At 52.6% G+C, this 54,782-nt stretch carries 60 protein-coding genes and 1 other RNA gene (2 of these 61 cut by a window edge); 25 read left to right on the top strand and 36 right to left on the bottom strand.

Annotation, left to right across the window (positions count from 1 at the left end; all coding sequences use genetic code 11):
• The 3 genes in view from ACTU3N_RS21985 to ACTU3N_RS21975 are tightly spaced (at most 14 nt apart) and all read left to right on the top strand, a layout consistent with a single transcriptional unit that may run on beyond the window.
• A protein-coding gene (locus ACTU3N_RS21985) for a phage tail tape measure protein (RefSeq protein ID WP_443088253.1) crosses the window boundary here: on the top strand, positions 1–2,782 show its 3' portion. The gene continues 26 nt to the left of window position 1, outside the view; 2,782 of the gene's 2,808 nt are visible here — the last part of the coding sequence; its start codon lies off the left edge, out of view; its stop codon occupies positions 2,780–2,782.
• A gap of 12 nt (positions 2,783–2,794) precedes the next feature.
• Positions 2,795–3,286, top strand: a complete 492-nt coding sequence (locus ACTU3N_RS21980) for a phage tail protein (protein WP_443088252.1) — start codon at positions 2,795–2,797, stop codon at positions 3,284–3,286.
• Positions 3,287–3,300: 14 nt separating this feature from the next.
• A complete protein-coding gene (locus ACTU3N_RS21975; RefSeq protein ID WP_443088251.1) occupies positions 3,301–3,600 on the top strand; it encodes a tail fiber assembly protein in 300 nt (99 codons plus the stop codon).
• 27 nt (positions 3,601–3,627) lie between these two features.
• Here ACTU3N_RS21975 and ACTU3N_RS21970 read toward each other — a convergent pair whose 3' ends face one another.
• From ACTU3N_RS21970 to ACTU3N_RS21895, 16 genes are all read right to left on the bottom strand, one after another.
• Positions 3,628–4,161 (bottom strand): tail fiber assembly protein, encoded by a 534-nt coding sequence (locus tag ACTU3N_RS21970; protein WP_443088250.1) that lies wholly within the window; start codon positions 4,159–4,161, stop codon positions 3,628–3,630.
• 1 nt (position 4,162) lies between these two features.
• Entirely contained in the window at positions 4,163–5,632 is a 1,470-nt protein-coding gene (locus ACTU3N_RS21965) for a phage tail-collar fiber domain-containing protein (RefSeq protein ID WP_443088249.1), read from the bottom strand.
• A gap of 22 nt (positions 5,633–5,654) precedes the next feature.
• Complete coding sequence (locus ACTU3N_RS21960) at positions 5,655–6,236, bottom strand: phage tail protein I (RefSeq protein ID WP_443088248.1); 582 nt, start codon at positions 6,234–6,236, stop codon at positions 5,655–5,657.
• Positions 6,229–7,125, bottom strand: a complete 897-nt coding sequence (locus tag ACTU3N_RS21955) for a baseplate assembly protein (protein WP_443088247.1) — start codon at positions 7,123–7,125, stop codon at positions 6,229–6,231. Before ACTU3N_RS21955 ends, ACTU3N_RS21960 begins: the two co-directional genes overlap by 8 nt.
• A 3-nt stretch (positions 7,126–7,128) precedes the next feature.
• Positions 7,129–7,479, bottom strand: coding sequence for a GPW/gp25 family protein (locus tag ACTU3N_RS21950; protein ID WP_443088246.1), 351 nt, complete (start codon positions 7,477–7,479; stop codon positions 7,129–7,131).
• On the bottom strand, positions 7,476–8,057 hold the full coding sequence (locus ACTU3N_RS21945) for a phage baseplate assembly protein V (RefSeq protein WP_443088245.1): 582 nt from the start codon (positions 8,055–8,057) through the stop codon (positions 7,476–7,478). The genes ACTU3N_RS21950 and ACTU3N_RS21945 overlap by 4 nt, the downstream gene beginning before the upstream one ends.
• Positions 8,054–8,689: a phage virion morphogenesis protein gene (locus tag ACTU3N_RS21940; protein ID WP_443088244.1), complete on the bottom strand. Its 636-nt coding sequence runs from the start codon at positions 8,687–8,689 to the stop codon at positions 8,054–8,056. The genes ACTU3N_RS21945 and ACTU3N_RS21940 overlap by 4 nt, the downstream gene beginning before the upstream one ends.
• Positions 8,682–9,149, bottom strand: a complete 468-nt coding sequence (locus ACTU3N_RS21935) for a phage tail protein (RefSeq protein WP_443088243.1) — start codon at positions 9,147–9,149, stop codon at positions 8,682–8,684. Before ACTU3N_RS21935 ends, ACTU3N_RS21940 begins: the two co-directional genes overlap by 8 nt.
• Complete coding sequence (gene lysC / locus ACTU3N_RS21930) at positions 9,136–9,426, bottom strand: Rz1-like lysis system protein LysC (RefSeq protein WP_443088370.1); 291 nt, start codon at positions 9,424–9,426, stop codon at positions 9,136–9,138. The genes ACTU3N_RS21935 and lysC overlap by 14 nt, the downstream gene beginning before the upstream one ends.
• Positions 9,427–9,691: 265 nt before the next feature.
• On the bottom strand, positions 9,692–10,237 hold the full coding sequence (locus ACTU3N_RS21925; RefSeq protein ID WP_443088242.1) for a glycoside hydrolase family 108 protein: 546 nt from the start codon (positions 10,235–10,237) through the stop codon (positions 9,692–9,694).
• 54 nt (positions 10,238–10,291) lie between these two features.
• The gene (locus ACTU3N_RS21920; protein ID WP_443088241.1) at positions 10,292–10,615 is read right to left on the bottom strand and encodes a phage holin family protein; all 324 of its coding nucleotides are present in this window, start codon (positions 10,613–10,615) and stop codon (positions 10,292–10,294) included.
• A gap of 2 nt (positions 10,616–10,617) precedes the next feature.
• Positions 10,618–10,818, bottom strand: a complete 201-nt coding sequence (locus ACTU3N_RS21915) for a tail protein X (protein ID WP_000864901.1) — start codon at positions 10,816–10,818, stop codon at positions 10,618–10,620.
• Positions 10,818–11,312, bottom strand: coding sequence for a head completion/stabilization protein (locus tag ACTU3N_RS21910; protein WP_443088240.1), 495 nt, complete (start codon positions 11,310–11,312; stop codon positions 10,818–10,820). The genes ACTU3N_RS21915 and ACTU3N_RS21910 overlap by 1 nt, the downstream gene beginning before the upstream one ends.
• Positions 11,313–11,413: 101 nt before the next feature.
• Positions 11,414–12,214, bottom strand: a complete 801-nt coding sequence (gpM, locus tag ACTU3N_RS21905; RefSeq protein WP_443088239.1) for a phage terminase small subunit — start codon at positions 12,212–12,214, stop codon at positions 11,414–11,416.
• Positions 12,215–12,259: 45 nt separating this feature from the next.
• Positions 12,260–13,312: a phage major capsid protein, P2 family gene (locus ACTU3N_RS21900; protein ID WP_443088238.1), complete on the bottom strand. Its 1,053-nt coding sequence runs from the start codon at positions 13,310–13,312 to the stop codon at positions 12,260–12,262.
• 23 nt (positions 13,313–13,335) lie between these two features.
• Complete coding sequence (locus ACTU3N_RS21895; protein ID WP_443088237.1) at positions 13,336–14,172, bottom strand: GPO family capsid scaffolding protein; 837 nt, start codon at positions 14,170–14,172, stop codon at positions 13,336–13,338.
• Between the two features lie 155 nt (positions 14,173–14,327).
• Here ACTU3N_RS21895 and ACTU3N_RS21890 point away from each other — a divergent pair, with 155 nt between their 5' ends.
• Both ACTU3N_RS21890 and ACTU3N_RS21885 read left to right on the top strand, forming a co-directional pair.
• A complete protein-coding gene (locus tag ACTU3N_RS21890; protein ID WP_443088236.1) occupies positions 14,328–16,079 on the top strand; it encodes a terminase large subunit domain-containing protein in 1,752 nt (583 codons plus the stop codon).
• Positions 16,079–17,125: a phage portal protein gene (locus ACTU3N_RS21885; RefSeq protein WP_443088235.1), complete on the top strand. Its 1,047-nt coding sequence runs from the start codon at positions 16,079–16,081 to the stop codon at positions 17,123–17,125. The genes ACTU3N_RS21890 and ACTU3N_RS21885 overlap by 1 nt, the downstream gene beginning before the upstream one ends.
• A gap of 494 nt (positions 17,126–17,619) precedes the next feature.
• Here ACTU3N_RS21885 and ACTU3N_RS21880 read toward each other — a convergent pair whose 3' ends face one another.
• From ACTU3N_RS21880 to ACTU3N_RS21820, 13 genes are all read right to left on the bottom strand, one after another.
• Positions 17,620–18,144 carry an ead/Ea22-like family protein gene (locus tag ACTU3N_RS21880; RefSeq protein WP_443088234.1) on the bottom strand — a complete coding sequence of 175 codons (525 nt, stop codon included), beginning with the start codon at positions 18,142–18,144 and terminating at the stop codon, positions 17,620–17,622.
• Between the two features lie 63 nt (positions 18,145–18,207).
• Positions 18,208–18,519: a plasmid partitioning/stability family protein gene (locus ACTU3N_RS21875; RefSeq protein WP_443088233.1), complete on the bottom strand. Its 312-nt coding sequence runs from the start codon at positions 18,517–18,519 to the stop codon at positions 18,208–18,210.
• A 4-nt stretch (positions 18,520–18,523) separates the two neighbouring features.
• Positions 18,524–19,483 (bottom strand): plasmid segregation protein ParM, encoded by a 960-nt coding sequence (locus tag ACTU3N_RS21870; RefSeq protein ID WP_443088231.1) that lies wholly within the window; start codon positions 19,481–19,483, stop codon positions 18,524–18,526.
• Between the two features lie 76 nt (positions 19,484–19,559).
• Positions 19,560–22,400, bottom strand: a complete 2,841-nt coding sequence (locus ACTU3N_RS21865; RefSeq protein ID WP_443088229.1) for a replication endonuclease — start codon at positions 22,398–22,400, stop codon at positions 19,560–19,562.
• Positions 22,397–22,786 (bottom strand): hypothetical protein, encoded by a 390-nt coding sequence (locus tag ACTU3N_RS21860; protein WP_000564228.1) that lies wholly within the window; start codon positions 22,784–22,786, stop codon positions 22,397–22,399. The genes ACTU3N_RS21865 and ACTU3N_RS21860 overlap by 4 nt, the downstream gene beginning before the upstream one ends.
• Positions 22,787–22,858: 72 nt before the next feature.
• Positions 22,859–23,089: a hypothetical protein gene (locus ACTU3N_RS21855; RefSeq protein WP_443088228.1), complete on the bottom strand. Its 231-nt coding sequence runs from the start codon at positions 23,087–23,089 to the stop codon at positions 22,859–22,861.
• Between the two features lie 367 nt (positions 23,090–23,456).
• Positions 23,457–23,588: a hypothetical protein gene (locus ACTU3N_RS21850; RefSeq protein ID WP_443088374.1), complete on the bottom strand. Its 132-nt coding sequence runs from the start codon at positions 23,586–23,588 to the stop codon at positions 23,457–23,459.
• Positions 23,527–23,655, bottom strand: a complete 129-nt coding sequence (locus ACTU3N_RS21845) for a winged helix-turn-helix transcriptional regulator (protein ID WP_443088227.1) — start codon at positions 23,653–23,655, stop codon at positions 23,527–23,529. Before ACTU3N_RS21845 ends, ACTU3N_RS21850 begins: the two co-directional genes overlap by 62 nt.
• Complete coding sequence (locus tag ACTU3N_RS21840; RefSeq protein WP_443088226.1) at positions 23,652–23,855, bottom strand: hypothetical protein; 204 nt, start codon at positions 23,853–23,855, stop codon at positions 23,652–23,654. The genes ACTU3N_RS21845 and ACTU3N_RS21840 overlap by 4 nt, the downstream gene beginning before the upstream one ends.
• Positions 23,856–24,051: 196 nt before the next feature.
• Complete coding sequence (locus ACTU3N_RS21835) at positions 24,052–24,294, bottom strand: DUF4754 family protein (RefSeq protein ID WP_443088225.1); 243 nt, start codon at positions 24,292–24,294, stop codon at positions 24,052–24,054.
• A gap of 10 nt (positions 24,295–24,304) precedes the next feature.
• Entirely contained in the window at positions 24,305–24,583 is a 279-nt protein-coding gene (locus ACTU3N_RS21830; protein ID WP_443088224.1) for a hypothetical protein, read from the bottom strand.
• A gap of 10 nt (positions 24,584–24,593) precedes the next feature.
• On the bottom strand, positions 24,594–24,947 hold the full coding sequence (locus ACTU3N_RS21825) for a DUF4761 family protein (RefSeq protein WP_443088223.1): 354 nt from the start codon (positions 24,945–24,947) through the stop codon (positions 24,594–24,596).
• Between the two features lie 16 nt (positions 24,948–24,963).
• A complete protein-coding gene (locus tag ACTU3N_RS21820; protein ID WP_443088222.1) occupies positions 24,964–25,242 on the bottom strand; it encodes a hypothetical protein in 279 nt (92 codons plus the stop codon).
• Between the two features lie 96 nt (positions 25,243–25,338).
• Here ACTU3N_RS21820 and ACTU3N_RS21815 point away from each other — a divergent pair, with 96 nt between their 5' ends.
• The 10 genes from ACTU3N_RS21815 (at position 25,339) to selO (ending at position 33,300) form a co-directional block, all read left to right on the top strand.
• On the top strand, positions 25,339–25,647 hold the full coding sequence (locus tag ACTU3N_RS21815; protein ID WP_443088221.1) for a helix-turn-helix domain-containing protein: 309 nt from the start codon (positions 25,339–25,341) through the stop codon (positions 25,645–25,647).
• Positions 25,648–25,696: 49 nt separating this feature from the next.
• A complete protein-coding gene (locus tag ACTU3N_RS21810; RefSeq protein WP_443088220.1) occupies positions 25,697–26,686 on the top strand; it encodes a phage integrase in 990 nt (329 codons plus the stop codon).
• Between the two features lie 46 nt (positions 26,687–26,732).
• Complete coding sequence (locus ACTU3N_RS21805) at positions 26,733–27,401, top strand: hypothetical protein (RefSeq protein WP_443088219.1); 669 nt, start codon at positions 26,733–26,735, stop codon at positions 27,399–27,401.
• A gap of 34 nt (positions 27,402–27,435) precedes the next feature.
• Positions 27,436–27,813, top strand: a complete 378-nt coding sequence (locus ACTU3N_RS21800; protein WP_443088218.1) for a hypothetical protein — start codon at positions 27,436–27,438, stop codon at positions 27,811–27,813.
• A 177-nt stretch (positions 27,814–27,990) separates the two neighbouring features.
• The gene (gene btuC, locus ACTU3N_RS21795) at positions 27,991–28,971 is read left to right on the top strand and encodes a vitamin B12 ABC transporter permease BtuC (protein WP_443088217.1); all 981 of its coding nucleotides are present in this window, start codon (positions 27,991–27,993) and stop codon (positions 28,969–28,971) included.
• Between the two features lie 33 nt (positions 28,972–29,004).
• A complete protein-coding gene (locus ACTU3N_RS21790) occupies positions 29,005–29,556 on the top strand; it encodes a glutathione peroxidase (RefSeq protein ID WP_443088216.1) in 552 nt (183 codons plus the stop codon).
• The gene (gene btuD, locus ACTU3N_RS21785) at positions 29,556–30,299 is read left to right on the top strand and encodes a vitamin B12 ABC transporter ATP-binding protein BtuD (protein ID WP_443088215.1); all 744 of its coding nucleotides are present in this window, start codon (positions 29,556–29,558) and stop codon (positions 30,297–30,299) included. The genes ACTU3N_RS21790 and btuD overlap by 1 nt, the downstream gene beginning before the upstream one ends.
• A 77-nt stretch (positions 30,300–30,376) precedes the next feature.
• Complete coding sequence (locus tag ACTU3N_RS21780) at positions 30,377–30,841, top strand: C40 family peptidase (protein WP_443088214.1); 465 nt, start codon at positions 30,377–30,379, stop codon at positions 30,839–30,841.
• A 196-nt stretch (positions 30,842–31,037) separates the two neighbouring features.
• The gene (locus ACTU3N_RS21775; RefSeq protein WP_443088213.1) at positions 31,038–31,796 is read left to right on the top strand and encodes a hypothetical protein; all 759 of its coding nucleotides are present in this window, start codon (positions 31,038–31,040) and stop codon (positions 31,794–31,796) included.
• Between the two features lie 61 nt (positions 31,797–31,857).
• The gene (gene selO / locus ACTU3N_RS21770) at positions 31,858–33,300 is read left to right on the top strand and encodes a protein adenylyltransferase SelO (protein ID WP_443088212.1); all 1,443 of its coding nucleotides are present in this window, start codon (positions 31,858–31,860) and stop codon (positions 33,298–33,300) included.
• A 1-nt stretch (position 33,301) separates the two neighbouring features.
• On the opposite strand, the gene hemP is transcribed toward selO, so the two are convergent.
• From hemP to ppsR, 3 genes are all read right to left on the bottom strand, one after another.
• Positions 33,302–33,490 carry a hemin uptake protein HemP gene (gene hemP / locus ACTU3N_RS21765; RefSeq protein ID WP_443088211.1) on the bottom strand — a complete coding sequence of 63 codons (189 nt, stop codon included), beginning with the start codon at positions 33,488–33,490 and terminating at the stop codon, positions 33,302–33,304.
• 130 nt (positions 33,491–33,620) lie between these two features.
• Positions 33,621–34,667 (bottom strand): 3-deoxy-7-phosphoheptulonate synthase AroH, encoded by a 1,047-nt coding sequence (gene aroH / locus ACTU3N_RS21760; RefSeq protein ID WP_443088210.1) that lies wholly within the window; start codon positions 34,665–34,667, stop codon positions 33,621–33,623.
• A gap of 155 nt (positions 34,668–34,822) precedes the next feature.
• Positions 34,823–35,656 (bottom strand): posphoenolpyruvate synthetase regulatory kinase/phosphorylase PpsR, encoded by an 834-nt coding sequence (gene ppsR / locus ACTU3N_RS21755; protein WP_443088209.1) that lies wholly within the window; start codon positions 35,654–35,656, stop codon positions 34,823–34,825.
• A gap of 330 nt (positions 35,657–35,986) precedes the next feature.
• On the opposite strand from ppsR, the gene ppsA reads away from it, so the two are divergent.
• The 3 genes from ppsA to ACTU3N_RS21740 all read left to right on the top strand — a co-directional run bounded on the left by ppsA (position 35,987) and on the right by ACTU3N_RS21740 (position 42,369).
• Complete coding sequence (gene ppsA / locus ACTU3N_RS21750) at positions 35,987–38,365, top strand: phosphoenolpyruvate synthase (protein ID WP_443088208.1); 2,379 nt, start codon at positions 35,987–35,989, stop codon at positions 38,363–38,365.
• A 217-nt stretch (positions 38,366–38,582) separates the two neighbouring features.
• Positions 38,583–39,983, top strand: coding sequence for an MFS transporter (locus ACTU3N_RS21745; RefSeq protein ID WP_443088207.1), 1,401 nt, complete (start codon positions 38,583–38,585; stop codon positions 39,981–39,983).
• A 4-nt stretch (positions 39,984–39,987) separates the two neighbouring features.
• The gene (locus ACTU3N_RS21740; RefSeq protein WP_443088206.1) at positions 39,988–42,369 is read left to right on the top strand and encodes a glycoside hydrolase family 3 N-terminal domain-containing protein; all 2,382 of its coding nucleotides are present in this window, start codon (positions 39,988–39,990) and stop codon (positions 42,367–42,369) included.
• Between the two features lie 100 nt (positions 42,370–42,469).
• On the opposite strand, the gene rprA is transcribed toward ACTU3N_RS21740, so the two are convergent.
• Both rprA and ydiK read right to left on the bottom strand, forming a co-directional pair.
• Positions 42,470–42,577: antisense sRNA RprA (rprA, locus tag ACTU3N_RS21735), an RNA gene on the bottom strand.
• Positions 42,578–42,765: 188 nt separating this feature from the next.
• Complete coding sequence (gene ydiK / locus ACTU3N_RS21730) at positions 42,766–43,875, bottom strand: AI-2E family transporter YdiK (RefSeq protein WP_443088205.1); 1,110 nt, start codon at positions 43,873–43,875, stop codon at positions 42,766–42,768.
• A gap of 189 nt (positions 43,876–44,064) precedes the next feature.
• Here ydiK and ydiJ point away from each other — a divergent pair, with 189 nt between their 5' ends.
• The 4 genes from ydiJ to ACTU3N_RS21710 all read left to right on the top strand — a co-directional run bounded on the left by ydiJ (position 44,065) and on the right by ACTU3N_RS21710 (position 49,057).
• Complete coding sequence (ydiJ, locus tag ACTU3N_RS21725; protein ID WP_443088204.1) at positions 44,065–47,121, top strand: D-2-hydroxyglutarate dehydrogenase YdiJ; 3,057 nt, start codon at positions 44,065–44,067, stop codon at positions 47,119–47,121.
• The gene (gene menI / locus ACTU3N_RS21720; RefSeq protein ID WP_443088203.1) at positions 47,118–47,528 is read left to right on the top strand and encodes a 1,4-dihydroxy-2-naphthoyl-CoA hydrolase; all 411 of its coding nucleotides are present in this window, start codon (positions 47,118–47,120) and stop codon (positions 47,526–47,528) included. The genes ydiJ and menI overlap by 4 nt, the downstream gene beginning before the upstream one ends.
• 200 nt (positions 47,529–47,728) lie before the next feature.
• Complete coding sequence (gene lpxP / locus ACTU3N_RS21715) at positions 47,729–48,643, top strand: kdo(2)-lipid IV(A) palmitoleoyltransferase (RefSeq protein WP_443088202.1); 915 nt, start codon at positions 47,729–47,731, stop codon at positions 48,641–48,643.
• Between the two features lie 51 nt (positions 48,644–48,694).
• Positions 48,695–49,057: a hypothetical protein gene (locus ACTU3N_RS21710; protein WP_443088201.1), complete on the top strand. Its 363-nt coding sequence runs from the start codon at positions 48,695–48,697 to the stop codon at positions 49,055–49,057.
• Between the two features lie 2 nt (positions 49,058–49,059).
• On the opposite strand, the gene ACTU3N_RS21705 is transcribed toward ACTU3N_RS21710, so the two are convergent.
• Positions 49,060–49,752 carry an EAL domain-containing protein gene (locus ACTU3N_RS21705; protein WP_443088369.1) on the bottom strand — a complete coding sequence of 231 codons (693 nt, stop codon included), beginning with the start codon at positions 49,750–49,752 and terminating at the stop codon, positions 49,060–49,062.
• A 656-nt stretch (positions 49,753–50,408) separates the two neighbouring features.
• Here ACTU3N_RS21705 and ACTU3N_RS21700 point away from each other — a divergent pair.
• Positions 50,409–52,049 (top strand): PilZ domain-containing protein, encoded by a 1,641-nt coding sequence (locus ACTU3N_RS21700; protein ID WP_443088200.1) that lies wholly within the window; start codon positions 50,409–50,411, stop codon positions 52,047–52,049.
• 71 nt (positions 52,050–52,120) lie between these two features.
• Here the strand turns inward: ACTU3N_RS21700 and ACTU3N_RS21695 are convergent, their stop codons facing one another.
• Positions 52,121–52,912: an alpha/beta fold hydrolase gene (locus ACTU3N_RS21695; protein WP_443088199.1), complete on the bottom strand. Its 792-nt coding sequence runs from the start codon at positions 52,910–52,912 to the stop codon at positions 52,121–52,123.
• Positions 52,913–53,181: 269 nt separating this feature from the next.
• Here ACTU3N_RS21695 and ACTU3N_RS21690 point away from each other — a divergent pair, with 269 nt between their 5' ends.
• Together ACTU3N_RS21690 and ACTU3N_RS21685 are read left to right on the top strand one after the other, a co-directional pair.
• Complete coding sequence (locus ACTU3N_RS21690; protein ID WP_443088198.1) at positions 53,182–53,814, top strand: hypothetical protein; 633 nt, start codon at positions 53,182–53,184, stop codon at positions 53,812–53,814.
• Between the two features lie 356 nt (positions 53,815–54,170).
• Positions 54,171–54,782, top strand: the 5' portion of a protein-coding gene (locus ACTU3N_RS21685) for a porin (protein ID WP_443088197.1). Its footprint extends 480 nt past the window's final position; only the first 612 of its 1,092 coding nucleotides appear in the window; it begins with the start codon at positions 54,171–54,173; the stop codon falls past the right edge of the window.

Here is a 54,782-nt window from a genome sequence, read left to right as displayed (position 1 = left end):
TTTCAGCGCCGTTGACAGGCTGACCCGGCCTGCCGAAAACGCCCGCCGCCTGATGGGGCGGTTTGGTGATTCCATTCAGCGAACGCAGGGGGCTATCAAAAATCTTGAGCGTCAGGCGCGTTCATTTGAGCGCGCCCGTGACGCTGTCAGTAAAGCGGATGCGGGTATCGTGAAAGCACGACGCCAGCTTAACGCCCTTCAACAGTTACAGCGCACGGGTACAGTGCTCAGCGAAAAACAACAAAAGCTGATGCAGCAGTTAAGCACCCGGCTTGAACGCCTGAATGAATCGCGCACACGGGAAATTCAGAAAATGCGGGAGCTTGGCGGAGAACTGAAACGCCACGGCATTTCCCTGACAGGCAGCGATAACACCATTCAGCAGGCCATCAGACGCACCGAACAATACAACAACCAGCTTGAACGCGAACGGCAGGCGCTTGCGCGTGTAACGCAGGCGCGTGAGCGGTATTCGCGCGCGCAGGAAACAGCGGGAAAACTGAAAACGGGTGGTGCGCTGGCAATAGGTGCGGCAGCGGCTGGCGGCTATGCTGCCGGGCGTTTTTTGCAGCCCGCTATCGGGTTCGGGAAAGAGATGTCCCGCGTTCAGGCACTGACGCGAATCGACCAGAACAGCCCGCAGTTTAAGGCGCTGCGTGAGCAGGCGTTAAAACTTGGCTCTGAAACGCAGTTTACCGCAGGCGATGCCGCCAGTGGACAGGCATTTCTTGCAATGGCTGGCTTCACACCACAGGCCATTCAGGCTGCGCTTCCCGGCGTGCTGAGCATGGCAACGGCTGGCGGTATGGACCTCGGCGAGACGGCGGATATTGGCTCAAATATCCTGACGCAGTTCGGCCTTTCTGCTGACCAGATGGACCGGGTCGGTGACACACTCACCGCAGCGTTCACCCGTACCAACACTGACCTTCGCGCACTGGGCGAAACCATGAAATATGCAGGTCCGGTGGCGGGCAAGCTGGGAATATCGCTGGAGCAGGCCGCAGCGATGGCGGGCGTGCTGGCGAATATGGGTATCAGGGGAAGTGATGCCGGGACGGCAATGCGTGCCAGCCTGGCTCGTCTGGCATCACCGCCAAAGGCGGCAGCAGAGGCGCTGAAAGAGCTGGGCGTGTCCGTCTCGGATGCCGGAGGCAAAATGCGTCCGATGGAGGATGTGCTGGCTGACCTTTATAAAGCCACCCGCAAATACGGGGAAGTTGACCGGGTATCGTTCTTTAAGGACATTGCCGGGCAAGAGGCTTTCACATCATTTATGGCCCTCGTTGATGCGGCGGGTGATGGCTCCTTACCCAAACTGAGAAAAGAACTTGAAGGCGCGCGCGGTGAGGCTGACCGCACAGCAAAGGTTATGGCCAACAACCTTGATGGCGATCTGAAATCACTTGGCAGCGCGTGGGAAGGTCTGCGTATTCGCATCAGTGATCTGATTGACGGTCCGCTGCGTTCTGTCACGCAGTGGCTTACGCGAGTGGTTGCCAGGATTACGGCACTGGCGCAGGCACATCCGGCACTGACGCGTCAGCTATTGGTTGCAGGTGGTGCACTACTGGCAATGACTGCAACTGTAGGCTCGTTGTCGCTGGCTATTGGTGTGCTTGCTGGCCCGCTGGCAAAACTGCGTCTTGGTTTTTCTCTCCTGACCGGATCAATGAATGCTGTCAGGGTTCTGCCAGCACTATGGGGAATGGTGACGGGGGCTGTTTCTTTGCTGGGAGGCGCTATCGGGGCGCTATTCAGTCCGGTTGGTCTTATCGTGGCTGCGCTTGCCGGAGCTGCCGTTCTCATCTGGAAATACTGGGATCCAATCAGGGCATTTTTTGCCGGGGTGTTCAGCGGGATTATGGAAAGGCTGACTCCGTTGCGCGAAACCTTTGAACGGTTTGGCCCTGTTTTTGACGCAATCGGGAGCGGGATAAGCCAGGTGTTTAACTGGTTTAAATCGCTGCTGTCACCGATGGAGTCCAGCAAGGAAACGCTGGATAAATGCACCAGTGCTGGCGAGATATTCGGCAACGTTCTTGGCGGTGCGTTACAGCTTGTTCTGACACCTGCAAAAATGTTGCTGGATACGCTGGCGTGGATACTTGAAAAGCTTGGTGTGCTTCCGGATGAAGCGGAAAGGGCGAGAAAGAAAATCGAAGACGCACAGCGTGCGGCCATTCTTCAGGACAAGGTTGCCTTGCTTCAGGGGGACCTGGCGAAAATCAATCCGCCGAAGCCTGTGGAAAATGGCAATGGCACTGGAGGTGATAAACCCAAAGACAACAAACCGCTCACAGACAGCAATACCGGTACGCTACGCAGACTCAGCAAAATTGCTGATAACACAGGTAAGCTGGTTGATGAGACGAAAAAACGCATTGGCCCCGGCGATATTGTCTTTAAGAACCTACCCCGCGCACTTGCTGTTCGTGGGGAGTGGCAGGAGCGGAAGATTGCGCAGGTCAGTAAGCCTGCCCCCGCAATTAATATCACACCCGTGGTCCCGGCTCGGCTGCCTCCGGCGCTGGTCCCTGTTGTTGCGGCCAGCTCCCGCCCGGTGGGGGAGGCCATACGATCGCCAGTAGCATCAGTTCCTGCAACTTCCCGTAACCGGGAGCCTGTTGCCTCCGGGTTTGGCGGTGAAATTCATGTTCATCTGCATAACGTTGTTACGCAGAATCCCCGCGAACTGGCGAAACTGGTCGGTGAAATGGTCAGGGCGGAAATGGAACGGCGCGCTCGTGCCGGACGTGGCAGTTTTTACGATAAAGATTAAGGAGTCATGGCCATGATGATGATTTACGGCATGTTTGTTTTTGAGCTGCGCACGTTGCCGCATCAGCAGTTACAGCAAAATAAAAGCTGGCGACATGTGAAAAATGAACGCGTTAACCGTTCAGCAAGCTGGCAGTATATCGGTGCGGGTGATGATCGCATCGTTCTTTCCGGCGTGCTTTATCCTGAGATTACAGGTGGCGAAGTGTCGCTGTCGCTGCTAACCACGCAGGCTTATACAGGACGTCCCTGGCCTCTGATTGATGGTGTTGGGCAGATTTACGGCATGTATGTCCTGACCGAAACGAGTACGACCCGCTCTGAGTTCGATCGCTACGGGAAGGCGAAAAAGATAGAGTTTTCATTGACTCTTGAACGCTGTGATGAGGATTTACGCGAACGCCTGCAATCCTCATCATTCAGCGATATGCTGTCCGGCTTCAAAGATAAGGTGACATCATCCCTTAACAATGTGGCCGGTTCAGTTAAAGGGGGGCTGATTTAACGCAAAAATCGCTAATGGTCAGATTAGCGGTTTTCTGTTTCCTGAGCCTTCTTATTAAACCAAACGAATACGGGCAATCTGTAGTTGTTGCCCCGTCGGCGCCAACAGCGGAGGATTTAATTCGACAGGCAGAAAACCAGAGAGCAAAACTCCTTACTGAGGCTGAATCTGTCATATTCCCCCTGGAGCGCGCCGTCAGGCTGAATATGGCAACAGATGAGGAACGCACCAGATTGACCGCCTGGGAACGCTACAGCGTTCTGGTCAGTCGCGTGGATACTACAAAACCTGAATGGCCAGATAAGCCTGAGTAAAATTAAGGCCCGATGCCGGGCCTTTTCTCATTCTGGTTGTTCAGGAAATGTTACGGGCAGGACGGAGGTGTCTGTGGATTCGACTTTCTGCGCATAGAGCATCCACTCGGTTAATTTTTGCTTATTCTCATCGGAAATAATTCCCAGCCGTAACTGGGTGTCCCATAGCTGGGTATTATTCCTGACGACCTGTAATAGGCTTTGCTTTTTGTTTTCCGCTTGCTGCCTCTGTTCTTCCTCTGTATAAGTTCGCTTTATCACTTCGCCATCTTTGAACATCCAGTTACCAAGAATGTCTGCTCTTCGGTTATTTGTTGTGTTTGGCACTTCTACAACACTAAACCCTTCCGGGTTTATATATGTAATATCATTTTCAATTCGTCGAATTATTCCGTCCTGGTCATACGCAATTTTCAGCGTATCAGGTGAAAATCGCTTCTGTGCTTCATACCAGTCCTTGCCATCTTCTGCAAAAAAGAAAACTATATTTTCTTTTTTTGATAGTTCATATTGCTCGCGTGTTTTGGGCAGCCCCTTTTTAATATTTTTTAAATGCATCATATTAAACACTCGCTACATTATACCAGGTGCCGTTGACCAGTTTTTGTATCGGCCTGTAATAAACGCCGTTAACGTTATCGGCTGAGCTTTTCCCCGTATCCGATATTGATATACCAGTAAGCACATGCCCGAATGGCGCGCCAAACGTCCACGAGACAACATTGCTGCCGGGAGAGTGATACCCCTGCCCGCCAAGCCGGACATCCTGAACCCCCACCCTGCTCAGATAGCTGGACAGCCACCCGCCCCATAACGAACCATAGATATTCCCGTCAGCCGCCAGGCGCGCAGCGCCATTGCCAGCTCTCACTTCTCCTGTGGCAACGCAATCCCCGTTAATTCCATTACCAAAAGTAACTTTTCCACTACCAAGATTGACAATAAATGGCCGCAGTCCATTAAAACCACCATAATGGTTGCCTGCATCTGTAATCATCAGATACAAATCAGCCCCGTCTTGGCGCCAGAAAGCACCATAGTTGCCATAAATCATTCTAAAGCTATTCGCTGATAGTGACTGCACTTCACCAGCAGTTTTAACAACACCGTCTGCGTACAAATTCCTTAAGTTGAGATCACCGCTCATTTCATCGCCAGTGCGCTGAACAGCTCCGGCAGCTTTGTTTATGGTTTCTACCAAACCAAGGTATGCGAGAAGACCTGCAACATCCTTTCCACTCAAATTGGTAAGCGTATTGTCCAGCGGTTGTTTACCTGCCAGTGCATTAAGCATTGTTGTGGAAAAGTTAGGGTCATTCCCCAGCGCCGTTGCCAGTTCGTTCAGTGTATCCAGTGCAGCAGGCGCGGAAGCCACCATTGCCGCAATTGCTGATTTCACAAAAGCCGTGGTGGCAATCTGCGTGGTATTATTCCCCGCCGCTGGCGTCGGCGCTTTGGGTGTTCCGGTAAATGACGGGCTGGCTTTTGGCGCGTACTGTGAATGCGGGTCCTGCGCGGCAATATGTTTTGCCATCCCGTCATCTACATACAGCTTTAATTCCAGAATTCCATCATCCACGTATTTACGGGTTGCCAGTACCACGGACGGGTCGATTTTCAGCGTGATGGCTTCGGTGCTTGTGACAACCAGAATCATCCGAATCGTCTGTGTGCGACAACTGCCTTCCTGTAATTGCGGTTTGTACGTTTCCGGGCAGTTCGCCACCGCAATGAGTACCCCTTCATCATCATAAAGACCAATCTCACGGATCCAGAATCCTCCCTCGTTCTCAGGGATGATTTGCTCCGCAATAATCTGGCTCGGGTTGTTCGGGTCAACACTTAGCAGATTCAGCGGCGCAATGCGTTTCTGGTTGATCAGTTTTGTCTGTGCAGGGTCTGGTGTCGGTAATACACCATTCGCATCACCAACGGCCATTTGCGTCAGATTCAGCTTACTGCCGACCATCGTCGCGTTAGTCAGTCGTGCTGCGCCCTGATTAGTCAGAATAGCGTAGTATCTCACTGTCATGCGTTTGCTCTCAGGTTATCAATTAAATGAATGGCCGGGGCTGGGAAATATCCTCTTCGACAACAATGGCCTCCGGGGGGGAGGGATAAACCGTCAGGGCGTCACCGTGATAGCATTCCGTACCAACGAAAATGTTGCCATTCACACTCAGATTGATCGCCAGCCCTGTCAGATGTCGACTTACTGGTTTTGCATCTGCAATAAGGCGCTCAAGTTCCTGATACATTTCATCGGTGATACCCTGATCAAGTACCCCGACAACAATGCGAAATGTTCCCGGCTCCGCATTGAGTTGCCACCATTCCTTTACTTCAATCAGGTAGCCGAGAGGCTCTACGGCTCTTCGCAGCGCGCTGATGGTTCCCTTGTGTCGGTGTATCAGCCATGCGTCACGAATCACCTGTCGTTTGGTTTCTTCCGGCCAGTTGCGATCCCAGCGGTCAACAGAAAACGCCCAGGCGAGATAAGGCAGCAGATGCACCGGGCATTTGTCCGGCGACCACAGCGTGTTCAGGTCTACCGGAATGTTTGTAATGCGCGTGCCGACAGCTTCAGCACAACGCATGAAATTGCTGGCTGACGGTGGTAACAGTGAATTACTCATTGCGCCCACCTTCGCTGATGGTGAATGACTCACAGCGCGCCGCCTGTATGTCGCTGATGGCCATATTCTGTGTGGGTTCGATTATCTCCACGCGTTGCACGCCGTGCACATGCAGTGCGGCAGCAATGGCTGACAACGCCACGTCCTGACCGATAAGCCCCTGCTCAGACAGCCACTTCCTGAACGACGATTCAGCCGCAGCCAGAATAGGTTCGGATTCCGGGCCGGGGTAAAAGTACAGTTTTGCATTCAGCTGCCATGTCACGATTTTTGCGCTCTGTACGGTCAGGCGGTCGGCCACCGGGCGGGTATCCTCTGCATTCAGAACGGCGCGAACGGTATTAAGCAACGCCTCCGTTGCTGTGCCGTCGCCTTCAGTGGACAGAATGGAAACCGTCACATTTGCCGGAGACGGACTGATGGCCCGCGCATCACGTACCAGACCACTCGCACTGCGGGCAAAATACTCGTATGCGCCTGACGGGCCAGCAACACTCAGGCCGTCATACGCCCGCTGCGCCCGCAGTCTCAGCGAGGTGTCGCTCTCCATCACCGCGTCGGTGGTATCCGTTGCCGGAGTGATGGTCAGGCGCTTTGTGTTCATATTGCCCGCGAGGTTATCCAGATCTGTTCCGGTGCTGTGGCTTAACATGCAGGCGCGTGCGCCCTCATTGACCCGCTGGCGTAACAGCATTTCACGAAACGCAGTTGTCTGGGCGATAACGTTCAGGGGTTCCGATTCCAGTTCCAGCGCGGCGGAGACGGCTTCACGCTGTTCGGCGGGATAAGTCGCAATCATCATGGCCTTTGTGTCAGCCAGAATTGCCTCAAAATCAGGCTCCGCGATGATGGCGGGTTCCGGTAACTGGGAAAGGTCAACGGCAGGCATGATTTACTCTCTCAGCGTGATGGTTAATTCAACATTCTGCATGGTCTGCATGACAGTGCCCGACAGCGTCACCCCGGCGCGGCCTCCTGCCTTCCAGACAACGTCGATGGCGTCCAGGGCAATGCGTGGTTCCCATCGTGTCAGTGCAATCACGGCAGCGCTCATGCATTGCAGACGCGTGGTGTTATTCATGGGTTCGTCAATCAAATCAGACACAAGGCTGCCATATTCCCGTCGCATAACCCGGCTTGCCAGCGGGGTGGTCAGGATGTCCCTGACTGACTGTTTCAGGTGCTCCATATCGTTCAGGTTTCCCGTTTCGTCCGGGTTCATTCCTGTGTAGCGGGTTGTCACTGCGGGCCTCCTGTCGAATCGCTGCCACCTTTAACGCCACCGTGTTTATGCGTATGCACTGTGATGCCGTTTGAGGTGAAGTCGCCGCCGCTGTGCGTGATATTGCCGCTCATCGTTCCCCCTTTTGTGACGTTAATCGTCGCTGCTCTCAGAAGGTCTGTGCATTCCACGACAGGCGTATCCAGTGTCACGCTGACGGATGCCTGCAGAGTGGCCGTTTTCATGCCGCTGGCGCTCAGCGCGCCTGCGTCCGCGTCGTAGCGGAACACCGCGCCGTCCGGCGCGCTGACCACGATTTCTTTCAGGCTTTTGCCAGGTGCCGGAATGGCATCACTCCACAGGCTGCCGATTATTATGGCGGTTTCCGGATTACCGCCGATGCAGGCAATTGCCACCTGTTCGCCTGGTGATGGCGGAAGCCACACATTGAAGGCACCCGCGCGCGTGGTGTTCCAGCGCAGCCAGCCTGTTTCCAGTTCGCCGCTGCGAACGCGCACGCACCAGGATTCCTCATCAACTTCAGAGATGATCCCGGTGCGGATGATGTTGCTCAGCAGCCGCATGAGTTCTGCGCTCACCGTACAGCCTCCGCAATCCGGCCCAGCACCGTGTTATAAATCAGGCGCTCATCTGCCTGACTGATACCCAGCAGCTCACGTACCGGGTAATCGGTGAAAATGCCCGGCACAACCTGATCGCGCTCACCGAACTGATGAACGCGTGCAATACGTGCGGCCACGCCGCTATAACCCACCGTCACACCGGAAGCATCTGCACGGGCTTTCAGGTAACGGGCAGTGCGCAGTTTTACGAACATGGGGACGCGCTTTGTGCTGTCCTTGTTGATACGCCGGGTGCGTATTTCCAGAAAGCGGTCGATGTCATCCCGGTAAAACGTGCGGATGTTGTTTTTATCCTCATCCCACCCGGTAATGGTTCGCCCGTATTTCCCCGTGTCGTGATGCCAGTTTTTCAGCGTGCGTGCTTCGTTATTCCAGATAAAGCGAATGCGCTCCTGTATCCGGGTTACGCGGCGTCTGCGTGGTGTCCATGCGGTTCCGTCCGGCGCTTTCTGTGACCGGATACGCGACTGCTGGGCGCGGCGTAAATCCTGGGCCAGCTTTCTGGCGATGTTATTGATGGCCTGCTGATTCAGGCTGTCGCGGATAGCCTCAAAGGTTTCATCCACGCGGGTGAATGCCTTATCCATCGCTTTCACCCCACGTCACATCCTGGAATACATGCGACCAGTCGCCTTCGGAAGATGGCAGGCGGGGTTTTGGCTCCGGCAGGTGTTCTGCCTGCGGTGTACCCTGACTGCTGCGCGTGATGCGAACGCGTTCCCGCAGGGGGAGCGTAAACAGGAGATCGGCGCTGTCATCGTCATTGATAACGGCGGAGAATTTGATGTCCTGATTACGTTCCGGATTGAGCAACAACTGTGGCTGATTTTCGGATAACCACGCCAGCAGCGGCAGCGTGAGGTCGTCCAGCTCTCCGGCGTAATCCATGACAAACATCACCATCTGATAGCGGTAAACAAACGAGGGGGTTTCTCCGGTCGTTTCAATGTTGCCGCTCTCCACGAAAATGGTGAATTTTTCCGGGTTGGCCTGACACCATCGGCATGAACGGGTCAGGGCTTCACGCAGGGAATCAGTTTTCAGCATGGTTGTTGTCCTCGTGATTCAGTCGTTGCAGTCTGCGCTGTTCCAGTAATTCAATGGCCCGCTTATCTGCGTTACAGGTTTCCAGTGCATCCAGAAGGCGGTCGCCCCATATCCCGAGGTTTCCCCATGTGGGAGGGGCAGGGAAGGGGGGAGGCGTTACCGGCATGGTCAGCGTCTGCGGTATAAGCCGGACTGGCGGCGCTGGCCGTGGCGCGTTCTGCGTGCCTGCGCAACCTGTCAGTAAAACGAGCGTCAGGCAAAGCGTGGGCGCATTCATCTTTTGCAATATCGTTGCGTAGCTGTTCACGTCGGGCCTCTCCGTCCTGATTGCGTTGCTGATTTTCTGCGCGGAGTTGTGCCAGCACCTGCTGCATATCCTGTACTCCGGCACTGATGATGTTCAGTGTGTCGACGGTACTTTTCAGGGTGCTGGCCTGCGCTTCGTTTCTGGCGTTCTCCCGGCCCAGCGACCACGCCAGACGCATGGAAGCCCCCCCAGGTGGTAATCAGAAGTAAACCGACGCCCAGTGAAGCCCGTAACCTCATGCTGCTACACGTTCCTTTATCCAGCCGTAGACAAACGACTCGTTGGCTTCGCGTTTTTCCGCCAGCTCCAGATAGCGTTCGCCCTGCGTACAGTTCAGCGCTGTTAACATCACCATTTCGCCGTCCCGACCGCGTTTTTCCAGATATGCACGTAATGCGTTAATCGTGCGTGGACCAGTGCGCCCGTCCGCGTCCATATCCGGATACAGTTTCCCGCCCTGATTGAATACGTTCAGCCAGCGCTGAAGCATCCTGGTTGCCACAGACGGCCCCATATTTACTCCGGTGTCGCACAGTTCGGCAGCAATATCCGGGGACAGCTTCGCTATCTGGTCAAAACGCGGCCCGTACCAGTAATCAGCCTCAAGGATTTCCAGTGCCTGTCCGCGCGTTAAATCACGCATATCGCCACGGTATCCGTGCGCCCGTGCCACCTTTTCAGTGATGCCCCATTTTGTCGGACCGCCTCTGTCATCCGGGTGATTGACGTAGCCGCCTTCTTTGCCCAGAACGGCATCAAAAATTTCGTCTTTCGATTTCATTTCGTCACCCCTGTGAACAATTTTTATGGTGATTGTCAGCGTTAAGTCTGTGGCTTATTCATCCTCGTTTTTGGTTCTGCGATTAAAAGCCGCAATAACCTTGTCGCGTGCTTTCTCTGCACCCATAAAACCGATTGATGCGCCGATAAACGTCACGGCATCTTCAGGAAACCCGAAGAGGCGCAACGACCCGGCCACGGCCATGGCAAGAACGCCGCACGCCAGCGATCCTGTTACGGTCTGAACCAGTGTTCGTCCGTCATAAAGACTCATCAGCGCGGAAATGCTGACTGCCGCGCCTACTGCATACACCGTTGGCAGGTGGTCAAAGAGCCACGCAATAACCTGCTCTGTGATCCCTGTTTGAATGGTGCTCACTGCTACTCTCCCCACAACTGAATCATTTCTCGTTTCTTCTTCTCCGGCTCCGGCATCTCCACTTCCTGCCCGGCGTCCAGAAATACTTGCTGGCAGAGTCCAGGATTGGCATCCAGCACCTTTTCGGTGACGCCCTGCGTCGTGCCGTAGTACCGGAAACAGAGCGAATCCACGGTGTCGCCTTCCAGTGCCTTCACTTTCATCAGCACAGCTCCGCAAACATTCGTGGTCGTCCCAGAATGTCAGAGATGGCCCAGCTCACATCGCGCCACAGGTCCGTGGCCTGTGCGTCCAGTGCGTCGGCCCGGCGCTCGCCCTTATCCGTTGTGTCCGCATCGCGGTAACGCTCCAGAATCAGGGCACGGGTGGCGGTATAAACGGCATTGCGCCAGTGCCAGAGATTGACGCTTTCTCCGTTAATTACTGGTGCCGGAACGTCGGCCAGTGTTTTATGGCCAGCCGCCTGCTGTTCCTGCTGCCATGCTTCCAGCTCGCGGGTAACGTGTGCCACGGCCCCGGTGGCGGTATGCAGCAGGCGGGAGGTGGTCACGCGGCCCGGCAGTCGTACCGCCAGACGCAGCTCACGCAGCACAATATCCGGCCAGAATGCACCCGCTGAAATACGGGTATCGCCATCATCGGTATCGGTGATGTCGTCCTCTGCGGGTCTGGGTTCAGTCCTGGCAACCATACTCATGGGGTTTACTCCTGAAAAAATCGGGCGGTGGGTGCGCGGTGTAAACGGTCACGGAGTCAAACCGGAACACCGCGCACGCCGCCCGCTGACGGGGTCAGTCATTAACCGCGCTTCGCCTTCTGCGTTGTGGTGGTTTTTCGTGTTGCAGGCCTCCGCGTTGTCTTTTTACTTTTGCTGCTTTCGTCCTGCGCCTGCTGTGCGCTGGCGTCTTCTGGTGCGGCTGCGGAATCGGCTTTTTTCAGGGCGCGGGAAAGGGTTGCAATCTCGCGTTTCACGCCTGCGTTCGGGTTCAGGTGCATCGCTTCGCGCAGCAACTTCAGTGATAAGGCCATGTTGTCCGCATCGGTCAGACCACGGCGGGCAAAGGCGCACGCCTTGCATAATTTGGCGCGCACTTCGTCCGGCATATCCTGGTCGGTGACAATCTCCCGGAGGGTGTCCAGTGGTTCGATACAGGCGGATAAATCCGCGTCGGCATCCGTCCCGGCCTGCGTCAGCACCGGGTTGCAGATTTCTTCGGTCAGCACTGTGGCAGCAGTACGGCCAAAGTTATCCGGCATGATGAGGTTGTGACGGACCACATACGCACCAATACGCAGCGCCAGCGGAAGATCGCCGCAGTCAATCGCCCACACCATCAGCGTGGCAATCACTTCGTCCTGTTGCCCGCCATCCGCCTCCAGCGTTCCCTCAATCCAGCCGGAAAAGTCCGGCAACAACTCTTTTTTAATGGCGGCTTTTGCGCTTCTGGCCTGTACGCCCTTAAGCCGGGCCTGTGCCAGACGCAGACGATACAGCACCTCTTCATGCGCGGTACGCGCGGCGTGATCCACGCCTTCATTCACCCGGCCTGCGCGCTGTGCCATCACGTTCTGCCAGTGTTGCTGTGCAGGGGTAAGCATCTTTTCTCTCCGTTACGGGCGGGCATGACGCCCGCCATGAGTTGATTAGCTGTCGGCGAACTTCAGGCCAGTGACCATCGCACACTTGCCATAGTCTTCAACGACATAAGCGTCATTGATGGACTGGTAGGTGGCGATGCGGTTGTATTCCGGTTCGTCTTTCATCAGGCGACGCATTGAGCCTCTCTGCCAGTAAATTGACAGGTTGTTGAATGAGGTGATCAGCAGCGTCGCATCCGGGAAGAACGGCGCAAGGAATACATCCAGCCCGCCAATGGTGCGCGATGACAGGATGAGCTGTCCGGCAAGTAATTCCGCATTGGGATTCTGGCCGCTGATGCTGTTCAGAACGGGCAGACGCAGCGAGTTAAACAGGTTGCGCCCCATAATCACCACGAGGTCGTCTGCTTCCTTGTGCCATTCATCCAGCAGGGATGAGCGCGCATCCTGTACCAGTGCATCGGCGTTCGCATACTTACCCGCGTGCGCCACGGTGTTATCCATGTTGCGGGAGGTCAGCGTCACATCATTCATTACGCGTTCGCTGGCGTCGGTTCTGATGTGTTCCAGCCACCCCACGTTAACGTCCTGAAGCAGCTTGTTAGTGCTGAAATTGGATTTTTCCGCGTGTGATGTGCCGTTAAAGCCGATCATGATGCGGTCAAGCGCCACCTGTCGGGCAATCTGCGTGCTGATGCGCGACTGAAAATCGCTGTGTGCTGCCCAGGCGTCAAGCTTCGGATACGAGATAAACGTGTCGTAGTTCACCTGTTCGCACTGGTACTGACGAGCCTTCATATCGACAGCGTTAATCGGGTTACGGCGATCTGTGCCGTCATAACTGGTATTCGTGCGCGCAATCGGCCCGGTGGTGTCCAGGAGAACTTTTTCGCCTTTCTGGTCAGTTACACCGATCATGTTAATTCTTTTCGTAAGTTCGGTACTTTCCTTTGAGGCGTTTTCAAAACGCTGTTGTACCGATGGATTGACGGTAAATCGCGATACCAGCGCAGAAACCGGGATATTGTTAAGCGACGCCTGCTGCGTCATGTAGCAGCCCAGCTTGTTACGGGCATTATCTGACATCACCAGATTCATAAAATATTTGCTCCTTTGTCTTATCAGAAGTCAGCCAGTTGGTCGGAGGCTGCACCCGTTGCGGTGAACCGGTTCTGTGGATCGCCGTCCTCCGTGCGTAACTTTTCCTTCAGTGCTGTCAGCTCCGTGGTCAGTGAAGTGATTTTCTGGCGGTCCTGCTGATGGCGGGTTTCCAGTGCATTAAAACGGTCGATAATGTCGGCCTGTGACGTTGCGACCCCTTCCACTGCTTCCTGAATACGGGAGAAACTGGCGTTATCCGCTTTGCGGCCACGGCCAATAATCCCCATTACGCGGTTAAACCACTGGGTGCCTTCTTCCTGGTGTTGTTCTGCCATTTCGATGATTTCAGACTCGATGGCTTCGGAGATAAGCGGTGCTTCCCCCTGGACACTGTTGAACGTCATCACCGCCTGACGTTGCTGTGCCGTGAATTTCAGGCGCTCAGTGCCCAGGCTTGCCGGGGTGTCGGTCATCGCCAGCCCGACCAGATAGGCGCACCCGTTAACGGAGAACTGCGGGTGCAGTTCGATACTGGAATAGATTTTCTTGCCGTCCGCGACAAGCTGCTTCATGCGCTCGGTCGGTTCAATTTCTGCATACAGCGCAGTACGTCCGGCCAGCGGGCCTTCCGTAATATCTTCCGTACTCAGTGCGGTGACATCACCCATTGCGGAAAATTCGCTTGACGGGCATGGCGAGAGATAGTGCTCAACGTTCACGCGGGCGGCGTAAACATCCGGGTTGAAGTTCTCGGCGGCTTCACGCAGATGCACCGGACTGATTTCGCGGCCATCAACAGTTGATCCGGAGACAGCCACGCGAAACTTTTTGCGGGATGTCTTTTTTTCATTAGCCATAGTTTTTGCCCCTCTGACTGGTTCTTCAGTCATGATGGCAAAGCGTAACAGGCTGATACAAAGGGCTTTTGTTGTAAGAAAACGGCCAGAACGGGGGGTTAAGGAGAACGGTTTCGCGCGCGGGTAATCTTCCTGTAATTACCCAGGGGGGAGCAATGATTCAGGACGCTTTTGTGCGCCAGCGTGCGCGACAACTTTACTGGCAGGGTTATCCGCCCGCAGAAATATCGCGTCTGATGGGAATAAACCAGAATACGATTTATGCGTGGAAAAAACGCGACCAGTGGGATGAAACACCACCTGTGCAGCGTGTCACGCAGTCCATCGATGCGCGTCTCATTCAGCTTACTGAAAAACAGAATAAAACAGGCGGTGACTTTAAGGAAATAGACCTGCTGACCCGGCAGCTTAAAAAGCTGCATGATGGCCAGCCAGATGTGATGGCCACAGGAAAGAAAGGCCGGACGAAAAAACTTAAAAATCATTTCACGCCGGAACAGATTGCCGCACTGCGGGAAAAAATCATCAGCAGGCTGGAGTGGCATCAGCGGGGCTGGTTTGACTCCCTGACCCTTTGCAGGGAAGCCGGGATACGTAACAGGATGATCCTGAAATCCCGACAGATTGGGGCGACCTGGTATTTTGCACAGGAGGCGTTGTTGATGGCGCTGCGTGACGATGTGGCGCAACCTTACCAGCGTAACCAGATTTTTTTGTCTGCGTCGCGTCGTCAGGCGTTCCAGTTTAAAAGCATTATTCAGAAGGCTGCATCCGAAGTTGATGTGGAGCTGAAAGGGGGCGATAAAATCATCCTCTCCAACGGCGCAGAGCTGCATTTTCTCGGCACTTCAGCTGCGACAGCACAGTCCTACACAGGCAATTTTTATTTTGATGAATTTTTTTGGGTCAGCCGCTTTGCCGAACTGCGCAAGGTGGCTGGCGCTATGGCAACCCTCAGCGGGCTGCGACGCACCTACTTCTCCACGCCATCAACCGAAACGCACGAGGCATACGTCTACTGGAACGGCGACCGCTGGAACGAGAAAAAGGCCACGCATAAACGTCAGCGTTTTTCTGTGGACTGGAAAACGCTGCATAACGGGCTTATCTGCCCTGACCGGACGTGGCGGCAAATTGTCACGCTGGAAGATGTGGTCAATCACGGCTGGAAACACACCGATATTGACGAAATTCGTGATGAAAACACCGAAGACGAGTTCCGCAATCTTTATATGTGTGAGTTTGTCCGCGAAGGGGAGTCGGCATTTAACCTGAATATCCTGATTGGCTGCGGCGTTGACGGATACGACGACTGGAAAGACTGGAAACCTTTTGCTCCCCGCCCGATGGGGAATCGCCCGGTATGGATTGGATATGACGCAAACGGCAGCAGTGGCAACGGCGACAGCGGCGCTGTGTCCGTGGTGGTTCCTCCGGTTGTTCCTGGTGGACGTTTTCGAACGGTGGAGACGCGGCGCGTTCAGGGGCTGGAGTTTGAAGAACAGGCCAGAGTCATTGAAGAATTCACGTATCGCTACAACGTGGAACACATCGGCATTGATGTGACTGGCGGGAATGGGGAGGCTGTTTATCAGATAGTGAAACGGTTTTTCCCTGCCGCTATTCCGTACACCTTCACGCTGTCATCAAAACGGTCGCTGGTACTGAAAATGCTGCAAATAATGCGTGCCGGGCGGTGGGAATACGATCGCGCCGAACGCGAGCTGGTCGCGGCCTTTAACGCCGTGCGTAAGGTGAAAACAGCGGGCGGTTTTATCACTTACGAAACGGACCGCGCGAGGGGGATCAGCCACGGCGACCTTGCGTGGGCAACCATGCTTGCTGTCATTAACGAACCGATTGGCGGCGAAGGAGAAAGCGAGCGTTTCACGGTTATGGAGTTCTGATGAGCAGAAAAAATAAAAAAGTGCGCATGAGTTCACGCATTGATCTCGCTGATGCGCTCAGGAAAGAATCGTCGCTCAGTGCATTCACATTTGACGGGCCTTACCGCCTGACCGGGCATGATTTGCTGGACAATATGTACTGTGCTGATAACGGGCGGTGGTATGAAACCCCGGTTGACTGGTACGGTCTGGCAAGAGCTGCCCGGCAAACGTCCTGGCATCAGTCTGCGCTTTACTTTAAGCGCAATGTATTGCTCGGTTGCTATATTCCGCATCCGCTGCTTTCCCGGCAGGATTTCTCGGCGCTGGCGCTGGATTGGTTTGTGTTCGGTAACGCATTCCTTGAGCTTCGGAGCAATATGCTCGGCGAACCGCTTAAATTACGGCACGCACTGGCGAAATACATGCGACGCGGAAGCGATCTTGAATCATGGTGGTATGTGCAGGATGGCAAGGACGCGTTTCAGTTTCGCGCTGGCAAGGTGTGCCACCTGATGAATCCGGACATTAACCAGGAAATCTACGGCATGCCGGAATATCTTGGCGCATTACTCTCGGCCAGTCTGTCTCATTCGGCGGACATGTTCAGAAAACTGTATTACGACAACGGATCCCACGCCGGGTGCATCATCTACATCGGTGCAGCGCAGGTAAACCGCGAAAGCATGGACTCCCTGAAAGAAACGCTACAGGGTGCGCGTGGTGGTGGTGCATTTAAAAACGTGCTCATTCATGCGCCCAACGGAGGCAAAGAGGGGGTGCAAATTTTGCCGTTCCAGCAGATCACCGCAAAGGATGAGTTCATGAATGTTAAGGCGGCATCCCGTGATGATGTGCTGGCTGCGCACCGCGTTCCGCCGCAACTGATGGGGGCGATGCCTGGCGAAAAAAGTGCGTTTGGTGATGTGGAAAAGGCTGCGCGGGTTTACGCAATTAACGAGCTGATGCCCGTTATGGAGGCCATGAAGCACATCAATGACTGGCTTGGCGAAGAGGTGATCCGCTTTAACCCTTACGCACTGTTAGACACCCAGCCCACATTCTGACGCGCTTCGCTTGTCTGCTGCTTCGCCGGGGCATAAAAAATTTATGCCCCGACTCTCCAGCTCCTGTATCAATCAGATAATTTCACGACGCCTTCCAGCTTATCGCCATCATCGACTGCCAGACTCTTACGCAATCCCACCGCGCTGACTGCATGTTCTCGCCGCCTCAGTGCGATTTTGACGGCCTTATCTGTCACCCCATTAAATCAAAAGCCCTCACGTCTTTTTCACGCTCAGCGTGAGAAATACAGCCATTCTGTTGTGTCGCTGCGACATCGTTCAGGGAACGCTATTTACCCCCCCCTGAAACGCGGGCTGTTCCCCCGTCACCTGCGCGCAGAAAAAGCGCGTTTTTTTGTGCACGCACGGATCCTTGACGGATCCAGCCACCACGCGGGCCGGAAGGGCAAAAAGTCGTTCAAAAAAATTGTGCAAATTTGTGCACTATTGTGCAGCAGGGCGATGCGTCATTATCGCCCTGGTTTGAGAGGAAATCAGTTGTTCTTTTTACCTTCTGTCAGTGGGCATAACCATCCACTATTTACATCACTTAGCTGATGCGTTCTTTCCTCGTGCTTCTCCTGCCACAATGCTTTTCCGCCAGCCTTTATGATGGCTCTTTCAACATCCCGCTCGTATCGCAAGGGCTGAAATACGTTATTAATGAAATATTCGCTTATGTCCGGAAGCAATACTGCAAAATTATTGGTTTGTTGCGCCGTCCGGCTATGCAGCAAAGCGGCATACTTTAATGCGTCCTGTGCTTTCTGGAATTTCAGTGCATGGTCAGTGGCGATTTTTTCCAGTTCAGCGATCCTGTTGTCTTTGGTTTCCAGTTCTTCCAGCAGCTCGGCGATAATGTCCATTTCCTGATGACGGATTTGACGCTTAAACGCCGCCACTGCTTCGTTGCAATCCTGCTCAGCATTTGGGTTATCCGTGATGGCCTCATACCACGCCAGCGTCGATTGATAGTTTTGTGCCGCCTCGCGTAATGCCTGATAGTTGATTTCGCTCATTATGTCGTTCTCCTTGTTTATGTTCTGAGGTGGAGATCAGGACGAACTCGCCCTGACGTTGTGTTATTCAGGAAATAACGCCCGGATATTTCCAGCCATCTGACTGGTTATCTGTGCGGTTGGTGCTGGCTGTGACACGGGGCGTTCTGTCCTGGTTTGTGTCAGTGATAACGCCTTATCGTCAGCCCATGCAGCCAGTCGGTAAGCCTCTGCCGGATTCATTTTCATAAGTGCCAGCCCGGCCAGAAAAGCCACGCGTTGGCCGCTTTTGCGGGCTTCTGGTGTAAGGCTGTCCAGCCAGGCGCATGCTTCGCCTTCGTTCTTGACGGCGGCGGGCTTCAGATAGAAACTTATTCGTCTGGTTGGTGTCGCCATTGGTTTACTTCTTGTCCATTGCGTACAGCCCATTAACCAGAGCAAACTGTGGCGCCCCGTCCGCGATGAAAGTCGCATTAACTCCGCAGGCTTCGCGGATAGCGGGTGCCACAATCTCCGCCCCTCCACCGACAACCATCACCCGCCCATACCCCGAAAAATCAGCCAGCGCGCGGATCACACGTTGTTTCAGTGTTTCTTGCTTTTCACGAATAACCGCCATCAGGCTGGCGTAATGCGCGTCATTGTGGATGTGCTGGCGCAGCCAGGCTTCATCATGGCGATGTTCGATAATGGTATTGGCGATGTGGTGACTGGTACGCATACCGTTAGTGGCCATCACCGACAGTACGGCATCGGCCATCAGAGAAACGCCTACGTGTGGATCGCAAAACACCTGGCTGATACCTGCCAGTTGTCCCTGAACCTTTGCCACATCCAGCGTGGTTCCGCCTAAATCCACAATCAGCAGGGATTCAAACGGACTCATGTCAGCCAGTGCTTTAAAGCCAGACGGAATGGATTCAGGCATAACCCGTACGTTACGGATAGTGAATGCTTCGCCGTTCTGGTACTCCACCGGGCGCATAACGTTCGCTTTTTTGCGGTTGATGTTGGTCATGTCCGGCTGTGCGTTTGTATCGAAATACTCGCTCAGTGGCAGAGTGACAACCACATCCACTTCCTGTGGTGTGATGCCTGATTTGACCAGCGCGTGATGAATGGCAATTACATTCACATCGCTGTACTGGTATTGCGTGTCGGTCGTCTGGACAAAGCGATCGCTGACCGGATCAAAACCATAGCGCACGCCATCAAGCATGTAGTTCGCGGGCTGCGTGCCACCGAACGGCGCAGACCATTCCGACTTGAAGCTGTTCGGGCTGATGGCGTTGCGGCGTTCGCCGTTCTCAGTCCATGCCAGCTTGATGTTGGTGGAGCCGTCGTCGATACAAATTTTCATGTCGATTTTCCTTATGTTGATTAATTAATCGTTTACGGGATTTTTAAATCCCGTTTTCGCCTGTTTTGTGCGCGCTTCATATATCGCGGCGCTTTTTTTGCTCATTTACGGGATTTGTGAATCCCGTTTCTGTCTGTTTTTTGTTTCCACTGGTTAGTCCACCCCGCAGCAGGTCTGCTTTGCGGCGGGCGCGTTCAGTGGTTTCACTGATTCTTTGTGCGTGCTCTGCGTCACGGATGGCGCGCAGCATGTCAGAAAGCACGGTAACGGGGGTTTTCATGGTGTTCTGGTCTTGCTGAAGTGTGGATGCCAGGCGTGCGGCGGCTTCGGGGTCTGATGCCCCTAGCTGTTCCAGATAGCTGGCGACCGGGTTATGGCGGATCTCCGTACTGCTTACGCCGTGATTGCGGCTCAGGCGCTGCCAGAGCTGCGTGATTCGGCTGTCCGGTCGGGGATCCGGTTTGCGTACAATTTCAAATCCCTGCGGTGCAATGATGCTGCCGTCAACGTACAGGCTGCCGCCCTGTAACAGGTGCTGCATCTGCTGTTCACCGATATGCAGGCCGAGAGATTCGGCAGACTCCCGCCATTCTTTAGCGAGTAATTCGTGGTTATCAGGCAAAGGTCGCTGCTGTTTGCGGCTCTGTGTCCAGCTCTGCATTTCATCACTGCTGTTTTTTGCCTGTTTGTCACGCAGCGAACGCATCAGCGTCCGGCGTTCGTGCCGTTTCAGTGAGCGCATCCATTCATCCACATCAACGCCGTCAGGGATCTGCGGCCACGGTGTTGGTTGCTCTTCCGACTGTTCTGTCCCGCTGTTGCCTGTTTCCTGTACACGGGGACAGTTATTGCCACGAGTCCAAGGGGCGGCAGGGCCGCCCTGAAGGTCAAAACCATTTTCGCGGGTGCTGTCTTCCGCTTCCGGTTTGCGTCTTACCAGCTTCCAGTTATCCGGATGCGTGCACACACGGGAGGATTCCCCGATGAGTGGTGACCAGATCCCGTAAATCTGTACGCTCTGTTCGCCGTAATCGTTCAGCTCATCTGCGAGGTCGTAGGCGGTGCGAATCAGGTAGTCTTTGCGTGGAACAAGTACGCCGCCCTGTTTCATGATGTAGGAGGCAAAACACCCGGCATCAGCGGCAGCCAGTACCGCATCCATTGCGTCATTCTTCAGCCGTTGCGGGCCTTCCGGGTTGCGTGCCATCTGGCTGGCGAGACGACGCAGTTCACGCCACACCTGACGGGAGGGGATACCAAAGAACTGGAACTGGCGGACACGGTGAAGTCGCGCCCAGCCGATGGCGCGCTCCACGCTCCCGGCCATTGATTTTCCGGTTTCGTGGTCAACGCGTGGCTTGCCCGTTTTCGGGTCTGTGCCATCCACGGCGCGACCGTCCAGGTTTTTTCCGATGTAGGTGGCGATGTAGCTGGTTGGCGTGCCTTTGGAGCCATCGATGTGCTCCGCCTTAAAGCGCGGGGTAATGTCATTCCCCAGCTCGTGACGATCTTCCTGAATGGCAATATCGCGGGCGGTGGCCACGATGCTGTCGATTTCTTCCGGATGTGCAAAGACCATCATATGCCAGTGCACGGTGCCGTCGTGGTGAGGTTCCACCGTGCGGATGCCATACCAGCGCAGGCCGTCGCGGTTCAGCTTTTTACGGACGGCCGCAAAAAACGTGTTAACCAGATAATCGCTGGAATCGCGGATGGTGGATCCGTTCCATCTGGGGTTCGGGTGACCGTTCTCCGTCGTGGCGTGATATTTTGACGGGCAGGTGACGGTAAGAAATACCGCTCTGTCGCCACGGGCTTCGGCCAGAAGTTCCAGCCCCTTCATGGTGGCCATCATTTCTGCCTTACGGTGAACAGGGTTACTTATTCCTGCGTAATAAACTGTCTCGAGATCAATCGTGAACCCGTCTTCATTTTCGAGCATGAAGCTTTTCAGGAAATCGCGTGTTTTCTCGCGCTGTGCGCGGAACTCGCCCAGGGCGTCCTGGCTCAGGTAGGCTGATTTTTTTCTGGATACCAGACAGGCGGCGCGGAGCTGTTCTTCCCGCCACTCGCAACGTAATCGCCAGAGCTTACGCTTCCACCAGTCTGCACAGGTCAGGCGAAGGATGGCGCCGGGGAGTAATTCAGTGTCCGGTTCATTTCTCCGGTCTTTGTCTGTTCTCAGTGCTTCGTAATGCGGTGGCATGGTGTGCAGATGCAGCGCGATGCGGGCCAGCATCTGATACGCTTTCAGCGCCACCCCCATTGTCAGTTCGCCATCGCAGGCACCAAAGCCATCACAGAGTTTCTCAAAGGTGCTGCTGAACATTGCCGCCGTCATGGTGGCCAGCGTCTGTATCTGGTGTTTGTTGAGCTGTGGCAGGTAAAGCAAATCATCCAGGCGTTCGCGCCCGGCAATGGAGCGATAACCCGGTGTCAGCCAGCGGCTGTCAGCACGCCCGAGGCGTTCCAGTATTTTATGCAGCGTTCCCTGTGCGTAACGGTCAGCCTGGTTGGCTATTTTTCCTTTCTTGCGGTCAGCCTCCTGTTTTTTACGCAGGAACGACAGGTGGCGGCTCAGCGGATCACGCAGATAAACTGGTAGTGCTTTCAGTGTTGCAAAAGCGCGGGCTACCGGGTCTTGTTCTGTTGCCCGGCGCTTGCTGATGATGCGTTGTATCCGCTTCTCGCGACGTGCCTCTTCTTCGAGGGAGGCCATAAGTTTTTTGCCTGTGGTGGACTGCGCGAAAGCCGTTTCCTCTTTCGCTTCCCGTTCTTCCTGAGCCTTTTTGTCCGCCTCAAGGTAGTAACGAATGGCGCGCTGCAGTTCGGTTTCAGTTTCCTGCCTGCGCTCCGTAAATCTGGCCGGATCAATGGCTGGCCGTGGTTCATTCCAGCTCCATGCAAACTCACTCATGGCTGGTATCCCGTCACGCGCTGCCACTCCTGCGAGAAGAGGGCGGAAAGGCGGTTAAATTCAGCGGTGTATTCACTCAGCGAGGCACACCCGCCAGCAGTGCGATGCGCCAGCATTGCCGCAAATACGGAGGCCGGGGAGTCGTAATACGCCAGCAGTGATTCGCCGTGCGGTGTCAGGCAGTGCAACGCCAGCCCGTGTGGTGTGAAGTCCACGCGGTAGCAGTCGTCTACTGTGAAATAAAGGGTGTCCGCATTCTCCGGTTTTGTGGTGCGTGCTCTGTTGTCACGACCACGGATGTAGAGATCAAATAATCCCTGAAGAACGGGAGCCAGACGGGTGTCCTGTGTGCGCACCCATCTTGTGAAGTCATGAGCGTCAATCATGCTGCAACTCTCTTTACTACAGATGTGCGAAGGCCTCCCGCCGCAAGGTGCAGGAAAGGCCCGGAACAGGAATTAATGGAGTTTGTTTTGCTGCTGGATGAGCTGTTGAAGCTCGCGCAGATCATCCGCCAGATAGCTGAAAACAGAGGCGGAATAGGTGTTCGACAGCGCGTGACTGCGTTCATGCAGCATGTTGAGATGCATGATAAAAGCCACGCGTGATGCGCGGTAAAGTCTGCGATTGATTTCAGTCTGGATGTGACGGCGCGCAGCGTATGCGCGCTGTTGTTTGCGGTTTGCCATGGTGTGGCCTCTTCGTTAGTAAGTTGCGATAACTCACCATCCAGAGTTGAGAATCTCGGGGTGATGAGACGTACAGGGTTCTCAACACCGGCTAACGAAGAACCCGGCCCGACCGAAGTCGGCCCTGTACGCCCCACCATAATTCTGACGCGAAAAAGACGTGGCGATACAGCACGCACAAAAAAACCGCTGGCGCGGTTGTGCGCTTCGTTAGTCAGCAGGTTGAGAATCCCGGCACCCGTTTTATGAGGTGCAGCGGAAATGTAACCTGACAGATTGCGCTGTGGCAAGCGGTTTTTTTGTGAGAACGGCATACTAAAATATCCTGATACTGCTCCGGCCAGTGGGTTTTGCTGGCCGGGTTTAATTACTTCACCGGAACGAACGGAACAGCGGTATTGCTGGTCATGTATTGCGGCAGTGTGCCGTTCCATTTGTTAATCGCTTCCAGCTCCATATAGGCGGCGTAATTCAGCAGTAATGGCTGTGGGTGGAACATTCAGTGCGGAGGCGATTTCACCTCCGCTACAACCCGGGTTGGCTGCGATGTAGTCCAGAATGGTCATCTGAGTGACTCCTGTACTTGTCGGATAAGATTTACCCGCACCACGTTGGTGGCGCAGAAGTAAGTGCCGTCAGTGAGATAGATGTGATGTGCATCCTTTTCTGAACGGTGTTTGTCGATAGTGGTAATCAGGCGTTCGTCGACCTCGTATTCACGTCCTCTGGAGGTGAAACGAACGACAGGAAAATGCTTAATTGCCATTACGCCTCCTTGGCGTGTGCGAATACCTCCGCGAATGCGGATTGTTTTTACATTTTCTTATTTAACCTGGGGTTTTATTTGCGCTGTTATTCGCCAGTGAAAAAGCGTTCAATCTTTTTTACTGAATGAATAATTCGCATAATCCCAATGGCACAGGCCACTGAAATAATCAGAACGAGCCATGAGATAAATATACTCATGCGATATTCCCCAGCTTATACGGTTCAATATGTTCCCCGCATTCTGCGGCACAGATAAGCTCGGAAAGTTCGTTAAGTGCATCCAGATCATCAGCGTAAAAAGCCACGTCATACAGACTCCGGATTGCCCTGGTCAATGAGTCACGGGCTGCATGTTCAGCATGAGCGCCTGATGCGCTTAAGCGAAAATAAAAACGCTCAAGTGCTTTGTTAATGAGAGTTTTATATTCTTTGTCCATCGCAACGCCTTTAATCTGCTTTCTGAATTTCAGCTTCTGAATCCATGCAGATAATTTCGATATAGGGTTCATCGCCATTAACCTGATGTGCCTTTTCAGCTTCGCTAATGATTTCTCGTACGGTCTGGTACGGAAGTTCCACGGTAAGTCGCGTGCCGTTCAGATAAACGTAAGTAGCTGCGTTTTTTTCAGATGGAACTACTCCGTCAATAGCTGATGCACGTAATAACAGTTCACCGCGAAAATCAATAAAGCGGATAAATACACCTTGTGCATGGTCTTTGGTCATAAAGCACCTGTTATAAATCAGCCTGTTTAATAAAATTTTTCCCGCGAAGCAGACGATCAACCGTGCGTAGTGCTTCGTATAATGTGAAATCCTGCCCGAACTGATTGTCGCCGCTGCTTAGTGCAAAAATGCGGTTTCCGGTAAACGGATTGCGCGGGCATCTGTGAACCACGATTCCAGCTCTCTCAATCAGCCAGGTGTGTTCGCCAATTTGTTTTACGGGGTAGCCATCCAGTGTCGCGTGCGTTTCGCTCAGGCTATAGCGAGAGCTGCTACGTGCTGCACTGGTAGCGAAACGGTTAGCGTGGCGTTCCGTGCCGTGTCGGAATCGTTGCTGCGAAGAATTGCGTCGTTGCTTCAGCATAAAAAAAGACACCTTGCTATCTCGTTATCTGTACGTATTTCTCGGCGTTTCTGATCGTTTTCAGAAAAATTGCGTAGAGGTTTACCGTGCGTCTTGAGTTCTTTTCATCCTGGTTGATGGGAATTGAACCTCTGTCAGCCTGTCTTTTCACTGTGTTAACAGCTTGGTTGGTACGCTTTGCGTAATCTTTCAGGCTTTCTTCAAGTACTGGTAACCCATGCTCATCGCGGTAGGGATAGAACGCTGCTAAACGCTCAAAGTCTGCCTGTTCGTGTGTGTTCAGGACTTTTGCCATGTGTGATAACCTGCGCTATCTGTGGTTGTTTGTGACTTGGTGTACTTATAAGCACACCTTGTGCGCAAGCTTAGTGTACTTATAGGAACACTGTCAATGCTTATCGGTGAAAAAATTAGAGTGATTCGTGAATCTGAGGATTTAACGCGCGAAGAATTTTGTGGCCTGATTGATGTGCCTATCGGCACTTTGCGTCGTTATGAAACGGGGCGGATTGAAAACATAGGGGGCGAAGTGCTTATCAAGATTGTTAATCATCCTCGCTTTTTTAAGTACATGAATTGGCTTATGACAGGAAAAACAAATGAGGCTGCTGGGCAGATCAGTCCGTCTCTCTCCCCTGATGGGCCAGAAAACACATCTCCTTCTCAAAAACCCCGCAAGACTGGCACACAGCCCGGCTAATCATGGAACGCTGGGGGCATGGTGGTCTTGTAACGCTGGGGTTTCACGAATGAGCATAAAATCAATTCCGGGAGGGTATCTTCTTGACATGCGCCCTGAGGGGCGTAAAGGCAAACGCATTCGCAAAAAATTTAAAACGAAATCGGATGCAGTTTTATATGAGCGGTGGGTGCTGGCGCAACAGCATAACAACGAGTGGAAAGGAAACTCTATTGATCGCCGCCCGCTGTCAGTGCTTATTGACTTGTGGTGGAAATACCACGGCCAGCTAATGAAGTCAGGGCATAACACGCGCCTTAAATTGCTGCGCTTGAGTGAGGCAATGGATGACCCGTGCGTGCATAAACTTAATACAACGATGCTCACCGAGCTACGTGTGTCCAGGATAGAGCAGGGGATACAGCCCAGCACCATAAATCGAGAGATTGGGGCGTTAAGCGCGATGTTTAGTGCACTCATCTCATCCGGCCATTTCCTTAACGATAACCCCATTCAAGGTCTGAAAGGAATGAAGGTTAACGAGCGCGAAATGGGATACCTGAGTAAGTCTGAATGTGTTCAGTTGCTGGATGCGCTGGCTGAAAATCCCGATGAGCGGCTGGCTGTCGAAATTCTTCTGTCGACCGGGGCACGATGGGGCGAGGTAGCGGCACTGGAGCAACGCCGCGTTCTGCATTGTCGAATCACTTTTTCAAAAACGAAGAACAGTAAAAACCGCACCGTCCCGATCTCCGAAAATCTGTTTGAAAAGATCAAAAAACGGGGCGGGAAACAAGTGTTTCCAACGCTGGATTATCCACTGGTTCGCGATGTCATCAAAACGGTCGCACCTGATGTTCCTGACGGCCAGGCTGTTCATGCGCTGCGCCACACCTTCGCCAGTCATTTCATGATGAACGGCGGCAATATTCTGACGCTCCAGAAAATTCTGGGGCACGCAAAGATTCAGACAACGATGATTTATGCCCATCTTGCGCCGGATTACTTGCAGGATGCGGTGAGGTTTAATCCACTAGGGGCAGATTATGATATAACCTAAAAATAAAATTGAGTTGTGTTACAACGAGCTTGTTGACAGATTCTCTATGGGGATGGGACTGTCTGAGCTTGAATATTACCGTTATGTAAAAATATCGGATAAATTACTCTTTGCTGAAGAAATATGCGTATTTGCTATGGCTAATGCTTTGTTTGGTAAGGGGGAGGAGGCGCTCCTTTTTCTTGAAAAACATTTATTAACATATAACCCAAAAATATTTAAAACGTATGGAGTGATTTTAATTTATTTAAATAAAAATACAGCATTGATTAATTTTGCTTTGAAAAATGAAGAAAAGTTCAAAGATGATTTATGGTTCTCCTGGATGGTGTCTTATTACTATTATATAATCGGTGATATCGATAACTCATTGAAAAAATTAAAAAGATATCTCCAGATGATGACGAATATCCCAGATAGAGAATTTGCTGAACGATCGTTGACAAAACAAATTAACCAACTTTTTCAGGCATATGATTTAAATCTTACTACGCCTGAACACTACAAAGAATCTATGTATCTTGCACTGGGGGTTCTTGATGATTTTGGTGTCACATTTAGATACATAGATGTTGTTGTTTTTCCTGATAAAACGGCGGCGTGCTTTATTGATATTAAGACTGATGATCCGGATTTAGTTGCTGAGATGAATTATCGCTTAATAAAAAAACAAATAGAATCAGGGTATTCATTAGAGTACGAACTTGAGCCATAATTCACTATTGGAAGAGAAATTAAAGGGTATGTCCATGGCTGTTAATAATTCTGATTTTTTTAACTTCGCTAAAGATTGTTACAAGCGGAATGATGAGATTGGTTTTAGAAACGTAATTTCACGTGCTTACTATGCAGCCTATCATAATAGCTTAACTAATGTTGATATGCCACCTCGTGAATTTAATCACCATAGTGGATTAATAAAACATATTGGTAGCCTGAGTAGAGAAAATCAGAGTTTTCAGGAAATATCTCGATTGCTAAGAGTGATGCGTAATGCCAGAAATGATGCTGATTACAAGTTGGAAGTAACTGCAACAAAAAATATGGCAAGCCAGAATCTCGTTCATTACCAGCTCATTGATAATTTATGGTCGCTTGTTCGGTCTGGCGTAAGATCCACAAAGTGACCACATCTCTGTTATTTGTTGTGGTTGGCTGTGTTTTTGTGTGTCTGTAAGTCTTTGATAATTATCTAACTTATTGATTTTTGTTTGTGTTCATGGCCGCTCTGCGGCCTTTTTTCTTTTCAGCGACAGGTATCGATTTTACAATCAGGCGCCTGACCGATAATTAAAACGGATAATATGCTGTCACATGCACGCTTTCAACAGCAACGAAACCGCCGCTGGCTTTGCGCCTTGCTGCTGCTTTCGCTGCTTGCCCTGTTTTGTAGCCTCTGCGCAGGCGATCAATGGATAGGCCCTGGTGATTGGTTCAGCGCACGCGGGCAACTCTTTGTCTGGCAAATCCGGCTGCCGCGTACGCTGGCGGTACTGCTGGTGGGTGCCGCGCTGGCGCTCTCCGGCACCGTGATGCAGGCGTTATTTGAAAATCCGCTGGCGGAGCCGGGGCTGCTGGGGGTGTCTAACGGCGCGGGTGTTGGGCTGATAGCCGCCGTGTTACTGGGCGGAGGAATGCTGCCCTACTGGGGGCTGGGCGTTTGTGCTATCGCCGGGGCATTGATTGTCACCCTTATTCTGCTGCGCTTTGCGCGCCGCCATCTTTCAACCAGCCGCCTGCTCCTGGCGGGCGTCGCGCTGGGCATTATTTGCAGTGCCTTTATGACCTGGGCCGTCTACTTTTCTACGTCGTTTGATTTACGCCAGCTAATGTACTGGATGATGGGCGGCTTTGGCGGCGTGGACTGGCAGCAAAGCTGGCTCATGCTGGCGCTGCTGCCGGTGATGGTGTGGCTCTGTTTTCAATCACAGCCGCTTAATGTGCTGGCGCTGGGCGAAATTTCTGCCCGCCAGCTTGGGTTGCCGCTGTGGTTGTGGCGCAATTTTTTAGTGGTGGCAACTGGCTGGATGGTGGGCGTCAGCGTGGCGCTGGCAGGGGCGATTGGGTTTATTGGCCTGGTTATCCCGCATATTTTACGCTTATGTGGTTTAGCCGATCATCGGGTATTGCTGCCTGGCTGCGCGCTGGCAGGTGCAACGGCACTGCTGTTTGCCGACGTGATTGCTCGCCTGGCGCTGCGTGCCGCCGAGCTGCCGATAGGCGTGGTGACCGCCACGCTGGGCGCGCCGGTGTTTATCTGGTTATTATTAAAAGCCGGGCGTTAAGCCCGAAAACGCAGTATCAATAGAGGGTACGCTATGCAACAGGATATTCTGAATACTGAAGTGACGACCATTGACGGGCAACGCACAACGCTTGAAGGCTACCGGGGCAAGGTGTTGCTGGTGGTGAACGTTGCCTCAAAGTGCGGCCTCACGCCGCAGTATGAGCAGCTGGAAAACATCCACGAAGCCTGGGCGCAAGCCGGGTTCTGCGTGCTCGGTTTTCCCTGCAACCAGTTTTTGGGCCAGGAGCCAGGCTCGGAAGACGAGATCAAAACATTTTGCAGCACCACTTATGGCGTCACCTTTCCCCTGTTCAGCAAAATTGACGTCAACGGTGAAAACCGCCACCCCCTGTATCAGAAATTGATAGCAGCGGCACCGACGGCGGTTGCGCCTGAAAGCAGCGGGTTTTATGAGCGTATGGCCAGCAAGGGGCGCGCGCCGAAAGAACCGGGCGATATTTTGTGGAATTTTGAAAAGTTCCTTATTGGCCGTGATGGCCAGGTTATTCAGCGTTTCTCGCCGGATATGACGCCTGAAGATCCGATAGTCATGGAGGCTATCAAACTGGCGCTGGCGAAATAATGCTGCTGGAACTGCGTGATGTCAGTATGGCTGGCAGGCTGGAGCCAATCACGGCCTCGGTTAAGCGTGCGGAGATTTTGCATCTGGTCGGGCCAAACGGTGCAGGCAAAAGCACGCTGCTCGCACGTCTGGCCGGTCTTACCAGCGGGCAGGGCGACGTTTTGTTTAACGCGCAACCGCTGGAAAGCTGGTCGGCGCAAAGCCTGGCGCGCCACCGGGCCTATCTTGCTCAGCAGCAGATGCCGCCGTTTGCTATGCCGCTCTGGCACTATCTGTCGTTGCATCAGCGCGACAGAACGCAAACGACGCTGATGACAGAAATCGCCAGCAAACTTGGGCTGGAAGATAAGCTGGGCCGCGCAGTTAACCAGCTCTCCGGCGGCGAATGGCAGCGGGCAAGACTGGCGGCGGTAATTGTGCAAATCCATCCATCCGGCAATCCTGACGGGCAGCTTTTAGTGCTGGATGAGCCAATGAACAGTCTTGATGTCGCACAGCAGGCGGCGCTGGACAGGCTGATCAGCGAGTTGGTGGCTGCAGGCGTTAGCGTGGTGATGAGTAGCCATGATCTGAATCATTCGTTGCGCCACGCGCATCAGGCGTGGTTATTAAGCCGCGGCAAGCTTCTCAAAAGCGGGCCGCGTGAAGAGGTACTCACGCCGCCGCATCTTGCTGGCGCTTACGGCGTACCGTTTCGCAGGCTGGACATAGAAGGGCACCACTTGCTGATTGCCTGTACCTGATAAAAGGCGGCTTGCTATTTATCTGATTCTCACGGTAGATTATTCTGAGAAAAAAGATAAAAGAGGCTTATTTAAGGATGCGTATCGGGTTTATTGTGGCGCTGGCGTTGTTCCTTGCAGGATGTAGCTCTCATCGCGCGCCCTCACCAAATCCAAGACTATCAGACTCCATCACCGTTATCGCTAATCTGAATGATCAGCTTAGCGAATGGCATGGTACGCCGTATCGCTATGGCGGCATGAGCCATGCTGGCGTGGACTGCTCCGGGTTTGTGCTGATGACCTTTCGGGATAAATTTGCCCTTCAGTTGCCGCGCGAAACGCGCCAGCAGGCAGAAATTGGCACAGAAATCGATAAAGACGATCTGTTGCCCGGCGATTTAGTGTTCTTTAAAACCGGCTCCGGCGATAATGGTCTGCATGTCGGTATTTATGATACTGATAATGCATTTATCCATGCCTCCACCAGCCGTGGGGTGATTCGTTCCTCTCTTGATAATGTCTACTGGCGTAAAAATTTCTGGCAGGCGCGCCGTATCTGAATGCGCGAAAACCAGGATATTTCCTCTATTTCCGCTCACTAAATTTTAATAAATTCATCAGGATTAGCGTACAGTGATAATTACTGTATGCTTTCCACCGTTGTTACCTGTAAAATAAGCCGGAGAGTCCCAATATAGAATGGAGAACAATGCGGTCATTTAGAATAAACTTAGTGAGCGTAATCGACGGTTATCTGTGTCTGAAAATGTCGGGAAATATCTTTCATGCGGGGCTGATGCCATGATCGTGTCGTTGGAGGATACTTATCATACCGAATATTTATTTCTCCCTGCGAGAAAGAGTAACGGCATGCTTCAGGGGCTGGAAGTCGTCATTAACTTTATCGGTCGCGACAATAACGTCCGCGCGCCCGCAGAGCTGGTGTTGCCGCGGCTTACTGAGCAAGAAACCCTGATGCTGTTCAGCGAGCAATTGTCGCTGCTGGAGTCCTGCAAACTATTTTTCATTCAGCACAAATTAATTGCCTGGATTAATATTACTCCGCTTGTTGTTGACAAGTTATTACAGGATGAGCAACTTGCTGCCCATGTGGAAAAATATCCATTTTTAGAATTTATAATCAATGAGAACTATCCCGGTTTAAATAAGGGGCAGGAAAACCATTCATTAGTATTATTGAAGAAAAAACATCCGCTGATGCTGAGTAATTTCGGTGCGGGTGGCGCATCTACTAAAGCAATATTTGATGGTTTATTTCATCGCGTTATGTTAGATAAAAATTTTGTTCACCAGCGATTAACCAGCCGATCGTTTGAACCTTTTATGCGGGCTATTGTTTCTCAGGTTGCTCCTTATTGCGAAGCGGTGATGATAGCCGGTATTGATAACGAAAATATTCTTGCGCGCGTTGCGCCGTTTCATTTCAGCGCCATGCAAGGCGCGTTATGGCCAGCCGTTGTTCCTGCGCATATCACGACCCTCGTTCATCCATAGCCCTGCTTTTAGCCCGTGTTTAAAGCCGCCGGATAGCACTACACTAAAGGCTGGAGGTGCTATGTCCCTGACTTTTACGACTCACTGGCGAGATGAATTGCCGGATTTTTACACAGCCTTATCGCCCACGCCGTTAGAAAATGCCCGGCTGCTCTGGCGAAACGAACCGCTGGCCCGCGAGCTGGGTGTACCAGAAACGCTTTTTCATCCTGATAACGGTGCAGGTGTCTGGGGTGGCGAAACGCTGCTACCGGGCATGTCGCCACTGGCGCAGGTTTACAGCGGTCATCAGTTCGGCGTCTGGGCCGGGCAACTCGGTGATGGTCGCGGAATTTTGCTCGGTGAGCAGCAACTGCCGGATGGCAGCACCCGCGACTGGCATCTGAAGGGCGCGGGACTGACGCCCTGGTCACGGATGGGCGATGGCCGGGCGGTGTTGCGCTCCACCATTCGCGAAAGCCTGGCGTCAGAGGCGATGCATTATCTGGGCATTCCCGGCACCCGTGCGCTCAGTATCGTTACCAGCGACACGCCGGTAATACGCGAAACGCCTGAGCGGGGTGCAATGCTGATGCGCATCGCCGAAAGCCATGTGCGCTTTGGTCATTTTGAGCACTTCTATTATCGACGCGAACCACAAAAAGTGCAGCAGCTGGCGGATTACGTTATCCGCCATCACTGGCCGCAGTTGCAGGACGAGAGCGATAAATACGTTGAATGGTTTCGCGATGTAGTGCGGCGTACCGCTGCGCTGATTGCCCGCTGGCAGGCGGTTGGCTTTGCCCATGGCGTGATGAATACGGACAATATGTCAATTCTTGGCTTAACGATTGATTACGGTCCGTTCGGTTTTCTCGATGATTATCAGCCGGGATTTATCTGTAACCACTCCGATTATCAGGGGCGTTACAGCTTTGATAATCAGCCTGCGGTGGCGCTGTGGAATTTACAGCGTCTGGCGCAAACATTATCGCCCTTTATCAATGTCGAGTCGTTAAATGCGACGCTTGATGAGTATCAGCATCACCTGCTTACAGAATATGGCGTTCTGATGCGCCGGAAGCTGGGGCTGTTTACGCAAGAGAAGGGGGATAACGAGCTGCTTAATCACCTCTTTGCGTTGATGGCGCGTGAAGGCAGCGATTACACGCGCACCTTCCGTCTGCTTGGCCTAACCGAGCAACACCGTGCGGATTCCCCGCTGCGCGATGAATTTATTGACCGGGCGGCGTTTGATAGCTGGTTTTCGGCCTACCGGGCGCGCCTGCAACAGGAAACGGTGGAGGACGATATGCGCCGCCAGCATATGCAGGGCGCTAACCCGGCGATGGTGCTGCGTAACTGGCTGGCGCAGCGGGCCATTGATGCGGCAGAGAAAGGAGAAACGGATGAGCTGGAGCGGCTACATGCTGCTTTGCGCGAGCCTTTCAGCGACCGCAGCGATGATTATGTCGCCCGGCCGCCGGACTGGGGAAGGCGGCTGGAAGTGAGCTGCTCCAGTTAGGTTATTTGGTCAGGATCAGTTTGCCGGCCAGGGTCTGGCGCAATAAGTACTGCTGGCCATTGTGTTCAATCACCACCCGGCCATCATCGCCTAGCAGCGTCTGGCTGCTGATGCGGCGATCGTCGGCGGTGATACGGGTACTGGCAGGCTGAGTGGTGCTGGTAGGTACTGCGGGCGTGCTTTCCGTCATCGTTTCGCTATCCTTAACGCAAATCATCCATACAATGATTATCATTATCAGTAAAATGCGCAAGGGTGGCAAGCCTGTTTTCCCTCTTTGGCAGAAAGCGGCGTGTCCCGCCGCGAACGGCGGGACTGAGTCAGAAGCGAGTCGCGACCGCCTCAGCCAGGTTTTTCAGCAACAGTTCGCTGTCTTCCCAGCTCAGGCAAGGATCGGTGATAGACTGGCCGTACACGAGTGGCTGGCCATGAACGATTTTTTGTGTGCCTTCCTGCAGGAAGCTTTCCGCCATCACCCCGGCAACAGCGGTTGAACCGTTACGGATTTGCGTGCAGATCTCGTCGCAAACATCGAGCTGGCGGCGATGCTGTTTCTGGCAGTTACCGTGGCTGAAATCCACCACCAGCTGTTGTGGCAAATCGAACTCACGCAGCGTCGCGCAGGCGTGCGCAATATCTTCTGCAAAGTAGTTCGGTTTTTTGCCGCCGCGCATAATGATGTGGCCGTACGGATTGCCGCTGGTTTGATAGATGGTCATCTGCCCGTTTTTATCCGGCGAAAGGAACATATGGCTGGCGCGTGAGGCACGGATCGCATCGACCGCAATCCGAATATTCCCGTCGGTGCCATTTTTGAACCCGACCGGGCAGGAGAGCGCCGAGGCCATTTCACGGTGAATCTGGCTCTCCGTGGTGCGTGCGCCAATCGCGCCCCAGCTGATCAAATCAGCGATAAACTGACCATTCACCATATCGAGAAATTCTGTGGCGGTGGGAACACCAAGCTCGTTGACCTGCAACAGCAGTTTGCGCGCAAGTTCGATGCCGTGATTCACGCGATAGCTGCCGTTGAGATCCGGGTCGGAAATTAACCCCTTCCAGCCCACCACCGTGCGTGGTTTTTCGAAATACGTGCGCATCACAATTTCCAGATGCGCCTGGTGTTTATCGCGTAAGACCTGTAAGCGGCGCGCATAATCCAGCGCAGCATCAACGTCATGAATAGAGCAGGGGCCAATAACCACCAGCAGACGGCGGTCTTCACCGTTAAGAATTTTTTCAATCCGGCGGCGGGCGCTGGTTACATGTGCAGCGACTTCAGATGTGACAGGATACCGCTGCGCCAGCTCAGCTGGCGTCACCAGCCTGTCGATACGCGCGGTGCGTAGTTCATCGGTTTTGTTCATGGAGAGTCTCAAAAAAAATGTGCTTCATCGGCGTATGATGCCGGAAGTAATGCGCAACACCTTAAACCAATCCCGGCTTATTTCAAGTGTCCCTGTGATACGCATCACGCCACGAGGCGGCATCATAACGCAAATTGCACTCATGCACTAGCTTATTAGTACATGCGGCGAGTCAGCCCCATGATATCGAGCATTTTGGTGGCAATTTCTTCCACGGAGTAATTGGTACTGTTAAGACAAGGAATATTGTTTTTACGATAGAGCGCTTCGACTTCAGCCACTTCCATACGGCACTGGCGTAACGACGCATAACGGCTATTTTCCCGACGCTCTTCGCGAATGGCAGCCAGCCTTTCTGGATTAATGGTCAGACCAAATAATTTATGCTGCAGCGGTTTCAGCGCGGCGGGAAGTATCAGGTTATCCATATCGTCGGCAATAAAGGGATAGTTGGCTGCGCGAATACCAAATTGCATTGCAAGGTAGAGGCTGGTGGGTGTTTTTCCACAGCGCGAAACGCCAAGTAAAATCACCTGGGCCTGATCAAGATTACGCAAAGAAATTCCGTCGTCGTGCGCAAGGGTGTAATCAATGGCGGCGATGCGGGCATCATATTTGGTTAAATTTCCGGGATTAAGACCATGCGTACGATGGGCAATCGGCGTGGGATCGAGCTTTAATTCCTGCTGCAACGGGGCGACCAGCGCCTGGACGATATCCTGACAAAATCCCTCGCTTTGCAAAATAATGGCGCGAATTTCCGGCAGAACAATAGAATAAAAAACTAGCGGGCGATTGCCGGTTTGCTGGTAGATGGCATCGATTTGTTCTTTGACGGCTTTGGCCCGGCTCTCATTTTCCACGAAAGGCAGAGTAATGCTGCTGACGGCGACGGGAAATTGAGACATCACCGCATGCCCTAATACCTCGGCGGTGATAGCGGTACCATCGGAAATATAAAACACGTGGCGATCAACAGAGCTGTCCATTTAAGCATCCTGAGTCTCTTACGCAATTCTCTGAAAGCATAAAGTAAATTCTTAATCATGCGTATACCCTTTGTCTTATTTTTAAAATGAAATGACGTTTTTATTTTTTTAAATGAATATTGGCTGTTTTTTAAAAAGTCATAGTAAAAGAAGGGTTATAGCGGAAAAACTATTATCGACAGGTGATTAATTACCTGGTAACTGTCTGAAAAAGGGTAATTCCGCTTTGCTTACACGATTCACCGTTTTTTCTGCGAAATTAATTATGCCAGGATTAATACGTAGTCAGGCGTAATAAACCCACTCATATATCACAAAAGGATTGTTTCGATGTCCAACAATGACTCGTCTCCGTTGGTGCTTTGGTATGACCAACTCGGCATGAATGATGTAGACAGAGTTGGGGGCAAAAATGCCTCCCTTGGTGAAATGATTACTCATCTGTCCGGCATGGGTGTTTCCGTGCCGAATGGTTTTGCAACCACCTCTGAAGCCTTTAACTTGTTCCTGGAACAAAGCGGGCTGAATCAGCGTATTTATGATCTGCTGGATAAGACGGATATTGATGATGTTGCCGCGCTGGCTAAAGCCGGTACGCAGATCCGCCAGTGGGTGGTTGAAACCCCTTTCACGCCGGAGCTGGAAAAAGCGGTGCATGACGCTTATGCCACGTTGTCGGAAGGCGATAGCGAGGCCTCATTTGCCGTGCGCTCTTCTGCAACGGCGGAAGATATGCCGGACGCCTCCTTTGCCGGGCAGCAGGAAACCTTCCTCAACGTGCAGGGCTATGACGCGGTGCTGGTCGCTATCAAGCACGTCTTTGCCTCTCTGTTTAACGATCGCGCCATCTCTTATCGCGTGCATCAGGGTTACGATCACCGTGGTGTTGCGCTTTCTGCGGGCGTTCAGCGTATGGTGCGCTCCGACATCGGTTCTTCCGGCGTGATGTTCTCTATCGATACCGAGTCTGGTTTTGATCAGGTGGTGTTTATCACCTCGGCATGGGGGCTTGGCGAGATGGTGGTGCAGGGCGCGGTAAACCCTGATGAATTCTACGTGCATAAACCGACGCTGGCGGCCGATCGCCCGGCTATCGTGCGCCGTACCATGGGGTCGAAAAAGATTCGCATGATTTATGCTCCGGATCAGGAGCATGGCAAACAGGTGCAAATCGAAGATGTTCCGCAGGCCGACCGCGATCGCTTCTCGCTCACGGACGACGAAGTCCAGGCCCTGGCGAAACAAGCCGTGCAGATTGAGAAACACTATGGTCGTCCGATGGATATTGAATGGGCGAAAGATGGCCATACCGGCAAGCTCTTTATCGTGCAGGCGCGCCCGGAAACCGTGCGTTCGCGTGGTCAGGTGATGGAGCGTTACACGCTGCACGCGCAGGGCAAAATTGTTGCCGAAGGTCGTGCGATTGGTCATCGCATCGGCGCGGGTGAAGTGAAAGTCATTCAGGACATCAGCGAAATGAACCGTATCGAGCCTGGCGATGTGCTGGTGACTGACATGACCGACCCGGACTGGGAACCGATCATGAAGAAAGCGGCGGCGATTGTCACCAACCGTGGCGGGCGTACCTGCCATGCGGCGATCATCGCGCGCGAACTGGGGATCCCGGCGGTTGTGGGCTGCGGCGATGCGACTGAGCGCATGAAGGATGGCGAAAAAGTGACCGTCTCCTGCGCCGAAGGTGATACCGGCTACGTTTACGCAGACCTGTTAGATTTTAGTGTGAAAAGCTCCAGCATTGACACCATGCCGGATCTGCCGCTGAAAATTATGATGAACGTGGGTAACCCGGATCGCGCCTTTGATTTTGCCTGCCTGCCAAATGAAGGGGTGGGCCTGGCGCGTCTGGAATTTATCATCAACCGGATGATTGGCGTGCATCCGCGTGCGCTGCTGGAGTTTGACGACCAGGAGCCGGCGCTGCAAAACGAAATCCGCGAAATGATGAAAGGTTTCGACTCGCCAAGAGAGTTTTATGTCGGGCGTCTGACGGAAGGGATTTCGACGCTGGGCGCGGCGTTCTTCCCGAAACGCGTCATTGTGCGTCTGTCCGATTTTAAATCGAACGAGTACGCGAACCTGGTCGGCGGCGCGCGGTATGAGCCGGAAGAAGAAAACCCGATGCTGGGCTTTCGTGGCGCAGGCCGCTATGTTGCCGACAGCTTCCGCGACTGTTTCGCGCTGGAGTGCGAGGCGGTAAAACGCGTGCGCAACGACATGGGGCTGACCAACGTTGAAATTATGATCCCCTTTGTTCGCACCGTTGAACAGGCAAAAGCCGTGGTGGACGAACTGGCGCGCCAGGGGTTAAAACGCGGCGAGAACGGGCTGAAAATCATTATGATGTGCGAGATCCCGTCCAATGCGCTGCTGGCAGAGCAGTTCCTTGAGCATTTTGATGGCTTCTCTATCGGTTCCAACGATATGACGCAGCTGGCGCTGGGTCTGGATCGTGACTCCGGCGTGGTGTCTGAACTGTTTGACGAGCGCAATGACGCTGTGAAAGCGCTGCTTTCGATGGCTATCCGCGCGGCGAAAAAGCAGGGCAAATATGTCGGTATCTGCGGGCAGGGGCCGTCCGATCATGAAGATTTTGCCGCATGGTTGATGGACGAGGGAATCGACAGTCTTTCCCTTAACCCGGACACCGTGGTGCAAACCTGGCTCAGCCTTGCCGAGCTGAAAAAATAAGAACTTAACGAAAATCCCCGACGCAATGTCGGGGATTTTTTTTGTTTCATAGCAGAATTTGTCTTCGATCACATTAACCAAAAATCATAAAAAGCCTGGCAATTATTACAATTGTCCGCCGTCAGGCTTGTTCTAATACTTTAGCCAGAAGTGAGCGGCGTGGAGCAATTTCCACGTCAGGTTGGACGAACTGTTTCACCTCACAAGGCTGAAAGAAATGACCATTCCCTCTCTCCTGCAAACGAAAGATAAAATCGGCTATGGCCTCGGTGATATGGCAAGCGCGCTGGTCTGGCAAACGGCGACGCTGTTTCTGGCATATTTCTACACGGATGTCTTTGGATTACCCGCCGCCATCATGGGCACGATGTTTTTAGTGGTACGCGTGGTGGATGCATTTGTTGACCCCTGTATTGGCGCGCTGGTGGATCGCACGCAAACCCGGCACGGCCGCTTCCGGCCCTGGCTTTTGTGGTTTGCTATTCCGTTTGGCGTGAGCTGCATCATAACCTTCTATGTTCCGGACGTGGGTCCAACAGCAAAAATCATCTACGCCTGCGTGACCTATACCATCCTGAGTTTCATCTACTCGGCAATTAATGTGCCCTACTGCGCCATGCCCGGCGCGCTGACTATGGATCCGCACGAGCGTCATTCGCTTCAGTCCTGGCGCTTCGGTCTGTCATTTATCGGCGGCCTGATCGTTACCGTTGTCGCGCTGCCGTTGGTCGCCCATCTTGGCGACGGCAACGATCAGAAAGGGTATTTCTATGCCATGGGCATGATGGGGCTACTCGGCATTGTGCTGTTTTTCGGCTGCTTTCTTATGACCCGTGAGCGCTATATGCCGCGCAACGACAGCTCGGGTTCTTTAGTCAGCGACTTAAAATTACTGGCGGCAAACAGCCAATGGCGCATTGTGTTTGTCTTTAATGTGCTGCTGCTCACGGCCGTGGTCACACGCGGCTCGGCAACCATGTACTACGTCAAATATGTTCTGCAGCGCCCGGATCTGGTTTTTACCTTTATCATCGCCGGGATGGTGGCTGCATTATGTGGTGCGCTGTTATCCGAGCGGTTGCTGGGGAAATTTGACCGCCTGCGCGCCTATCAGTGGACAATCGTGACGTTTATTGTGTTCGCTGCGCTTATCTTCTTTATCCCACCGTCGCAAGTGTGGCTCATTTTTACCCTCAACATCGTGTTTAGCTTTATCCAGAATCTGACCACGCCGCTGCAATGGACCATGTTCTCCGATGTGGTGGATTATGAAGAGCATCGCAGCGGGCGGCGGCTTGATGGCCTGGTGTTCTCCACGGCGCTGTTCGCCATCAAATTTGGCCTGGCGCTGGGCGGTGCCGTTGTCGGCTGGGTGCTCGGCGCGGTGGACTATCTGCCTAATCAGACCCAGCAAAGCCCGGAAGTGCTCAGCACTATCAACGCGCTTTTCACACTGATCCCATGCCTGTTGTTTATCTGCATGGTGCTGTTGCTGACCCGCTACAAACTGAACAGCCGCGTTGCGGACGAAATTGCGCAGGCGCTGCTGCGTAAACGAGATGCCCGTGACGAGGAACCTCAGCCACAGATTGCCATCAATTCAGCCACTCAGGAGTAACACAATGACTGCAATTTATCAGGATGCAAACCGACCCGCCGCCGAACGTGTGGCGGATTTGCTGGCCCGCATGACACCGGAGGAAAAATTCGCGCAAATGCATGCCTTATGGCTGGTGCTGGCAGAAGATGGCGCGCATCGCGAGCGCAGCGATTTGAGTGATGAATTTTCCGGTGCCGGCGCTCAGGCTGCGTTGAAAGAGCAGTTGATGCTGGGCATCGGGCAGGTAACACGCCCGTTGGGCACACATATTGTTGATGCGTTAAGCGGTGTGAGGGCAGCGAACAGATTACAAAAAACGCTAGTTGAGGAGACCCGCCTCGGCATCCCGGCGATGTTCCATGAAGAGTGCCTGGTTGGCCTGTTGTGTAAAGACGCCACGCTGTTTCCCTCGTCCTTAAATTATGCTTCGACCTGGGACCCGGCGCTCATTAAACATGTGGCGAAACAGATAGGTGAAGAGGCACGGTCCGTTGGCTGTAAACAAGGGCTGGCACCGGTGCTGGATGTCTCACGCGATGTGCGCTGGGGGCGTACGGAAGAGACCTTTGGCGAAGACCCCTGGCTTGTTGGCGTGATGGCCTGCGCGTATGTCGAAGGGTTGCAGGGTGAGCACAGAGATATGCTGGCGACGCTCAAACACTATGTTGGCCACTCTTTTAGTGAAGGCGCGCGTAACCACGCCCCGGTACACCTCGGTTTTTGTGAACTGAGCGATATCTTTTTGCTGCCATTTGAAATGGCGGTGAAGCTGGCAAAAGCCGGTTCGGTGATGCCTGCCTATCATGATATCGATAACCAGCCAGGGCACAGTGACCATTTTCTGCTTACGACTGTGCTGCGCGAGCAGTGGGGTTTTGATGGCATTGTGGTTGCGGATTATGGGGGTGTCAGCTTGTTGCATCAGCACCACGGCGTTGCGCACGATGCGGCAGAGTCTGCGGCTCTGGCCTTTAATGCCGGGCTTGATGTGGAGCTACCGAAAGGCGACTGCGCGCAGCATCTGGGCGAGGCTGTTGAGCGGGGTCTTATCACCATGGAAAAGATCGACGAAATAGTGGCCCGCGTGCTGGCGGTGAAATTCCGGCTAGGTCTTTTTGAGCATCCTTTCATCGATGAAAACGCTATCTCGCTGCAGTCTGATGAAAGCAAAGCGGTAGCGCGTGCAGCCGCCACGCGTTCATTAACACTACTGGAAAATAACGGCGCCTTACCGCTCGCCAGTGGGCTTAACGTGGCCGTGATTGGCCCGACGGCAGACGATCCGCTGGCGATGCTGAGCGGGTACAGTTTCCCGGTGCATCTGATTATCAGCGACATGCAGGAAGAGGTGTCGCAGGTCACTACGCCGCTTACGGCGCTGCGCCAGCAGCTTGGTGAGAGCAGGGTACGCTACGCGAAGGGCTGCCATATTATCGAAAAGCGCACGTCGGGTGCGCCGGTCTTCCCCGGCGATGCTTCGGGAAAACCGATCCAGCAATCACTCGTCTCCACAGATACGAGCCTGATAGCGCAAGCGGTGCACACCGCAGAGCAGAGTGATGTCATTGTCGCGTGCGTGGGCGATCTGGCCGGGCTGTTTCAGTGCGGCACGGTGGGGGAAGGTTCCGATACCGACAGCCTGACGCTGCCTGGCGTCCAGCAACAACTGCTGGAGGCGCTGGTCGCGACCGGCAAGCCGGTCGTAGTGGTCATGACCGGCGGGCGTCCTTACAACCTGCAGGGGCTGGAGTCGCAGGTCGCCGCATGGCTGCTGGCGTGGGCACCGGGCCAGGAAGGCGGGTGGGCTATCGCCGATGTCCTGACCGGGCGGGAAGAGCCGCAGGGCAGGCTGGTGGTAAGCGTACCGCACAGCGCAGGCGCGATGCCGTATTACTACAACCATAAGTTAAAAAGCGGCGGTGCACCGTTCGCTTTCCACTTCGGTTCAAACTATCCCTTTGGTTATGGCCTGAGCTGGACGCAGTTCACCTATAGCGCACCGGCGCTTCTTACGCCGCAGGTGGCTATTGAGGGCGAGATCCAGCTGCAGTGTGAAATTACCAATAGCGGCGAGCGCAGCGGTAGCGAGGTCGTGCAGGTCTATGTCAGGGACAAGGTAGCCTCGATGGTGCGCCCGGTGCAGGAGCTTAAGGCCTTCCAGCGCGTGACGCTCTCACCGGGCGAAACGGCAACGCTCACCTTTACCCTGCCGGTCGATATGCTCAACTTTACGCGACGGGACGGCAAACGTGTTGTGGAGCCGGGAGAGTTTGAGTTGCGCGTTGGCGCGTCGTCGGCCGATATTCGCGGAACGGTAACGGTCGTTGTCGAAGGTGAAACCCGCATCTTGCCTCCGGCATGGAAAATGCTCAGTCGCTGCGAGGTGAAAGCAGGCAGTAAATAATTCGTCAGACGGCGGGGGGCAAGGGAGTGCGCCCTGCAGGTTTATTTAAATAATGCGTTTGCAAGAACGGAGCGGATTTGTATTGGGTAAAAAGGGCTGCATAAAAAAAAGCCCATCGTGGGAGATGGGCAAAGACTACACACAGCAATTCGTTGTTTCACTCAGGGGATTTCCATGCTTATAAATCAAGGTGTTGATTTATAACCTTGAGCTAATAGTAGGCGCGGGGGATTTTTGCGTCGATCAGATTCGTCTCATTAGTTAAACAAGCGTAAAGAATATTTGCGGCTAAAGGGGCATTTTGCGGGAAATTAGCGGCACCGTTCAGAATTATCAGTGCAAATTGATAAGTAATACTTAATAATATTTAAGGCGGGCTTCCCCGCCTTAATTTACTCAGGCAGGATCATCAGGCGGCGGTGCATCATTAAGGGCGCGACTTGCTGTCTCCTGGGGCAGAGGGACTTCATTCACCCAGGCAGAGAAGAGGCGCCAGGAGACGGCGAGCAGCACCGGGCCGATAAACAACCCGATCATGCCAAAGGCGACCAGGCCGCCAATCACCCCGGAGAGGATCAGGATCAGCGGCAAGTCAGCACCCATGCGGATAAGCACCGGGCGGATAAAGTTATCCAGCGTTGCCACGATGACACTCCACACCAGCAGCACAGTGCCCCAGGTCGAATCGCCGCTCCAGTAAAGCCAGATAATTGCCGGTATCAGTACCGGTAAGGGGCCGAGTTGAACCAGGCAGGTCAGCAGCATCAGCACGGTAAACAGCGTCGCGTAAGGCACACCCGCCACCGCCAGACCAATACCACCCAGCACGGCCTGCACCAGCGCAGTAACGACCACACCCAGCGCAACCGCGCGAATTGCCTGGCCTGCAAGCAGCACGGCGGCATCGCCACGGCTTGCGGCCAGCCGCACGGCAAAGTGGCGGATACCGAGCGCCACTTTTTCACCACGCCAGTAGAGCAGGGCGCTGAACAACAGCATCAGGCCACAATGCAGCATAAAACGGCCAATATGCGCCGCCTGACCGACAAACCATGTGGTTGTTGCTCCCACATAGGGGCGCAGTTTCGCCATGATTGCGCTGCCGCCCATATCCAGCAAATTATGCCAGCCGGTATAGAGTTTATCGCCCACCAGGGGAATAGTGTGCAGCCACGCCAGATCCGGTGGTGACGTTACCCCGGTCGTCACGGCATGAATGACCGGGCCGCTGGAATCCACCAGGCTGTTAATCAGCAGCGCGACGGGGATAATAAACAGCAGGATCAACAGAATCATCATTGCCAGCACCGCCAGAGAACGGCGGCCAAACAGCACACGCTCCAGGCGCAGCAGCAACGGCCAGGTGGCGATAACGACCGTGCCTGCCCAGGCAAAGCCGAGAATGAACGGCTGCACGACCCACAGGCAAGCGATTATCATGATGGCTAAAAACAGTACCGACAGCATGGTTTGCGGTACATCCCTGGACTGACGTAAATCAACCATATACGTAACACACCTTTTTGAGTGGAGGGAACCCGCAGCAATCATCAATGATTTAACCGCTTTTGCCCAGCCCGATTGTGCCTGTAATTCTCAAGGCGCATATAAGAAAAAAATGTGATAAAACGATGAATGCAGATAGCAAACGATAAAATATTCACAACATCCAACAGTCAGGCAGGGTCAAGCATAATGATCCCACAGATTTCCCAGGCACCGGGTCTCGTTCAACTGGTGCTCAAATTTTTGCAGGCACTTGAGCAACAAGGTTTTACCGGCGATACCGCCACCAGTTATGCCGACCGGCTATTGATGGCAACGGACAACAGTATTTACCAGCTCTTACCCGATGCCGTCGTGTTTCCGCGCTCAACGTCAGATGTGGCATTGATTACGCGCATCGCCGCCGAAGAGCGTTTTAGCTCGCTGGTCTTCACGCCGCGCGGCGGTGGCACGGGCACTAACGGGCAGGCCCTTAATCAGGGCATTATTGTTGATATGTCCCGTTACATGAACCGCATCATTGAGATCAACCCGCAAGAGGGCTGGGTGCGTGTTGAAGCCGGAGTGATTAAAGATCAGCTCAACCAGTATCTCAAACCGTATGGATTCTTCTTCGCGCCGGAGCTGTCGACCAGTAACCGCGCGACCCTCGGCGGCATGATTAATACGGATGCTTCCGGGCAAGGATCGCTGGTATACGGGAAAACTTCCGATCACGTACTGGGCGTACGCGCAGTGCTGCTGGGCGGCGATATTCTTGATACCCAGGCCATGCCGGTCGCGCTTGCTGAAAGTTTAGGCCAGGCCAGCACATCCATCGGGCGGATTTATAAAACCGTGCTGGAGTGCTGTCGCGATAACCGTCAGCTGATCCTCGAAAAATTCCCCAAACTTAATCGTTTTCTCACCGGCTACGATTTACGCCACGTCTTTAATGAGGAGATGACCGCTTTCGATCTCACCCGCATTCTGACGGGTTCTGAAGGCACGCTGGCATTTATCACCGAAGCTCGCCTGGATATCACGCCGCTGCCGAAAGTGCGGCGGCTGGTTAATGTAAAATATGACTCGTTTGACTCCGCGTTACGCAATGCGCCTTTTATGGTTGAAGCGCGAGCGTTGTCGGTTGAGACCGTCGACTCAAAAGTCCTTAATCTGGCGCGGGAAGATATCGTCTGGCATTCGGTTAAAGAATTAATCACTGATGTGCCGGATAAAACGCTGCTTGGCCTCAATATCGTCGAGTTCGCCGGAGACGACCAGCCAATGATTGACGCGCAGGTCGAGTCGTTGTGCCAGCGTCTTGATACTTTGATGGCAAACGGCGAGGGCGGCGTGATTGGCTGGCAGGTGTGTGAGGATCTCGCCGGTATTGAGCGTATTTATGCAATGCGCAAGAAAGCGGTTGGCTTGCTCGGCAACGCCAAAGGGCTGGCCAAACCGATTCCGTTTGCAGAAGACACTTGCGTACCGCCGGAACATCTTGCCGAGTACATTGTTGAGTTTCGTGCGCTGCTTGATAGCCACGGCTTAAGTTATGGCATGTTTGGGCATGTGGACGCCGGGGTGCTGCATGTGCGCCCGGCGCTGGACATGTGCGATCCCCAGCAAGAGATTTTGATGAAAACGCTCTCGGATGAGATTGTCGCGCTGACCACGAAGTTCGGGGGCTTGTTGTGGGGCGAGCACGGTAAAGGTTTCCGGGCAGAATACAGTCCGGCATTCTTTGGCGAGCAACTTTATGCTGAGCTGCGTAAAATCAAAGCGGCGTTCGATCCGCATAATCGCCTGAATCCGGGGAAAATCTGCCCGCCACAGGGCATTGATGCGCCGATGAAGCAGGTGAGCGATGTCAAACGTGGCACATGGGACAGGCAGATCCCGCTGGCTGTGCGCACGTCGTGGCGAGGGGCGATGGAGTGTAACGGCAACGGGCTGTGCTTTAACTTTGATGTGAAAAGCCCGATGTGCCCGTCAATGAAAATTACCTCTAACCGTATTCACTCGCCCAAAGGGCGCGCAACGCTGGTTCGTGAATGGTTACGCCTGCTGGCTGACCGTGGCGTCGATCCGCTGATGCTGGAAAAAGAATTGCCGGGCAAACGCGCCAGCCTGCGTACGCTTATTGAACGAACCCGCAATAGCTGGCATGCAAAACGCGGCGAGTACGACTTCTCTCATGAAGTCAAAGAGGCGATGTCCGGCTGTCTTGCCTGCAAAGCGTGTTCGACGCAGTGCCCGATTAAAATCGATGTGCCGGAGTTTCGTTCCCGTTTCCTGCAACTTTATCACAGCCGTTACCTGCGACCGGTGCGCGATCATCTGGTTGCTACGGTAGAAAGCTATGCACCGCTGATGGCGCGAGCGCCAAAAACATTTAACTTTTTTATGAGCCAGCCGTGGGTGCGAGGGCTGGCGCAGAAGCATGTTGGCATGGTGGATTTACCGCTGCTGTCGGTGCCTTCGCTGCAACGCCAGCTGGTAGGACACCGCACGGCGAATTTGACGCTTGAGCAACTGGAACAGCTGGACGCGCAACAAAAAGCCAAAACTGTGCTGGTGGTGCAGGACCCTTTTACCAGCTATTACGATGCCGGCGTGGTTGCGGATTTTGTCCGGCTGGCGGAAAAACTCGGCTACAGGCCGGTGGTGTTGCCCTTTTCACCGAACGGCAAGGCGCAGCATATTAAAGGGTTCCTGCAACGCTTTGCGAAGACGGCGCAGAAAACGGCTGATTTTTTGCAGCGTGTTGCACAGTTGGGTATGCCAATGGTGGGCGTCGATCCGGCGCTGGTATTGTGCTATCGCGATGAGTACAAACTGGTGCTGGGTGAAAAGCGGGGGGATTTCCATGTGCAGCTGGTGCATGAGTGGCTACCTCTGGCGCTGGAAAAGCGTGAGTCGCAAAATATTAGCGGCGAGCCGTGGTATCTTTTTGGGCATTGCACCGAAGTCACCGCGCTACCGGGTGCGCCTGCGCAGTGGGCATCTATCTTTGCCCGTTTCGGCGCGAAGCTGGAGAATGTCAGCGTCGGGTGCTGTGGGATGGCTGGTACTTACGGTCATGAAGTGAAGAATCATGCCAATTCACTCGGTATTTACGAGCTTTCATGGCACCAGGCGATGCAGCGTCTGCCGCGTAACCGCTGCCTGGCGACGGGGTACTCATGCCGCAGCCAGGTGAAGCGCATTGAAGGCAATGGGGTGCGCCATCCTTTGCAGGCTTTACTGGAGATCCTCGGATGATCTGGAAACGTGCTCTGACCCTGGAGGCTATCAACGCGATGTCTGAAGGCAATATGGTCGGCCTGCTGGACATTCGTTTCGAGCATATCGGTGAAGATGTGCTCGAAGCGTCAATGCCGGTGGACAGCCGGACGCAGCAGCCGTTTGGTTTGCTGCACGGCGGGGCGTCAGTGGTGCTGGCGGAAACGTTAGGTTCCGTGGCCGGTTTTCTGTGTACAGAGGGCGAGCAAAAAGTGGTGGGTCTGGAAGTGAACGCCAACCATCTGCGCGCAGTACGCAGTGGGCGTGTGCGCGGTGTTTGTCGGCCTTTACATACCGGTGGGCAGCATCAGGTCTGGCAGATTGATATCTTTGATGAGCAGGCCAGGCTTTGCTGTTCTTCACGCCTGACGACCGCAATTCGGTGAAATAATTCAGTACTAATCCGTTAAAATATCCACATTTACTTCACTTTTTACCGACTTTATTATTGACGCATTGTGCTATATTGGGGCCGTTCAACACACGGCCCTGGACACGAGGGCAACAGGCTGTAACGCGTAATGACTTGATGAAGCGATTCATTGTCTCCTTAAGCGCTACTTATATAAAGCTTACAGGAACACTGATGGTTTCATTTAAATTGACTTTTTTGCACCCTAAACATTGGGTTACATGGTTCGGGCTTGGCTTTCTCTGGCTTCTCGTGCAACTTCCTTATCCTTTCCTTGCTCGTCTGGGCGCATGCCTCGGGCGCTGGTCACGGCCTTTCCTGCAACGGCGCGAACGTATAGCGCGGCGCAATCTTGAACTCTGCTTTCCTAATATGGCAGCCGAACAGCGTGAAGCGCTGATAGAAAAGAATTTCATCTCGCTGGGCATGGGGCTTATCGAAACCGGTATGGCCTGGTTCTGGCCGGACAGCCGCGTGCGCCGCTGGTTTCACGTAGAAGGCTATCAGCATTTGCAGGCCGCTCAGGCCAGCCAGCGCGGTGTGATGGTTGTTGGCGTGCATTTTATGTCGCTTGAACTGGGCGGTCGTGTCATGGGGTTATGCCAGCCGATGATGGCGACGTATCGTCCACATAACAATCCGCTAATGGAGTGGGTACAAACCCGTGGCCGTATGCGCTCGAATAAATCCATGATCGATCGCCGCAATCTGAAAGGGCTGGTTAATGCGCTGAAACAGGGTGAAGCCGTCTGGTTCGCGCCGGATCAGGATTATGGCCGCAAAGGCAGCATTTTCGCGCCTTTCTTTTCGGTACAAAATGCGGCGACAACCAACGGTACTTTTGTGCTGTCGCGTCTTTCCGGTGCGAAAATGCTCACGGTTACAATGGTGCGCAACGAGGATTGTTCCGGCTATTCCTTACACATCGGACCGGTGTTAAATGACTATCCTGTGCAGGATGAGTACGCTGCCGCCAGCTATATGAATAAAGTGATTGAACGTGAGATCCTGCGTGCGCCTGAACAATATTTGTGGATACACCGGCGCTTTAAAACGCGCCCGCTTGGCGAGCCGTCTTTGTATAGTTGAGTTGTCTGTTACGCCCCACGAACGGGGCGTTACTGAATGTGCGGAGAAGATATGAAGAGGTTAATTCCCTGCGGTTTTCTGGCTCTTTTTTCTGTGGGAGCTTCTGCGCAGGGTATCACGCTGTTGTGTGATGAATACCGCGTGCAGGTGGAACCTGGCGAATTAGCCGTCAATGGCCGCCATTATGTTAATCCGCAGGAGCAGCCGTACGGTATTTCCGACCAGTACAGCGGGCGCTCGCTTATTTTTACGGACAGTAATGATAAGAACAAAGAGAGTAATTGGGCGGCTGTCCATATCATCACCCAGGCCGATACGGGCAAAAAGGCGTTTTTCTTCTCTGATAATCACCATAAAGATGAGAAAGCGATTGTCTGTAGCCTTGAAGACCCGTCGCTGCCGACGGTCAGGTGAGGCTAGACATCTTCCAGCAGTTGCAGTTGGCTAAAGGAAAGGGTGCGATGAAAAAGGTAGCCCTGCATCCCGATATGGTGATACTTGTTGAGCAACGGCAAATCTGAGGATTTTTTTACCCCCGCACAAATTACACTGGCGCCGGAAGCGATAAAACGCTTAATCACCTTTTGTAGTCTGTAGAATTTCACCGTGTCCATCGCCATACACTCCAGGCTGGCATGCGCTAATTTTATCGTATCGAAACGAAAAAGTTGCAGACTCTCATCCGGGAAGTGCCCGTTACCCGCATCATCCAGTGCTGTCATAAATCCATAGTGTTTAGCCTGCTTTAAAAAAGGCAAATTGCTTATCAGTTGATCCTGATTAAACTGCCCGCTTAATTCTATCCGGCACTGCTGAACACCGCTCTGCTGGCATTTTTTATATAACATATCCAGCTGATCGAAGCTGTTAACCAGCAGTTGAGAAAGGTTAAGGTCAATCGCCAGACTCGCTTTGCGGATAAGCAGGTCGCAAACAGTATCAAATAAAAAAGCGATCGCATCATTAATTAAACCGCGCTGCGCTAATTCATAAAGTGTTTGCTGGGTGGGCGTCTGAATACCTTCAGCATTAAAAAATTTTGCCATGGCTTCATAACGGAAAATTTTCTTGCCAGAAAATTGAATAACGGGACGAAACTCCACCGACATATGGAGTTGAGTATTTTCAATTTCCAATATTATATTTTTCATTATTGTGTGTAACATCTCCGTCATAAAAGACAGATGTCGGGAAATTATAAGTTTGCAATTCTACACACCCAAACATAACTTTTGGAAATTGTTTTAAGTGATCGATAAACTTTAATTTGATAGGTATCACCTATCGCTTGCATTAAAACGATCGCTTAAATCTATAAACTAAATTGGTTGTTTAAGCTGATTATTTTCTTTCGAGTAGTGATATTGCCTGGTTGTTTGCGTTTTGTCTGGTTTATCTGCTTGTTTTAAGGTGATAAAATCGTTTCATAGCGAAACACATTATGCTTGTTACCCGCCTCAGTTTTTGTTAAGAATGTAAACTGCCCGTAAGTTAACCATAGCAGAAAACAGCGACGCGTGCTTTTTTACCTGTCTGTACGGAAAGTATCATTGCCCACTTTACTTACGGTTTAACCCGTTGCACGGGTTTAATAAACATATATTTATAATGTACGTATAAAAATATTTAAAACAATCAACAACGAAGCGTAAATAGTTTCTAATGAAAGGGATAAAGTATGGAAAATCATTACGGTCCCCCTCCAGGTCATGTTATTCATTCGCTGCTTCAACATTCGCATAAGTTGTCCATATATGCTAAAGAAATGCCTTATGCACTTGATGCTGAGGTTGCGGAATTAAACACAGATAAAAACCGTATGGTGCTGGAGCTAAAATACTCCGGGGTGGATATCGAAAGATACTTTAATGACGGTGGCATAAATCTTGATTTAGAAGCCTTAAAAGGTGTCGAGGTTATTGAGCGGGAAACCTATTCTCTTAGTCATATTTCTGCAACATTTACTAAAACGGATGCCGCCTTATATCGTCTGGAGTGCCAGTTACCGGATTCGGTTTTTGTTATGGAAAACCGTGGCGCAATACGCATTCCCTATATTCTGGGCATGCAGGCTCGTGTGCGCGTGGAGGTGTATTTACATGCGTTAACGGTTACCGGGCGGCTGCGTAATTTATCCGTTAGCGGATGTATGATTGAAATCGACCTGGTCGAGAGTATCGCCCTGGAAGGCGGGCAAATTATTCCGGGAATAACGCTGGAATTTCCCAATGGCGAAACATTTAATGCCGAGGGCAAAATCCGCCATATTCGCCCGTTTGGAAACAACGGCTATGCCGCCGTGGGCATTCAGTTTATCAACCTTTCACCACCTCAGTCAGAGGCGTTATTACGTTATGTAACCGAATCGGAAAGGGAAGCGGCGTGGCGTACCGGGATGAGTGGCATCATGGTTTATCAGTCGCCGTTATTCATCGCAGGTCAGCGTGAGCGAAAAATTTTGCAACGTGAAAAACAAGAACGGGAAAAACGCGCGCGCCAGTCGCCGATGGAGCAGGGCGTAATGGAAGTTGCCCATCGGTTGCAGGTTGCGCTGATGTATATGAAGACGCGCAATATCTTCCCGCAGGAAATATTTTATGATTGCGCGGACACATTACTGTGGTTGATAAAGCAAGATCGTAAAGCGTTTTTGTATGCGCTCTCTTGTGTGCGTGATGAAGCCGAATGGGTTCGCCAGGCGGTGCAGGTTGCCGGCAAGCTTGCTGATATGCTGATCCTGCGTGACCCTCACGATCCGCTGGTGCGGGAGGCAGTACTGGGTGCACTCATGCATACGCTCGGTAAACCTCTGCTGGTCAGTCCGGAGTTACCGTCACTGAAGGTCAATATGAATCCGGCGCAGAAAGCGATACTGCGAGGTCACGTTGACGCCTTACGGCAAAAGTTACAGGCGTTAGGCTGGAAGGCGGGGCCTGTGTGTCGCGATATTCTTGAAAATGCCAACGAACTACTGGATGGTTCTGGCTATCCTGGTGGCAAAGACGATGCGCATATTTCGCCCGTGGTCCGTTTGCTCAGCATTATTAAAACCATAAATCGCCTGACACATGGCCGCAACGGTGCTGCGCCACGTACGCCTCTGGCTGCCTGCCGTAAAATCCATCTTGCCGACAAAGCGTATGATCGCACACTACTGGTGGAGTATTTGCAGGTCTACGGGATTTACCCTATCGGAAGCCTGGCAAAATATTCTGGCGGTTTTCTTGGCTGGATTATGGATATTGATAATAAAGGGATGCCTGACGCCGTACATATCGTGAAAAATTTGCGTTTCCCGCAAAGTAATATCAGTAGCGTAGTATCGAAAGGGGATCTGGCGCAGCTTGGCAAGCTTGAGGATATCGTTGATCCGCGCAATTATGGTTTGCACGTCATAAAACTTTAGGCAAATGCACAGAGACAGCGGATTGTCTCCGTGCAAAAGAGCCAGCTCTCTGCCAGCCATTATATTGACCGTCATTTGCAGTGCTGAGTCAGAAAATCAACCATCAATTGCGAAACGAAAGCTGGGTTTTCCCGGTTGCTGATATGCGCGGCTTGCGGTATCACGGTAAAGTCGCAGCCGAGCTTTTTAGCCATGCGTTCACCTTCAGCGACAGGGCGCGGTAAATCCAGTTCACCAGTAGCAACATGCACCGGGCAGGTCATCGTGTTGAGCACGGATAAACGATCGGGTCGACCAAAAATCAATTTCCCGAGCGGGAGAATACTGGTGCGTAATTGTTCGGAGGTTAATGAGGCGAGATATGTGGTCAAGTGCTGTACATCCGCCGGATCGGCATGTTCTGAATAGAATTGCGAAACAACATATTCCAGCAGCGGGGATGTGACTTTACCGGTTGATGAAATAGCGTCCAGCATTTTTGCATATTTTTGCCACTCCTCTTCAGTCTCAGAACCGACAAAAGTATCCAGCAGCATTAACGCTTTGACCCGCTGTGGTGCCAGTGCTGCCAGTTCAGCGCCCCACATACCTCCGACCGATAACCCAACCACGGCAAATTTATTAATGTCCAGTGACTCGATCAGCGCTAAATGATCTTCGGCAATATCGGCCATCGAGGTGACGGTTTCAGGGAGGGCTGGAGAATCGCCGTGGCCCCATAAATCAGTGGCGATAACGCGAAAATGCTTTGCCAGAGATTCAATTTGTGGCGACCACATAGATTTATCAAACAAGAAACTGTGCCCTAAAAGAACAGGAAATCCTGAACCTACATCCAAATATGACATCGTCGATTTTGTCATCAATTCTCTCCTTGTCTGATGGCTCACTGTGTAAAACGTAATGAAATCATACCGAATAAGTGTTGCAGCTAACATTGTCAAAATCTCAATTATTCCTGAGCATTTTCTGGTATTCGCGTTTTTTGATATCGATACGGAAGAACTGTTTGTAATATAAGAAAATATCATGAAAGGATTGATGCTCTCTGTGTAGCAACGAATATGTCATCATCTCATTTTCATGTATTGCACATTCAGTTGTCTTAACTGTATTGGGGGGAGCGGGAGTGATGAAAATAGATAAAATTTCACCCGTTCCTCCTGCGATGCTTTCCCGTCAGGATCCCTCTCTTACGCTTTGGGATATCTGGGAGCGCTGGAAAACGTCAGTTCCGCCAGGGGCCGGTGAACAGCGCGATGTTGCTGTCCGTCGCATGGAAGCATGCATCGAAAACGAATCTCATCCTCTTGATTTACGTGAACTCTCCCTGAGTTCGCTACCGCCATTCCTCCCTCCCAACAGTAAGCTAACCGTAAGCGAAAACTTACTGGAAGGGTTGCTCAGGCATATGCAGCTTGACCGAAGTACAGACAAATGTGTTGCTGATTATATTGATAACTTTCTTTTTTATCATTTTGAGGATTTTTTTCAGGGAGAACTCACCGCAGATAACAGTAAATTTCTTCAAACACTCTTCTCGGAGAAAGGCGACAGTGCGGATGAAGCCATTAAGCGCGTAGTGATTGAGTTTGACAGCGAGCGCGATCTTATTCGCTCTCGCATCAGGGAAGGGTTGATTGCTTATATCAATTACAGTTTTGTCTCCGCGCAAAGCGGTGATTTTTCCGCTCTGAAAGCCGAGCTTGAAATCCTTTTACACGGCGAATTCTGCAAAACGGCATATCGTTGCTCTATCAAATAACATTATTGCCTAATAAAATCCTCCTGGATGATAATTAATCCCCCCTTAAATAACTACTCTTCTGGCTAATGAAATCATTGTTTTAAGATGGCATGATTTTCAGGCACGAAATGAACGTAGTTATCAATATTAAAACAAGTTTTGATAATGTGTTAATTTTCCGGGTAAATAACTTGTAATAAAATGCGTTCTTTTAACATTTGCTATTAGGCGATTTCGACTGGCACAGATAGTTACTGTTCTTTACGCACCGGGTATTTTCATATTTGAACCTTTTATTAAAGTAGTGGAGGCTGTTGGCGCTGTCATTGATTTAATGACATTTGCATTTCTATTTATCAAAAAGGTTATAAAATATGAAAAAAATCCTCTCTGTCCTCATCCCTGCTTTACTTATGGCTGGAACATCTCACGCTGCGGAAATATATAATAAAGAGGGTAATAAGTTAGATTTTTACGGCAAGGTTGATGCTCGCCACCTTTCCTCGCATGATAAGAAAAATAACGGCGATGCGACTTATGTGCGTTTCGGTTTTAAAGGCGAAACGCAGATCAACACTCAACTTACAGGTTACGGGCAGTGGGAATACAATATTCAGGGAAATAAAACCGAGAATGATGCGGCTGATACCGCTACACGCCTTGCATTTGCCGGGCTTAGTGCGCACGAATATGGCTCATTTGATTATGGTCGTAATTATGGTGTGATTTATGATGTAGAGGCCATAACCGATATGCTGCCTGCTTTTGGCGGCGATTCGTATTCAACCGCGGATAACTTTATGACCGGGCGTGCTAATAGCCTGGCAACGTATCGCAACCGGGGCTTATTCGGCCTGGTCGATGGGCTGGATTTCGCTGTTCAGTATCAGGGGAAAAATGGAGCCGCAGGTGAGAGCGTTAACGCGCGTAGCAAAGTGCTCTCCCAGAATGGTGAGGGATGGGGAGGCGCTGTTTCCTGGCATTTC

Source organism: Vagococcus sp. WN89Y, from assembly GCF_052220145.1.
In the GTDB taxonomy this organism is placed as follows: Bacteria; Pseudomonadota; Gammaproteobacteria; order Enterobacterales; family Enterobacteriaceae; genus Kosakonia.
The sequence above is the reverse complement of the archived record's forward strand: the minus strand, read 5'-3'. Positions and strand labels throughout refer to the sequence as shown.

What these genes read in the sequence shown, in the direction of transcription:
- ACTU3N_RS21980 (WP_443088252.1), top strand. Translation starts at nt 2,795, where the DNA reads ATGATGATGATTTACGGCATGTTTGTTTTTGAGCTGCGCACGTTGCCG.
- ACTU3N_RS21975 (WP_443088251.1), top strand. Translation starts at nt 3,301, where the DNA reads ATGGTCAGATTAGCGGTTTTCTGTTTCCTGAGCCTTCTTATTAAACCA.
- ACTU3N_RS21970 (WP_443088250.1), bottom strand. Translation starts at nt 4,161, where the DNA reads ATGATGCATTTAAAAAATATTAAAAAGGGGCTGCCCAAAACACGCGAG.
- ACTU3N_RS21965 (WP_443088249.1), bottom strand. Translation starts at nt 5,632, where the DNA reads ATGACAGTGAGATACTACGCTATTCTGACTAATCAGGGCGCAGCACGA.
- ACTU3N_RS21960 (WP_443088248.1), bottom strand. Translation starts at nt 6,236, where the DNA reads ATGAGTAATTCACTGTTACCACCGTCAGCCAGCAATTTCATGCGTTGT.
- ACTU3N_RS21955 (WP_443088247.1), bottom strand. Translation starts at nt 7,125, where the DNA reads ATGCCTGCCGTTGACCTTTCCCAGTTACCGGAACCCGCCATCATCGCG.
- ACTU3N_RS21940 (WP_443088244.1), bottom strand. Translation starts at nt 8,689, where the DNA reads ATGGATAAGGCATTCACCCGCGTGGATGAAACCTTTGAGGCTATCCGC.
- ACTU3N_RS21935 (WP_443088243.1), bottom strand. Translation starts at nt 9,149, where the DNA reads ATGCTGAAAACTGATTCCCTGCGTGAAGCCCTGACCCGTTCATGCCGA.
- lysC (WP_443088370.1), bottom strand. Translation starts at nt 9,426, where the DNA reads ATGAATGCGCCCACGCTTTGCCTGACGCTCGTTTTACTGACAGGTTGC.
- ACTU3N_RS21925 (WP_443088242.1), bottom strand. Translation starts at nt 10,237, where the DNA reads ATGAAATCGAAAGACGAAATTTTTGATGCCGTTCTGGGCAAAGAAGGC.
- ACTU3N_RS21915 (WP_000864901.1), bottom strand. Translation starts at nt 10,818, where the DNA reads ATGAAAGTGAAGGCACTGGAAGGCGACACCGTGGATTCGCTCTGTTTC.
- ACTU3N_RS21910 (WP_443088240.1), bottom strand. Translation starts at nt 11,312, where the DNA reads ATGAGTATGGTTGCCAGGACTGAACCCAGACCCGCAGAGGACGACATC.
- gpM (WP_443088239.1), bottom strand. Translation starts at nt 12,214, where the DNA reads ATGCTTACCCCTGCACAGCAACACTGGCAGAACGTGATGGCACAGCGC.
- ACTU3N_RS21900 (WP_443088238.1), bottom strand. Translation starts at nt 13,312, where the DNA reads ATGAATCTGGTGATGTCAGATAATGCCCGTAACAAGCTGGGCTGCTAC.
- ACTU3N_RS21895 (WP_443088237.1), bottom strand. Translation starts at nt 14,172, where the DNA reads ATGGCTAATGAAAAAAAGACATCCCGCAAAAAGTTTCGCGTGGCTGTC.
- ACTU3N_RS21890 (WP_443088236.1), top strand. Translation starts at nt 14,328, where the DNA reads ATGATTCAGGACGCTTTTGTGCGCCAGCGTGCGCGACAACTTTACTGG.
- ACTU3N_RS21885 (WP_443088235.1), top strand. Translation starts at nt 16,079, where the DNA reads ATGAGCAGAAAAAATAAAAAAGTGCGCATGAGTTCACGCATTGATCTC.
- ACTU3N_RS21880 (WP_443088234.1), bottom strand. Translation starts at nt 18,144, where the DNA reads ATGAGCGAAATCAACTATCAGGCATTACGCGAGGCGGCACAAAACTAT.
- ACTU3N_RS21875 (WP_443088233.1), bottom strand. Translation starts at nt 18,519, where the DNA reads ATGGCGACACCAACCAGACGAATAAGTTTCTATCTGAAGCCCGCCGCC.
- ACTU3N_RS21870 (WP_443088231.1), bottom strand. Translation starts at nt 19,483, where the DNA reads ATGAAAATTTGTATCGACGACGGCTCCACCAACATCAAGCTGGCATGG.
- ACTU3N_RS21865 (WP_443088229.1), bottom strand. Translation starts at nt 22,400, where the DNA reads ATGAGTGAGTTTGCATGGAGCTGGAATGAACCACGGCCAGCCATTGAT.
- ACTU3N_RS21860 (WP_000564228.1), bottom strand. Translation starts at nt 22,786, where the DNA reads ATGATTGACGCTCATGACTTCACAAGATGGGTGCGCACACAGGACACC.
- ACTU3N_RS21855 (WP_443088228.1), bottom strand. Translation starts at nt 23,089, where the DNA reads ATGGCAAACCGCAAACAACAGCGCGCATACGCTGCGCGCCGTCACATC.
- ACTU3N_RS21850 (WP_443088374.1), bottom strand. Translation starts at nt 23,588, where the DNA reads ATGTTCCACCCACAGCCATTACTGCTGAATTACGCCGCCTATATGGAG.
- ACTU3N_RS21845 (WP_443088227.1), bottom strand. Translation starts at nt 23,655, where the DNA reads ATGACCATTCTGGACTACATCGCAGCCAACCCGGGTTGTAGCGGAGGT.
- ACTU3N_RS21840 (WP_443088226.1), bottom strand. Translation starts at nt 23,855, where the DNA reads ATGGCAATTAAGCATTTTCCTGTCGTTCGTTTCACCTCCAGAGGACGT.
- ACTU3N_RS21835 (WP_443088225.1), bottom strand. Translation starts at nt 24,294, where the DNA reads ATGGACAAAGAATATAAAACTCTCATTAACAAAGCACTTGAGCGTTTT.
- ACTU3N_RS21830 (WP_443088224.1), bottom strand. Translation starts at nt 24,583, where the DNA reads ATGACCAAAGACCATGCACAAGGTGTATTTATCCGCTTTATTGATTTT.
- ACTU3N_RS21825 (WP_443088223.1), bottom strand. Translation starts at nt 24,947, where the DNA reads ATGCTGAAGCAACGACGCAATTCTTCGCAGCAACGATTCCGACACGGC.
- ACTU3N_RS21820 (WP_443088222.1), bottom strand. Translation starts at nt 25,242, where the DNA reads ATGGCAAAAGTCCTGAACACACACGAACAGGCAGACTTTGAGCGTTTA.
- ACTU3N_RS21815 (WP_443088221.1), top strand. Translation starts at nt 25,339, where the DNA reads ATGCTTATCGGTGAAAAAATTAGAGTGATTCGTGAATCTGAGGATTTA.
- ACTU3N_RS21810 (WP_443088220.1), top strand. Translation starts at nt 25,697, where the DNA reads ATGAGCATAAAATCAATTCCGGGAGGGTATCTTCTTGACATGCGCCCT.
- ACTU3N_RS21805 (WP_443088219.1), top strand. Translation starts at nt 26,733, where the DNA reads ATGGGGATGGGACTGTCTGAGCTTGAATATTACCGTTATGTAAAAATA.
- ACTU3N_RS21800 (WP_443088218.1), top strand. Translation starts at nt 27,436, where the DNA reads ATGGCTGTTAATAATTCTGATTTTTTTAACTTCGCTAAAGATTGTTAC.
- btuC (WP_443088217.1), top strand. Translation starts at nt 27,991, where the DNA reads ATGCTGTCACATGCACGCTTTCAACAGCAACGAAACCGCCGCTGGCTT.
- ACTU3N_RS21790 (WP_443088216.1), top strand. Translation starts at nt 29,005, where the DNA reads ATGCAACAGGATATTCTGAATACTGAAGTGACGACCATTGACGGGCAA.
- btuD (WP_443088215.1), top strand. Translation starts at nt 29,556, where the DNA reads ATGCTGCTGGAACTGCGTGATGTCAGTATGGCTGGCAGGCTGGAGCCA.
- ACTU3N_RS21780 (WP_443088214.1), top strand. Translation starts at nt 30,377, where the DNA reads ATGCGTATCGGGTTTATTGTGGCGCTGGCGTTGTTCCTTGCAGGATGT.
- selO (WP_443088212.1), top strand. Translation starts at nt 31,858, where the DNA reads ATGTCCCTGACTTTTACGACTCACTGGCGAGATGAATTGCCGGATTTT.
- hemP (WP_443088211.1), bottom strand. Translation starts at nt 33,490, where the DNA reads ATGACGGAAAGCACGCCCGCAGTACCTACCAGCACCACTCAGCCTGCC.
- aroH (WP_443088210.1), bottom strand. Translation starts at nt 34,667, where the DNA reads ATGAACAAAACCGATGAACTACGCACCGCGCGTATCGACAGGCTGGTG.
- ppsR (WP_443088209.1), bottom strand. Translation starts at nt 35,656, where the DNA reads ATGGACAGCTCTGTTGATCGCCACGTGTTTTATATTTCCGATGGTACC.
- ppsA (WP_443088208.1), top strand. Translation starts at nt 35,987, where the DNA reads ATGTCCAACAATGACTCGTCTCCGTTGGTGCTTTGGTATGACCAACTC.
- ACTU3N_RS21745 (WP_443088207.1), top strand. Translation starts at nt 38,583, where the DNA reads ATGACCATTCCCTCTCTCCTGCAAACGAAAGATAAAATCGGCTATGGC.
- ACTU3N_RS21740 (WP_443088206.1), top strand. Translation starts at nt 39,988, where the DNA reads ATGACTGCAATTTATCAGGATGCAAACCGACCCGCCGCCGAACGTGTG.
- ydiK (WP_443088205.1), bottom strand. Translation starts at nt 43,875, where the DNA reads ATGGTTGATTTACGTCAGTCCAGGGATGTACCGCAAACCATGCTGTCG.
- ydiJ (WP_443088204.1), top strand. Translation starts at nt 44,065, where the DNA reads ATGATCCCACAGATTTCCCAGGCACCGGGTCTCGTTCAACTGGTGCTC.
- menI (WP_443088203.1), top strand. Translation starts at nt 47,118, where the DNA reads ATGATCTGGAAACGTGCTCTGACCCTGGAGGCTATCAACGCGATGTCT.
- lpxP (WP_443088202.1), top strand. Translation starts at nt 47,729, where the DNA reads ATGGTTTCATTTAAATTGACTTTTTTGCACCCTAAACATTGGGTTACA.
- ACTU3N_RS21710 (WP_443088201.1), top strand. Translation starts at nt 48,695, where the DNA reads ATGAAGAGGTTAATTCCCTGCGGTTTTCTGGCTCTTTTTTCTGTGGGA.
- ACTU3N_RS21705 (WP_443088369.1), bottom strand. Translation starts at nt 49,752, where the DNA reads ATGTCGGTGGAGTTTCGTCCCGTTATTCAATTTTCTGGCAAGAAAATT.
- ACTU3N_RS21700 (WP_443088200.1), top strand. Translation starts at nt 50,409, where the DNA reads ATGCCTTATGCACTTGATGCTGAGGTTGCGGAATTAAACACAGATAAA.
- ACTU3N_RS21695 (WP_443088199.1), bottom strand. Translation starts at nt 52,912, where the DNA reads ATGACAAAATCGACGATGTCATATTTGGATGTAGGTTCAGGATTTCCT.
- ACTU3N_RS21690 (WP_443088198.1), top strand. Translation starts at nt 53,182, where the DNA reads ATGAAAATAGATAAAATTTCACCCGTTCCTCCTGCGATGCTTTCCCGT.